The organism is Mycobacterium sp. pW045, assembly GCF_041287085.1.
Taxonomy (GTDB): domain Bacteria; phylum Actinomycetota; class Actinomycetes; order Mycobacteriales; family Mycobacteriaceae; genus Mycobacterium; species Mycobacterium algericum_A.
The window spans coordinates 56,325-110,129 of record NZ_JBGGKU010000011.1; the positions used below are offsets into that span (position 1 = coordinate 56,325).

The window sequence follows — 53,805 nt, forward strand, 5'->3', positions numbered from 1 at the left end:
CCGCCCAGTGCCGGGCCGCGGCATCGGCGTCGTACGGCGGGTTGTCGGGGACCGCGAAGCCGTGGGCGGCCGGGTAGAACTCGACGGTGTGCTCGACGCCGGCGGCGGCCAACGCCTGCTCCAGCGTCGCTGCCTGCGCCTTGGTGAAGGACGCGTCGTTGGCGGCACCGGCGACATACACCGTGGCGCTCATCTGCTCGGCCAGCAGGTGCGGGCTGTCGGCCGCGTCGGTGACCAGGCCGCCGCCGTGGAACGACGCCGCCGCTGCCACCCGATCGGGAACACGGCCGGCCACGACCACCGAGATGCGCCCGCCCATGCAGTAACCGCAGACCCCGAACTTCTCCCCGCGCACTTCGGGGCGGCCCGCCAGGTAGTCGAAGAACGCCTCGGCGTCGGTCGTCATCCGATCGAAGGTGACGCTGCCCAGCATCGACATGATCCGGCCCCGCTCCTTGGCGTTGCTGAACGCGGTGGCCATGTCGAAGGGCTCCCAGCCGGGGTGCCGGTAGTACACGTCGGGCAGCAGCACGGCGTAGCCCGAACTCGCCAGTTCGGCGGCCATCTCGACAAAGGTCTGCCGCACTCCACCGGCATCGGGATACATGACGACGCCCGGCCAGGGAGCGGGCCCGTCCGGGGTGAACAGCCGGACGGGGCAGTCGCCGTCGGCAGTGGTGATGGTGTCGGTGATCGTCGGCATGGCTTCCGTTCTACCCCGACGCCGGGCAAGTAAGCTGGACGACGTGCCGATCGCCACCCCGTACGAGGATCTGCTGGCCTTGGTGCTCGAGCGCGGAACCCCCAAGGCCGACCGGACCGGCACCGGCACCCGCAGCCTGTTCGGCCACCAGTTGCGCTACGACCTGGCCGCCGGCTTCCCGCTCATCACCACCAAGAAAGTGCACGTCAAGTCGGTGGTCTACGAGTTGCTGTGGTTTCTGCGCGGGGACTCCAACATCGGCTGGCTCAAGGAACACGGCGTCAGCATCTGGGACGAATGGGCCTCCGACACCGGTGATCTCGGGCCGGTGTACGGCGTGCAGTGGCGCTCCTGGCCGACACCGAGCGGGCAGCACATCGACCAGATCGAACGCGCGGTGGAGTTGTTGCGCACCGACCCGGACTCACGCCGCATCATCGTCTCGGCATGGAATGTCGGCGAACTGGACCAGATGGCGCTGGCGCCGTGCCACGCACTCTTCCAGTTCTACGTCGCCGGCGGGCGGCTGTCCTGCCAGCTCTACCAGCGCAGCGCCGACCTGTTCCTCGGCGTGCCGTTCAACATCGCCAGCTATGCGCTGCTCACCCACATGATGGCCGCGCAGGCCGGGCTGGACGTCGGAGAGTTCGTCTGGACCGGCGGGGACTGCCACATCTACGACAACCACGTCGAGCAGGTGCGGGAGCAACTGTCCCGCCAACCCCGCGCCTACCCGAAACTGGCTCTGGCGCCGCGGGATTCGATCTTCGGCTACACCTTCGACGACATCGAGATCCTGGGCTACGACCCACACCCGGCGATCAAGGCGCCCGTCGCGGTATGAGCCGCCCGGCCAAGGTGGGTCTGATCTGGGCCCAGTCGACGTCCGGGGTGATCGGGCGTGACGGCGGCATCCCGTGGCGACTGCCCGAAGACCAGGCGCGTTTCAAGGAACTCACCCTGGGGCACCGGGTGGTGATGGGCCGGTTGACCTGGGAATCGCTGCCGGCCGGCGTGCGTCCGCTGCCCGGCCGGGCCAACGTGGTGGTCAGCCGCCGCAGCGACTACCGCGCCGACGGCGCCGAGGTGGTTCCGGCCCTCGACGCGGCGCTGACCGATGCCGAGACCTGGGTGATCGGCGGGGCGCAGATCTACGCGCTGGCGCTGCCGCTCGCCGACCGGTGCGAGGTGACCGAAGTGGAGATCGACCTGCCCCGGCAGGACGAGGACGCCGTGGCACCGGTGCTCGACGAAAGCTGGCGGGGCACCGCGGGGCCGTGGCTGACCAGCGCGCGCGGCTTGCGGTACCGGTTCTGCAGCTACCACCGCTGATGGCGTCGTTGACCTCGGCGCAGGCGCGCCGGATCGCGGTCGCCGCACAGGGATTCACTGTCGCCAAACCACGCGTCACCATCACCCGGGCGCACCTGAAGCGGTTGATCTCCCGCATCCAGGTGTTGCAACTGGACTCGGTGTCCGTGGCGGTGCGCGCCCACTATGCCCCGGTGTTCAGCCGGCTGGGCTGCTACGACCGCACCATGCTGGACCGCGCCGCCTGGAGCCACAGCAGCCGTTCGCCGCGGCTGCTGGTCGAATACTGGGCGCATGAGGCGGCGCTGATGGCCGTCGACGACTGGCCGCTGCTGCGCTGGCGGATGCGCCAGTGGCCGCACGGCCGCTGGGGCGCCCACATCGTGCGGGCCAATCCGCAGCTCGTCGAGGATGTCACCGCCGCAGTCGCCGAGATCGGCCCGGCCACCGCCGGCCAACTCGAGGCGCACCTGGCCGCCACGTGGTCGGGAGCGGGCCGGGTGGGCAAGGGCCCGTGGTGGAATCGCAGCGACACCAAGTGGGTCGCCGAGGCGCTGTTCGCCGCCGGGGTGCTGACCACCGCCACCCGGGTGGGATTCGCCCGGCACTACGACCTGGTGGAGAACGTGCTACCGGCCCACGTGCTGGCGCGGCAGGTCGACGACGCCGAGGCCGTGCGGGAACTGGTGCTGCGGGCTGCGACCGCTCTGGGTGTCGGTACCGAGGCCGATCTGCGTGACTACTTCCGGCTGTCGGCCGGCCAGGCCAAACCGGCGATCGCGGCGCTGGTGGCCGCCGGCGACCTGGAGCCCGTGACGGTGGCCAGCTGGGACGGGCCGGCATACCTGCGGTCCGGTCAGCCGATTCCCCGGGGTGATCGGGGCACCACGCTGCTGTGTCCGTTCGACCCGCTGATCTTCTTCCGTCCCCGGGTGGAGCGGCTGTTCGATTTCCACTACCGGCTCGAGATCTACACCCCGGCGGCCCAGCGACGATACGGCTACTACGTGTGGCCGTTCCTGCTGGACGGACAGCTGGTCGGCCGGGTGGACCTCAAGGCCGACCGCCGAGCCGGGGCGCTACACGTCGTCGGGGCGTTCGCCGAAGCGGGCCATGCCCGGCAGCGGGTGGCCCAGGCGTTGCTACTCGAGTTGCAGACCATGGCGCACTGGCTGGGATTGAGCCGGGTCAGCGTGGGGGAGCGCGGCGACCTGGCGGCCGAGTTGCGCCGAGGGCGGCCCCGCCGATGAATCACCGGCCGCGGTGGTTGTCCGGCCGGTGAAGGCGCCGGCGCGCGCTCTCGGCGAGGGTGGTCGCGCTTTCGCGGGCCGCGTGCGCCAGGTCGGTGCCGCGGTCGGCGGCGACCTCGGCGAACTGCGCTCCGCGTTCGCCGGCCGCCTCCAGTAGCGGTCCGGCCCGCTCACCCACCAGTTCGGCGAGTTCGCGGCCGTGTTCGGCGCCGGCCTGCAGACCCGCGCTCAGCTTCTCGCCGACCGTGTCGAGCACCGCATCGTTCGAGGCGGTGGGCATAGCCGCCGCCGCACGCTGGTATGCGTGCCGGGCGGCACGCCGGGCCCGCCAACCCAGCGATGGCCGTCCCTCGGTGTCGGCCGCCGCGATCATCAACCCGCCGATCAGGCTGACGTCGGTCAGGAACGCCTGGCGTTGTTGTGCCCTGCGCTGGATGTCAGGCTCCATCCAGAACATGTGGCCGCCCGCACTGCCGGGAATGACCGTGCATGCCAGCGCCGCAGCGGCAATCCGCGGCAGTCTGCCGCTGGCGAGCAGCAGGCCGCCGCCGATCTGGACCAGCGCGTTGGCTTTGGCGAACGTCTCGACATCGGACGGCACTTTCGCCGATATCTCGTCGGGTAGGTGTTGCAGCCCGTCGAACGCCGGACGGGCCGTCTGGCCGGCCTGCTGCGGCCGGCGCAACGCCTCCACGCCCTGCCCGATGAACGCCGCCGCCAGCAGCGGACGTGCGATTCTGCGCATCAACACGCGATTGCCTCGCTACTGTTCGGCACGCTCGCGCGCCTCGTCTGCCTCGGCCTTGGCGCGGGCCTTCTCGGCCTCTGCCTCTTTGGCCGCAACCTCGCGTTGCGCGTCGGCCTTGTCCTGCTGCGCCTGGCCTTCCCGCTTGAGCGAGTCGTTCCCGGTCACCGTGCCGACAGCCTCCTTGGCCTTGCCCTTGACGCCTTCCACGACACCTTTGATGCCGGCTTCGGGGCCACTGTCCTTGTCACTCATGTGGTGTGCCTCTCTTGATCGGATCAAGACCGGACGGACGGGCCGCGCAGTGCGGGCCGTCCACCCAGCAGGCGGCCGGGTGGCCGCCGATGTGCCGGGATACCCGGTGGGATTACAACGTAAACATCCGGAGTCGCCGGCAGCCAAAACGGTTCGGCCTCAACGCGGTTGGGCGGATCCGCGCTGAGCGCGGGCGGCACCGCCCGATTTTTCGCTACTGTGGCACAAGAACTGATCGGTGACGCCTCGACTGGCGTGCGGATCCACAAGCCTGATGGAAAACACGGGGTGTGATCGCGTGCGGGGTTCGGTTTCGTACGGTTTCGTCGTGATGGGCTGCCTGGCGATCGCCGGCTGCGGCGGCAGCGGCGGCGCGGCGAAAACCACCACCACCGTCGCGGCGACGCCGACTACGACGACGGTCGCCGTCGCCCCGGTCGGCGAGGACGGGTTGCGGGCACTGCTGCTCACCCCCGAGGAGATCAACCCGATCATGGGCGTGGCCGACATGAAGGCGCACGCCCCCCACGATGTGTTGTCCGACGACAGCGCCACGATGCAGCCGAGGGAGTGCCTGGCCGTCGACGGAGTCGCCCAGGAGCAGGTCTATGCGCGCAGCGGTTTCAGCGCGGTGCGGGAGCAGAGTGTCAGCGACGGCGAAGACAACGCCCACTTCGTCGATCAGGCCGTGGTGCTGTTTCCGACCGCCAAGCAAGCCGAGGAGTTCTTCGAGGCGTCCGCCAAGCAATGGCCGGAATGCCACGAATACACCCACACCCAGAGCGGTTCGGAGTGGACCGCCGGGCGCATATCGAACGCCGAGGGCGTGTTGAGCACCGTCGCGACCCAGCAAAACGCCGGCGAATCGGCCTGGCAGGCCTGCGGGCGGGCGCTGACCGTGGCCAACAACGTCGTCGTCGACGTCAACACCTGCAGCACCGACCCGAAGGATTCCGCGGTCGTCATCGCCCGGCAAATCGCCGCGAAAGTGCCGAAGGGCTGACCCGGGCCGGCACGCCTTAAGGTGGTGCGGTGGCCGAGACGGCGCCGCTGCGCGTGCAACTGATTGCCAAGACCGAGTTCATACCACCGCGCGACGTTGCGTGGAGCACCGACGCCGAGGGCGGTCAGGCGCTGGTCGAGTTCGCCGGCCGAGCCTGCTATCAGAGCTGGTCCAAGCCCAACCCGCGCACCGCCACCAACGCCGCCTACCTGAAGCACATCATCGACGTCGGGCACTTCTCGGTTCTCGAGCACGCCGGCGTGAGCTTCTACATCACCGGGATCTCCCGGTCGGCCACCCACGAATTGATCCGGCACCGGCATTTCTCGTTCTCCCAGCTCTCCCAGCGCTACGTCCCCGAACCGGACTCCCGGATCGTGGTGCCGCCGGGGCTGGACGACGACCCGGAGTTGCAGCAGATCCTGGCCGAGGCCGCCGACGCCAGCAGGGCCGCCTACACCGAACTGCTGGCCAGGCTCGAGGCCAAGTTCGCCGACCAGCCCAATGCCGTGCTGCGGCGCAAACAGGCCCGCCAGGCTGCCCGCGCCGTGCTGCCCAACGCCACCGAGACCCGCATCGTGGTGACCGGGAACTATCGGGCCTGGCGGCACTTCATCGCGATGCGTGCCAGCGAGCATGCCGATGTCGAGATCCGCCGGCTGGCCGTCGAGTGCCTGCGGCAGCTCATCGGGCTCGCCCCCGCCGCGTTCGGAGATTTCGAGATCGCCGCGCTGGCCGACGGCACCGAAGTGGCGACCAGTCCGCTCGCCACCGAGGTCTGAGCAACTCCGCGCCGCCAGGTACTCTTGGGCTCGTGAGCAGCACCGTATTCGACGCCAAGGCGCAGTTGGGCACCGTTCTGACCGCGATGGTGACCCCGTTCGGTGCGGACGGCTCCGTGGACACCGACGCCGCCGTACGGCTGGCGAACCGGCTCGTCGACGCCGGCTGTGACGGCCTGGTGCTCTCCGGGACCACCGGCGAGTCGCCGACCACCGCCGACTACGAGAAGCTCACCCTGCTTCGTGCCGTGGTGGAGGCCGTGGGCGACCGCGCCCGTATCATCGCCGGCGCCGGCAGCAACGACACCGAGCACAGCGTCCGGCTGGCCGAGGCCTGCGCCGGGGTCGGCGCTCACGGGTTGCTGGTGGTCACCCCCTATTACTCGCGGCCCTCGCAGGCCGGGCTGCTGGCGCACTTCACCGCGGTCGCCGACGCCAGCGGACTGCCGGTGATGCTGTACGACATCCCGGCCCGTTCGGCGGTGCCGATCGCCCCGGACACCATCTTCGAGCTCGCCGAGCACCCGAACATCGTCGCGATCAAGGACGCCAAGGGCGACCTGCATGCCGCCGCGCAGATCATGGCCGAAACCGACGTGGCCTACTACTCCGGCGACGACGCCCTGAACCTGCCGTGGCTGGCGATGGGCGCCACCGGATTCGTCAGCGTGATCGGGCACTTCGCGGCGGGCCAGCTGCGCGACATGCTGGCCGCGTATGAATCCGGTGACGTCGAGACCGCCCGCAAGATCAACGTCTCGATCGCGCCGCTGTCCAACGCCATGGGCCGCACCGGTGGCGTCACCTTCGTCAAGGCCGGGCTGCGGTTGCAGGGGTTCGATGCGGGCGAGCCACGGCTGCCGATGGTGCCCGCGACCGCGGCCGAGGTCGACGAACTGGCCATCGACATGCGCGCCGCGTCGGTCCTCGAGTGAGTGCGGGTGAGTGAGGACCTCAAGCCGCCGGGTCCGCTGACCGCCGGCGGGTTACGCGTCACCGCGCTCGGCGGTATCAGCGAGATCGGCCGCAACATGACCGTTTTCGAGCATCTCGGCCGGCTGCTGATCATCGACTGCGGGGTGCTGTTCCCGGGCCACGACGAGCCCGGCGTCGACCTGATCCTGCCGGACATCCGGCACATCACCGACCGCCTCGACGACATCGAGGCGCTGGTGCTGACCCACGCCCACGAGGACCACATCGGCGCCATCCCGTTCCTGCTCAAACTGCGCCCCGACATCCCGGTGGTCGGTTCGAAGTTCACGCTGGCGCTGGTCGCCGCCAAATGCCGCGAACACCGCATCAAACCGGTGTTCGTCCAGGTCGCCGAAGGTCAGCGCAGCACCCACGGGGTGTTCGAATGCGAATACTTCGCGGTCAACCACTCCATCCCGGACGCGCTGGCGATCGCGGTGCACACCGGCGCGGGCACCGTGCTGCACACCGGCGACATCAAGCTCGACCAGTTGCCGCCGGACGGGCGTCCCACGGATCTGCCCGGCATGTCCCGGCTGGGCGACAAGGGTGTGGACCTGTTCCTGTGCGACTCGACCAACGCCGAGATCCCGGGTGTCGGGCCCAGCGAGAGCGAGGTCGGTCCCACCCTGCACCGGTTGATCCGCGGTGCCGAGGGACGGGTGATCGTGGCCTGCTTCGCCTCGAACGTCGACCGGGTGCAGCAGATCGTCGACGCGGCGGTCGCACTGGGCCGCCGGGTTTCGTTCGTCGGCCGGTCGATGGTCCGCAACATGGGCATCGCCAAGGAGCTGGGCTTTTTGCGGGTGGCGGACTCCGACCTGGTCGACATCGGCGCCGCCGAGATGATGCCGCCGGAGCAGGTGGTGCTCGTGACCACCGGGACCCAGGGCGAGCCGCTGTCGGCGCTGTCGCGGATGTCGCGCGGCGAGCACCGGTCCATCACGCTGACCGCGGGTGACCTGGTGGTGTTGTCGTCGTCGCTGATCCCCGGCAACGAGGAGGCCGTCTACGGCGTGATGGACGCGCTGGCCAAGATCGGCGCGCGGGTGGTGACGAACGCCGCGGCGCGGGTGCACGTCTCCGGGCACGCTTATGCCGGTGAGCTGCTGTTCCTCTACAACGGAATCCGGCCGCGCAACGTGATGCCGGTACACGGCACCTGGCGGATGCTGCGCGCCAACGCCGCGCTGGCCGCCCGCACCGGGGTCCCCGAGGAGTCGATCCTGTTGGCCGAGAACGGGGTCAGCGTCGACCTGGTCGCCGGGCAGGCCAGTATCGCCGGGGCGGTTCCGGTCGGCAAGGTCTACATCGACGGGCTGGTGGACGGCGACGTCGGCGATGCCACGCTGGGGGAGCGGCTGATCCTGTCATCGGGGTTCGTCGCGATCACCGTGGTGCTGCGTCGCGGGACCGGCAAGGCGGTGGCGCCGCCGCAGCTGCATTCGCGTGGCTTCTCCGAAGACCCCAAGGCGCTGGAGCCGGCGGCCCGCAAGGTGGAGGCGGAGCTGGAATCCCTTGCCGCCGAACGCGTCACCGACCCCGCCCGGATCGCGCAGGCGGTGCGCCGCACGGTCGGCAAGTGGGTCGGCGAGAGCTACCGCCGCCAGCCGATGATCGTGCCGACCGTCATCGAGATCTGACCCCTCGGCGAGCAGTCGTGAAAGCACCCAAAATTGGCTCGCTGAGGGGGCTTTAACGTCTGCTCGCCAGAAGGGGTCTCGGCTACCTCTTGTTGACGTAGCCGGCGTCCACCGGCAGCGTCACGCCGGTGATGTAGCGGGCCGCATCGGAGACCAGCCAGAATGCGGCGTTGGCGACATCCTCCGGTTGCAGCACCTGCACCGGCAACGCGTTGCCCATGTCCGGTCCGCCTCCGGTGTCCATGCCCTCGAGCCATTTCCGGGTGAACTCGTTGTCGATCATCGGCGTCTGCACACCGGCGGGATGCACGGAGTTGACCCGGATGCTGTGTGGCGCCAGCAGATTGGCGTATACACGCATCAGCCCGACGATGCCGTGCTTGGCGGCGGCGTAACCCAGGGAGCCCGCCGCAGGAGCGGCCAGCCCGACCAGCCCGGCCACCGAGCTGACCAGCACGATCGACCCGCCGTCACCTTGGGCGATCATCGGCTTCATCGCCACATCGACGGTGTGGTAGATGCCGGTGAGGTTGACGTCGATCACGTCCTGCCAGGCGTCCTCGCCCGCCATCGGTGCGATTCCGGCGTTGGCGATCACGAAATCGAGCCGCCCGAGTTCGTCGAGGCCGGCCTGCAAGGCGGTGCCCAGGGCGGCGCGATCGCGGACGTCGGCCGCCCTGGCCACGATGCGCGCACCGGTCTCTTCGACCAGCTTGACCGTCTCCGCCAGATCGTCGGCGGTGGCCAGCGGATACGGCACGCTGGAGATCTGTTGGCACAGGTCGACCGCGATGATGTCGGCGCCCTCGCCGGCCAACCGCAGTGCATGGGCGCGCCCCTGGCCGCGGGCGGCGCCGGTGATGAAGGCGACCTTGCCGTCCAAGGCTCCCATCACTGGGCCCGCAGTTGGCCCTTGGCCGGGTCGCCGGCCGGCAGCGGCTGCAGCATCTTGATGTCGGGCGCGCCGTCCAGGTGCTCGGAGAGGTTGCTGAACAGCTCGGCGACCGCCGGGGCCGTCGAGTGCGCTTTGAGTGCCTCGGCGTCGGCCCACTGCTCGATGAACACGAAGGCGCCGTCGGTTTCGTGTACCGCGTAGAGCTGGCAACCGGGCTCCTGGTGCACCTGTGCCGCCGACTTGGCGCAGATGTCGCGGACGGCTTCGACCGATTCCGGCTTGACGGCGAAGGTGGCGACGACGACCACGGGCATGCAGATCTCCTTCGTGAGGGGTGGCGCGGAAAGTCAGGCCCTGTCACGGTACGCAGCTGCGCTGTGACCGGTGCCACGCGGGTGAGCTCGGCCAACCCACGGCGTGGCCAGTGTGGCAGATGGTGCTAATGAGGGTATTGCGGTTAGGCTTGCGGCTATGGCTAGTAAGACGGCTAGTGGCACCAAGGCTCGGTCGGGAACGCGAACTAGCAGGTCAAAGGCCGGTTCGCGAGCCAATGGCCGACCGGCCCGCGCCGCGGCGGCACGCCGCAAGCCCGCGCCGCGCCGGCAGCATTCGGGGCTGGCCGGGGCGGGAATGGCCTGCGGGCGGGCCGCCCGGGCGGCCTGGTTGATGGTCGCCAAGGCGGCCGGCGGCACCGCGCGGTCCGTCGGCCGCGCCCATGACATCGACCCCGGTCATCGCCGCGACGGTATCGCGCTGGCGCTGCTGGGCCTGGCCGTCGTGACGGCCGCCAGTTGCTGGCTGGACGCTGCGCGGCCGGTCGGGGCATGGATCGACACCGGGTTGCGCGCCGTGATCGGCGGCGCGGTGGTGCTGCTTCCGGTGCTGGCCGGCATCGGCGCCGTCGCGCTGATGCGTACCGAACCCGTCCCGGAGAACCGGCCCCGGCTGATCCTCGGTTCGGCGATGGTGGCGCTGCCGATACTGGGCCTGTGGCATCTGTGGGCCGGTTCGCCGCAGACCCCCGAGGGGCGCCTGCACGGTGCCGGTTTCGTCGGGTTCGCCATCGGCGGCCCGCTCGCCGACGGACTGACCGCCTGGATCGCCGCCCCGCTGCTGTGCATCGCGGTGCTGTTCGGAGTGCTGTTGCTGACCGGGACGACGCTGCGCGAGGCGCCCGAGGCGCTACGGACCATGTTCGTCGCGCGGGACTACGACGACGGTTATGACGACGGCTATTACGACGACGACTACGACTATGACGACGCCGCCGCCGCCGACTACGACGACGGGGCGCTCGCCGACGACACCCCGGACTGGCAGTCGCGCACGCCGCTGGACAATTACCCGCTCTCCGAAACGGACGTAGCGCCCGCCGATGTACCCAAGCCCGCCCGCCGTAAGCCCAAGCCCAAGACGGGCAAACCCACCGACACCACCGTCGTGTTGGACCGGGTGGTGGAGGGCCCCTACACGCTGCCACCGCTGAGCCTGCTGGTCGCCGGCGATCCCCCCAAGACGCGCACCGCCGCCAACGACGCGATGACCGACGCGATCACCTCGGTGCTCGAGCAGTTCAAGGTCGACGCCGCCGTCACCGGCTGCACCCGCGGTCCCACCGTCACCCGCTATGAGGTGGAACTGGGCCCCGGGGTCAAGGTCGAGAAGATCACCGCCCTGCAGCGCAACATCGCCTACGCGGTGGCGACCGAGAGTGTGCGGATGCTGGCACCGATCCCGGGCAAGTCCGCGGTCGGCATCGAGGTGCCCAATACCGACCGGGAGATGGTGCGGCTGGCCGACGTGCTGACCGCGCCGAGCACCCGCCGCGATCATCACCCGCTGGTGATCGGGCTGGGCAAGGACATCGAGGGCGACTTCATCAGCGCCAACCTGGCCAAGATGCCGCACCTTTTGGTGGCCGGCTCCACCGGCTCGGGTAAGTCCAGCTTCGTCAACTCGATGCTGGTGTCGCTGCTGGCACGGGCCACCCCGGAAGAGGTCAGGATGATCCTGATCGACCCGAAGATGGTGGAACTAACGCCGTATGAAGGCATTCCGCACCTGATCACCCCGATCATCACCTCACCGAAGAAGGCGGCGGCAGCGCTGGCCTGGCTGGTCGAGGAGATGGAACAGCGCTACCAGGACATGCAGGCGTCCCGGGTGCGCCACATCGACGTCTTCAACGAGAAGGTCCGTTCCGGCGAGATCACCGCACCGCTGGGCAGTGAACGGCAGTACCGTCCCTACCCCTACATCCTGGCGATCGTCGACGAGCTCGCCGACCTGATGATGACCGCGCCGCGCGACGTCGAGGACGCGATCGTGCGGATCACCCAGAAGGCCCGCGCCGCCGGCATTCACCTGGTACTGGCAACCCAGCGGCCGTCGGTGGACGTTGTCACCGGTCTGATCAAGACGAACGTGCCGTCCCGGCTGGCGTTCGCCACCTCGTCGCTGACCGACTCCCGAGTGATCCTGGACCAGGCCGGCGCCGAGAAGCTCATCGGTATGGGCGACGGGTTGTTCCTGCCGATGGGCGCCAACAAGCCGGTCCGGCTGCAGGGCGCCTTCATCACCGACGAGGAGATCCACGCCGTCGTCACCGCCTGCAAGGACCAGGCCGAGCCCGAGTACACCGACGGCGTCACCACCGCGAAACCGACCGGCGAGCGCACCGACGTCGACCCCGACATCGGCGACGACATGGAGGTCTTCCTGCAGGCGGTGGAATTGGTGGTGTCCAGCCAGTTCGGTTCCACCTCGATGTTGCAGCGCAAGCTGCGAGTCGGCTTCGCCAAGGCCGGCCGGTTGATGGACCTGATGGAGACCCGCAGCATCGTGGGCCCCTCCGAGGGCTCCAAGGCCCGCCAAGTGCTGGTCAAGCCCGACGAGCTGGCCGCGACCCTGATGGCCATCCGCGGCGGCGCGGACGCCGACGCCGCGGATGACGGCGACGACGGCTAGCCGGCGACGATCAGACGTTGACCACCAGCGACAACCCGTGCCGATCCCGGCCGGCCCGGCGCCGCCTGCTGCGAACCAGCAACCGGGCCACCGCCGCCTCGACGCCGCGCGCCAGCTCGTCGGCGTCGCGAACGGTGCTGTAGTCGGAGACGATGCCGAAGAACAGGCTGTCGGCGTAGCGCAGGATCGCCGCGCCGGTACGCAACTGCATCGCGATCGGCGGGACCGGCAACACCGCAGCGACCGGGCATCCCATGACTGCCAGCGGCCGCCCGGGGCCGGGCACACTGGCCGCCAGCGCCACCACGCTGCGCTGCGGCAGCCGGGACAGCAGATTGGCCGCCCAGGCGGTGAGCGGCACCGGGATCGCCCGTGCCACCGCCGCCACCGCGCCGGCGGGGCTGCGATCGGCGTCGGCTCTGGCCTGCGCCAGCCGCGCGTGCACCAAGCGCAGCCGAACCACCGGGTTGTCCTCGTCGACCGGCAGCCGGGGCAGCAGCAGCGCCTGCCGAAGCGGTACCAGGGTGCGCAGCGAATCGGACTTCGGCTGCTCGCCGCGGCGGACCATCATGTTGCGGTAGCTCTCGGTGAGGGCCGCCAGCGCGACATCGTCGACGGTGACGTCGAAGGTCTGGCAGATCTGGTCGACCTCGGCGGCGCTGACCCGGGCCGAGACGTACCGGCGCCGCCGGCTGGTCAGCGGGCCGTTCAGCGGTGTCGCCGGTCGCCGTAGGCCGGCCGCGAACTCCGCGGCGTCGCGCAACGCCTGGTCGGTCCGCATCACCCCGGCCACTGTGGCGGTCGCGATCGAGGAGGCGACCCGCAGCGCACCGCGCCACCCGCCGGCAGCAGCTGTGACCGCGCCGGGCATGGTGCCGCGGGCCGGACCCTCATCGGACAGCCCGGCGAGGATGTGGACGGTGGCGACGGCGTCGGCGATACAGGGGTGGACCTTGACCAGCATCGCCCAGCGGCCACCGGACAGGCCCCCGATCACCCAGATCTCCCACAGCGGCCTGTCCCGCTCCAGTCGCCAGGACATCACCTCGGCCACCACCGAGAACAAATCGTCGTCGCTACCGGCGCCCGGGACCGCGATACCGCAGACGTGGTTGGCAAGCTTGAAGTTGGGGTCCGCCACCCACTCGGGAGAGCCGAGGTCGAAGAGCCGACGCCGCAGCCGCTGGGCGAACCGTGGGCAGGCCGCGATCCGCTCGCCCAGCACCGACATCAGCGTCTGGTGATCGGGCATCGGGCCGTCGAGCACCGCTAGGGCGCCCATGCCGAGGTTGGTGTGCCGATCGGCGTCCTCGACGTTCAGAAGACTCGCATCCAGGGGGCTCAGGTGCTCGGCCACGGCTACCTCCAGTTGTCTGCAACTGTCAGTACCACTATCTCGTGTTCGCGTCGCCGGCGGCAGGGCCGGAAGTCCCTGGTTCGGCGCCCGGCACGCGCCGGACACGTGCCGGACACGGACCGGACACGGACCAGACACCGGCGGTTTTCCCGGGTCCGCCGGGCGCGTAATCTCGCCACGTGGACTGGGCGCGACTTTTTGCTTTCGACACACCGCCTTCGGAGATCATTGTCCGCGGGACCGTCATCTACATAGCGATTTATGCGTTGCTGCGGGTGGTGTTGAAACGGGAGGCGGGCACTAACGGCATCACGGATCTGATCGTCGTGGTGTTGATCGCCGACGCCGCGCAGAACGGGATGGCGGGCGGTTACCGGTCGATCAGCGACGGGATCCTGCTGGTCGGAGTGATCATCGGCTGGTCCTACCTGCTGAACTGGATGGCCCACCGCTGGCCGACCGTGGCACGGCTGCTGCGGCCCGGGCCATTGCTGGTGATTCACGACGGCGAACTCCTGCACGGCAACATGCGCAAGGAGATGATCACCGAGCAACACGTCCGCGAGCAGGCCCGCAAGCAGGGGATCGCGGACCTCGCCATGGTGCGGGAGGGCCGCATGGAATCCGACGGCCAGTTCAGTTTCCTCGTCGGCTCGACGCGCCGGACCGCCGGTCTGGTGATGGACTAGAGCACCAGCAGCATCCGGGTGTTGCCCAGCGTGTTGGGCTTGACGTAGCTCAGGTCCAGGAATTCGGCCACCCCGACGTCGTAGGACCGCTGCATTTCCGCGAAAACCTCTGCGGTGACCGGTGTTCCGTCGATCTCGGTGAAGCCGTGCCGGGCGAAGAACGCGGTCTCGAAAGTCAACACGAACAGTCGCTGCAACTGCAGTTCCCGGGCGACCTGCAGCAACCGGTCGACGAGCGCGTGGCCGATGCCGCGGCCCGTCAGCGCCGGGTCCACCGCGATGGTGCGCACCTCGCCGAGATCAGACCACAGCACGTGCAGGGCGCCGCAGCCCACCACCTGTTGTTCGGAATCCTCGGCGACCCAGAACTCCTGGACCGACTCGTAGAGCGTCACCAGGTTCTTTTCCAGCAGGATCTTGCCGGCGTAAGTGTCTACCAGTCGCTTGATCGCCGGGACGTCGGATGTCCGCGCGCGCCGGATCAGGGGCGGTGGGGCCGGCGAATCAGCCGCGAGGTGCACAGGTGCACAGTAACGGTTTCTCATTTCGGGCTTGGTAACCGATATTCTGTCTGCCGTGTCGCGGCAACCTCAAACCGGCCCGGCGGTGACGCACGTCCCGGTGGTGAATCTCGCCAACGCGGTCACCGTCGTGCGCTTGCTGTTGGTGCCCGTCTTCCTGCTGGCGTTGTTCGCCGCGGACGGTCACGACGCCAAGGCCCGCATCGCGGCGTTCGTCATCTTCGCGGTGGCGATCATCACCGACCGGCTCGACGGTGCGCTGGCCCGCAACTACGGGTTGGTCACCGAATTCGGCACCCTGGCCGACCCCATTGCCGACAAGGCACTGATCGGCGCCGCGTTGATCGGCCTGTCGATGCTTGGCGATCTGTGGTGGTGGGTGACGGTGCTGGTACTGGCCCGAGAGATCGGGATCACCGTGCTACGGTTCGCGGTCCTGCACCGCGGCGTGATTCCGGCCAGCCGCGGCGGGAAACTCAAGACACTGGTGCAAGCGGTCGGTATCGGGCTGCTCATCCTGCCGCTGAGCGGTCCCTGGCTGGTGACGGCCTGGGCGGTGATGGCCGCCGCGGTGGTGCTGACCGTGGTGACCGGCGTGGATTACGTGAGGTCGGCGATCGCCGATCTGCGCGACCGGAGCTGATCGAGGGGTTCGGGAACCCTGACGGGCGTGGTGCGCGTTGACCTTGGTGACTGTCGGTTTTCCAGGTTGGCCCTAAGGGGGAGTACACGATGACGGCATTGCTGCGGGAATCGGTCGGCGAGGTGTTGCGCCAGGCCCGGACGGCGCAGGGTCGCACGCTGCGTGAGGTGTCCGACTCGGCGCGGGTCAGCCTGGGCTATCTCTCGGAGGTCGAGCGGGGCCGCAAGGAGGCGTCCAGCGAGTTGCTCAACGCGATCTGCTCGGCATTGCAGGTCCCGTTGTCGGACGTGCTCTTCGATGCCGGCAGCCGGTTGGCGCGGGCCGAGCGGGCCGAACGGGCCGAACGGGCCGTCCGGAACCTCGGGGTCACCCGCATCGACGCTGGTACCAAGGTCGTGATCCCGCCGCCGCGGGCGATGGCCTCGGCATGACAGCGTGGCCCGGCGCGCCCGGGCGAAAGGCAGCCTGAAGCCGCACCCACCGACCGGCGAACCGATAAATTGTCAGCGGTAAGCGGCAGACTGACAACATCCGAACGATCAGACGGAGCTGACTGATGGCCAACCCGTTCGTCAAGGCGTGGAAGTACCTGATGGCGCTGTTCAACTCGAAGATCGACGAGCACGCCGATCCCAAGGTGCAGATCCAGCAGGCGATCGAAGAGGCGCAGCGTCAGCACCAGGCCTTGACCCAGCAGGCCGCCCAGGTGATCGGCAACCAGCGGCAACTGGAGATGCGGCTGAACCGGCAGCTGGCCGACATCGAGAAGCTCCAGGTCAATGTGCGCCAGGCGCTCACGCTGGCCGACCAGGCCACTGCGGCCGGCGACGGCGCCAAGGCCACCGAGTACAACAATGCCGCCGAGGCGTTCGCGGCGCAGCTGGTCACCGCCGAACAGAGCGTGGAAGACCTCAAGGCCCTGCATGACCAGGCGCTCTCGGCGGCGATGCAGGCCAAGAAGGCCGTCGAGCAGAACGCCATGGTGCTGCAGCAGAAGATCGCCGAGCGCACCAAGCTGCTCAGCCAGCTCGAGCAGGCCAAGATGCAGGAGCAGGTCAGTGCCTCGCTGCGCTCGATGAGTGAGATCGCTGCCCCGGGAACCACTCCCAGCCTCGATGAGGTGCGCGACAAGATCGAACGGCGCTACGCCAACGCGATCGGCGCCGCCGAGCTGGCGCAGGGCTCGGTGGCCGGCCGGATGATCGAGGTTGAACAGGCCGGCGTGCAGATGGCCGGTCACTCCCGGTTGGAGCAGATCCGCGCCTCGATGCGCGGCGAGTCACTGCCGGCCGGCGGCGCCACACCGCCGGTCACACCGGCGGCGCCGCAATCGGGCGCCGATCCCAACCCCGAGAATCCGCTGGGCCAGTAGCAGATGGCCATGTCAGTCGGAGGTCGTTCCCGGCGCGCGCTGCTGCAGCGGGCCGTCGACCGTGCCAGTGAGGCCGCCGACGTACTGGCCGACAAGCTCGGTGCGATCGCCGACCCGCGGGCCAGGCTGCTGCGCAAGCGCCGCTGGGCGCTGCGCCTGGGCTTGTTCTTCGGCGCGGCATGCGGATTCTGGTTGCTGGTGACGGCGGTGCTGGCCTCGTGGGCCACACCGGTGTGGGTGCTGCTGATCACCGGGCTGATCGCCGCCGGCGCGGCGGCGCCGGCCACGCTGCTGTTGCTGCGGTTCCGTTGGCTGCGTTCGGTGCCGCTGCCGGCCGCGCGGACCGTCACCGCGCGCCGGCTGCCCCCGCCCGGTTCGGCGGCGCGGCCGGCGATGTATGCGCTGGGCGCCTCCGAGCGTGGCATGGTGTCGCTGCTGGGCGTGCTGGAACGCGGCCGGTTGCTACCCAGCGAGGAGATCGCCGAACTGACCGCCGCGGTCAACGGCGCCGCGTCGACGATGGCGGCCACCGCCGGCCAGGTGGTGTCGATGGAGCGCACCGTCCAGCACAACGCGCAGGCGGGGCAGTACCTGGTGCCGACGATCAACGCGTTCACCGCCCAGTTGAGCGCCGGCGTCCGTCAGTACAACGAGATGGTCACCGCTGCGGCGCAATTGGTGGCCGCAGCCAATGACGGATCATCGACGTCGACCGGTGACCCGATGAACTCACCGATGTCCCAGCAGCGTTACCGCGAAGAATTGACCGGCGCGACCGACCGGATGCGGGGATGGGCGGCCGCGTTCGACGAACTCGCCCAGTTGCCCCGGCCCTAGATGTCGTCGCTTCGCTGATCGGCGGATTCGGGCCGCGGCCCGTAGCGTTCGATGTAGGACCGGTGCAGGTGGGCGTCACGCTGGCGCTTTCGTGCGTCGGCCAGGTCCGGGTCGAGGCCGTGCATCCGCAGCATGTGCTTGCGCCACACCTTGTTGAGGGCGTGCGAGAACAGGATCGCCATGAACCAGATGGGAAACGTCATGGACAGATGCGTCATGAAATCGGTCGGCAGAAACCAGAACGGGAGCAGGATCAACGTCGTCGGCACGACGGCGCGCATGATTATCCGAAGGGTTGCACCAGGTCCGGCCAGGTCGTTGCGCACCCAGTCGCGCATGGACGGCGGCAAGGGTCGCCCGATGCAGTAGCGGACGTATTGGATCGGGTTGGGGCGTCGGCGGGTGCTCAACGCGGCCTACAGCGTCGGGCGCAGCGCCGGGAAGACGGTTGCCGCCACCGCGCGCAACGTCGCCTTGAACATATCCAGGAAGTCAAAGTAGTCGCGCCACAACGTGATACGACCGTTGTGCACCTCGAAGACCCCGCACACCCAGAACTGCAGCCGCAGCGGGCCGAAGGTCAGGGCGTCGGTGCGCTCGGTGAGCACCGCCGAGCCGTCGGCGGCGATGCGGTGGATCTTCACCTCGAAGCCCGCGCGGCCGGACATCCGGCGGAACACCCCGACGGTGGCGCTGCGGCCGTAAATGGTCGGCAGCCCGACGTTGTGGTACACCACGTCCTCGGCCAGGGCGTCGGCCGCCGTGTCGAGATCATCGTCGGCGAGGGCGTCGAGGAAGGTCTCCACGGTTCGGATGTTGTCGACGGCGCTGTCGTGGACACTCGGTTCGGTCATGCCTGTCAGCCTAGGCCCGCGGGGCTGTGGCACGGTAGGCCGATGCGCATCGTGGTGGTCGCCGGGCCTGACCCCGGTCACGCGTTCCCGGCGATGGCGTTGTGCCGGCGCTTCGTCGCGGCCGGGGACGCGCCGACGCTGCTGACCGGGGTGCAGTGGCTGGACACCGCGCGGGCCGCCGGGGTGGACGCCGCCGAGCTGATCGGATTGGATCCCGCCGCCGGCGACGACGACGGGGATGCCGGGGCCAAGATTCATCGGCGGGCGGCGCGCATGGCGCGGCAGAACCTCGACCAGCTCCGACAGCTGGCGCCGGACCTGGTGGTCTCCGACGTCATCACCGCCTGCGGCGGCATGGCCGCCGAACTGCTCGGCATCCCGTGGGTCGAGCTGAGTCCGCATCCGCTGTACCTGCCGTCGAAAGGGCTGCCGCCGATCGGCAGCGGTCTGGCGCCCGGTACCGGGCTGCGGGGCCGGTTGCGCGACGCGGTGATGCGGTCGTTGACCGCGCGGTCGGTGCGAACCGGGTTGCGCCAGCGCGCCGAGGCCCGGGCGGGCATCGGTCTGCCGGAACGCGACCCCGGCCCGCTGCGGCGCCTGATCGCCACGCTGCCTGCCCTGGAGGTGCCCAGGCCCGACTGGCCCGCCGAGGCGGTCGTGGTCGGGCCGTTGCACTTCGAGCCCACCGACGAGCTGCTGGCAGTACCGCCGGGCTCCGGCCCGCTGATCGTGGTGGCGCCGTCCACGGCGTTGACCGGGGCCACCGGGTTGGCCGAGCTGGCGCTGGAGCAGCTGGTGCCGGGCGTCGGGCTGCCGGCCGGCGCCCGGGTGGCGGTGTCGCGGCTGAACGGCCCCGAGCTGGCGCTGCCGGAATGGGCCGTCGCCGGCCTGGGACGCCAGGACGAACTGCTGACGCGCGCCGATCTGGTCATCTGCGGCGGCGGACACGGCATGGTGGCCAAGTCCCTGCTGGCCGGGCTGCCGCTGGTGGTGGTTCCCGGCGGAGGTGACCAATGGGAGATCGCCAATCGCGTTGTGCGCCAAGGCAGTGGCCGGCTGATCCGTCCGCTGACACCGGCGGCGCTGACCGAGGCGGTGAGCGAGGTGCTGGCGTCGCCGAGCTACCGCGCCGCCGCGCGACGGGCCGCCGACGGGGCCGCCGAGGTGACCGACCCGGTGCGGGTGTGTCACGAGGCGCTGTCGGGTGGCTGAGTAGGTTGGGACGGGTGCGGCTGACCGAATTCCACGAGCGGGTCACGCACCGCTTCGGTGCGGCCTACGGGGCCACCGTGCTGGCCGATCACGTGCTGGCCGCGGTGGGCGGGCGCACCGCCGCCCAGGCTATCGAGGACGGGGTGGAACCGCGCGAGGTATGGCGCGCGTTGTGCGCGGACTTCGACGTGCCGCGCGATCAGTGGTGAGAGTGATCGGGCGCGTCCATGATGCTGCGAACCAGGGCGACGGCGAGGTCCGAGCAGGTGGCGGCCAGCTCGGCCGGGGTCTCGATGGGATCGTCGAGCCAGGCTTCGATGATCTGGTTGACGCCGCCGACGATGAACAGGGCGCCGCGGCGTAAGTCGGCCGGCGCCGGCAGCTCGCCGTCGATGACACCGGGGGCCTGCTCGACGACCGCGTCGGTGATCATGTCGAGGATGCGCGCCCGGTGCTCGCTGAGGCCGGGGACGGCGGACAGGTCGCAGGTGGCGATGCGGTGGATGTACGGGTCGACGGCGATCAGCTCGAGGAAGGCCGTCAGCGCCGAGCGCAGTTTGTCGCTGAGCGTCCCGGGGTCACCCACGCCGGCGGTGACCATGGCCTCGAGCAGTTGGTCGCGGACGTCATCGGAGACGGCGAACAGCAGTGCGTCGCGGTTGGCGAACTGCTCGTAGAAGTAACGCGGGATCAGTCCCGCGGCCGTACAGACACCGCGGACGGTGACCTCGCCGAGTCCTGATTCACCCCAGACCCGGCGACCGGCGGACAGCAGTTTGCGCCGGCGTTCGGCGCGGCGGTCAACCGCGCTGATGCCGCCGTAGTCGCGCACTACTCCCGGGCGTTTCATTGACATCACCCTACCTGCGACCTACATTTGGAACACAGGCGTTATCCAAAATTAGAGGGCTGGAGGCTTATCCGATGAACTCGCCCGCTATGGCCATCCCGGCCCGTCATCCGGAAGCGCCGGGTGCGATTCCGGCCAGCGTCCGGATGCTGGCTGCCGCCATGGCGATCTCCAAGCCGTCGCCGCAGCGGTGGCGCCAGATCGGCGAGGACCTGATCGTCGGCGATGAGCCGATGCAGCGGCTGGTCGCGTGGATGTCGAGGACCAAGGAGGCGCGGCCGATCTTCGATCGGGTCCTCGGCCACGGGCTGGCCGCCGTGCCGGATGCACCGGCGCCGCTGCGGGAGTTCTTCGGCGAGTTCGAACCCATCCCGGACTGGGTCGACATGAACCGGGTGCGCCGGGGCCAGCGGGCGCTGCGGCGCGGCGGCGCCGACGGCACTTATATCGCCCGCGACGTGTCGTTTCTCGGCGGCTACCAGTTCTCCTCGTTCAACAAGACCCTGCTGCGCACCGGCGTGCTGGAGAAGGGCTCGAACAAGCGGTTCGCCGAGACACTGCAGTGGGCGATGGATGTCACCGGCGAAGGGGGACTGGAGCCGCTCGGTGCCGGGTATCAGGCCACCATCCGGGTCCGGCTCATCCACGAGTACGTGCGCCGGCACGTGGCCGCGCTGCCGGACTGGCGTGGCGACGAATGGGGCTTGCCGGTCAACCAGACCGACATGGCCGCCACCCTGGTGGGAGCGCTGATCGCGCCCGCCGCCGCCGGGATAGGGCTGGGAATCGTACTGTCGCCGGGCGAGCTCGAGGACATCGCGCATATGACCCGCTACGTCGGTTGGCTGATGGGCATCCGCGAGGACTGGCTGCCGGCCAGCTTCCGGGACGGCGTCCGCATTCTCTATCAGACCCTCGGTGCGCTGTCCGAGCCCGACGAGTCGACCAAGCAGCTGGCCGGGCCGATGGCCGACGATCCGCTGGAATGGCACTATTCCGCGCTGACCGGCGTGCGGCGCCGCATCGCGCGGTCGGCACACCTGTCGGTGACCGGCAGCTTTCTGGGGCCGCGCACCATGCGCAAGCTGGGCCTGCCGGCCTTCGTGTTGCCGTGGTACCCACTGGTGCGGATGCCGGTGAACCTGCTGCGCAGCGCCGCGGCGCTGCTGCTCCCCGGCGGGCAGGACCGCGCGGCGGCCCGCGGGCGGCGCGAGCAGGAAGAATTCATGCGCACCATGATGGGCGACGAGGACACCGCCATCGGGGCCTCGGCGCACGTGATGCAGGTGGCTTAGGCCCGGAAAATACGACACGCCGCCGCGCCGCGTGTCGCACTTGATTCGAACATCCGTTCGCCTACTGTGGTGACAGTTCGCTGGTTTGTCGGACCCCGTCGCTAGCGTCACGGCCAACCGACCGAGCACCGGTCAACCGAACACCGAACCACAGGAGAGGCATCATGGCGCAAGCCCCCGACCGCGAAAAAGCACTCGAACTGGCGATGGCCCAGATCGACAAGAACTACGGCAAAGGCTCGGTGATGCGCCTCGGCGACGAGGTGCGTCAGCCGATCTCGGTCATCCCGACCGGATCGATCGCCCTGGACGTGGCGCTGGGCATCGGCGGCCTGCCCCGGGGCCGGGTCGTCGAGATCTACGGTCCGGAATCCTCCGGTAAGACCACCGTGGCGTTGCACGCAGTTGCCAACGCCCAGGCCGCCGGCGGGATCGCGGCGTTCATCGACGCCGAGCACGCGCTGGACCCCGACTACGCCAAGAAGCTCGGTGTGGACACCGACTCGCTGTTGGTGTCCCAGCCCGACACCGGTGAGCAGGCACTGGAGATCGCCGACACGCTGATCCGCTCCGGTGCGCTGGACATCCTGGTCATCGACTCGGTGGCCGCACTGGTGCCGCGCGCCGAGATCGAGGGCGAGATGGGGGACAGCCACGTCGGCCTACAGGCCCGGCTGATGAGCCAGGCGCTGCGGAAGATGACCGGGGCGCTGAACAATTCGGGCACCACCGCGATCTTCATCAACCAGCTGCGGGAAAAGATCGGTGTGATGTTCGGATGTATGAACTACAGCACTCGAGTGACGCTCGCCGACGGAAGCGCCGAGAAGATCGGCAAGATCGTCAACAACAAGATGGACGTCGAGGTGTTGTCCTACGATCCCATCGCTGATCGGGTGGTCCCGAGAAAGATCGTGAACTGGTTCGACAACGGGCCTGCCGAGAAGTTCCTGCAATTCACCGTCGAGAAGTCCGGCGGGAACGGCAAATCGCAGTTCGCCGCGACGCCCAACCACCTCATTCGCACGCCGGGAGGCTGGACTGAAGCCGGTGAAATCATCGCCGGCGACCGGGTTCTCACCGCAGAGCCACACCTGCTCAGCGACCAGCAGTTCCAGGTGGTCCTCGGTTCGTTGATGGGCGACGGGAACCTCTCGCCTAATCGGCGTGACCGCAATGGCGTGCGGTTCCGGCTCGGGCACGGCGCAAAACAAGTGGAGTACCTGCAGTGGAAGACAGCGCTGATGGGCAACATCGGCCACTCAGTGCGGGAGAACGCGCAGGGCGCGACTTTCGTCGACTTCACCCCGTTGCCCGAACTGGGGGAACTGCAGCGCGCGGTGTACCTCGGGGACGGTAAGAAGTTCCTCTCCGAGGACTACCTCAAGGCGCTCACCCCGCTGGCGCTGGCCATCTGGTATATGGATGATGGCTCATTTGCATTGCGCTCCAAGGGATTACAGGAACATACCGCCGGTGGCAGCGGGCGCATCGAAATCTGCGTCGAGGCCATGACAGAAGGGACGAGGGAGCGAGTTTGTGGCTACCTGCGGGATGCCTATGGGCTGGACGTGAAGTTGCGCTATCCAGGAAAGGCCGGCAGGGCGGTGCTGCAGTTTTCAACCGCGTCATCCGCGAAATTCCAGGAGTTGGTGGCGCCGTACATGGCTCCGTCGATGGAATACAAGCTGCTGCCGCGATTCCGGGGTCAAGGCACCGTGACACCGCAATTCGTCGAGCCCACCCAGCGGCTGGTGCCCTCCCGGGTACTGGATGTGCACGTCAAACCGCGCACTCGCTCAATGCATCGCTTCGACATCGAGGTGGAGGGCAACCACAACTACTTCGTCGACGGGGTGATGGTGCACAACTCGCCCGAAACCACCACGGGCGGAAAGGCTTTGAAGTTCTACGCGTCGGTGCGCCTGGATGTTCGGCGGATCGAGACCCTCAAGGACGGCACCGACGCGGTCGGCAACCGCACCAGGGTCAAAGTGGTCAAGAACAAGGTCAGCCCGCCGTTCAAGCAGGCCGAGTTCGACATCCTGTACGGTCGGGGCATCAGCCGCGAGGGCTCCCTGATCGACATGGGGGTGGACCAGGGCTTCATCCGCAAGTCCGGCTCCTGGTTCACCTACGACGGCGAACAGCTCGGGCAGGGCAAGGAGAACGCCCGCAACTACCTGCTGGAGAACGTCGACGTGGCCAACGAGATCGAGAAGAAGATCAAGGAGAAGCTCGGTATCGGCGCCGTGCTGACCGATGAGTTGACCGATGGCGAAGCCCTGCCCGCTCCCGTCGACTTCTGAGCCCGCCGAGGCCGATCCGGCCAAGCGTGAGGAGCAGGCGAAGTCACTGTGTCTTCGCCTGCTCACCGCGCGCGCCCGCACCCGTGCCGAGCTTGCCGGCCAGCTGACCAAGCGCGGTTACCCCGACGACGTCAGTGATCGGGTGCTGGACCGGCTGGCCACCGCCGGGTTGATCGACGACGCTGATTTCGCCCAGCAGTGGGTGCGGTCGCGGCGCGAACGCGCGGGCAAGGGCCGCAAAGTGATCGCCGCCGAGCTGCGCACCAAAGGCGTCGACGAGGACGTGATCGCCGAAGCGTTGGCCGGCGTCGACGCCGGTGCCGAGCGGGACCGGGCCGAGCAGCTGGTACAGGGCAGATTGCGCCGGGAAACCCTCGGCGAGGACGATTTACGGATCACCCGCCGGCTGGTGGCGATGTTGGCCCGGCGTGGCTACAGTCCGTCGATGGCCTACGACGTGGTCAGCGCCGAGCTGGCCGCCGAGCGGGAGCGCCGCCGGGTGTGAGTTAACCGAGCCGGTATGCCGGCTGTTCGTAGCAGTGACTTCGGCGTGGCATCCGACTTGCATCCGCGACCGCGACCGCGTTGCGCGCAATCACGTCTGCTGCGGCGGGATTGTCGTCGAACCAGCGGCCCAGTCGGTGCTCGCACAGCCGCTGCACGGCCAGCTCGAGGTGCGGGTCGATCAGCTGGGTTCGGGTGCTGTCCTCGAATACCGGAGTCTCGGTGGCCCTGACGGTCACGACAGCCGCCAGACCCGCGCAGACATCATTATCGTCGAGGTTGGGCTCGGTGTCGCGCAGCAGTTTACGCGCTCTGACGTAGTTGTTGACGACCTTGGTGACCCCGGTACGGAAGCCTCTTTCATGGCTGCCGAGGTCGCCGCTGGTGTCGATGTTGTCAACGAAGGTATGGATCTGCTCGGTGTGGCTGTGGAGCCATTGCATGGCGATCTCGATATCACCTGCCAGGCGGCAACCGACGAAGTGGATCACGCCGTCGTGGAGCGGAGTTCGGTAGCGAACAATTCTCCGCTGGACGTAGCCCACCAAGCCGTCAGTGAAGCAGAAGCTTCTCGACCGCGGTTCGGGTGCCACACGCTCGTCGACCACCTCGAAGGTCGCGCCGTTGTTCAGCAGTGCCAGTTGATGCACGTGTCGTGCCACCACTTCGAAATCAAAGACCGCCTCGCCGAACACTTCCCGACTGGCCCAGAACCGCACCGTGGTTCCCGCCGCCGCAGCCGCTTCGGGCATTTCAAACCCGGACGGCCTGCTATTGGTGTACCGCTGTATCCAGTGCTCGTCGGCGTGGGTGCTCTCGATGGTCATCCGGGTGGACAGGGCATTCACGATCCAGCTGCCCGCGGCCCGGGTTCCGCCGAAACGCCCGAATCTCGCGTCCGACGTGTCGTCCCCTTCGCGCGGCAACGCCGCGACGATCTTGTGGGCGGTCGACAAGAAGGGGTCTGGTTGGCCGGCTGCGATGCCGTGACCGTTGTCGCTGACCGCCACGCCACGATCGTCGAGGATCCGCACCGTCACGGCGGTGGCGTAGCCGCCTTTCGCTTCGTCGACGGCATTGTCGATCAGCCGCCAAAGGAGATAGTGCAGCCCGCGTTCGTCCGGGTAGACGAATCTGTCCGTATTGTTGTGGAACCATTCGAAAACTTCACTGTTGTATGGTTGGCCGTCTTCAATGGTCAGCCGAGAAGCGTCCAATTCCTCTTCCGGTCGGGCCACCAGACAATGGTGCGTACCGCCCATCCACGAGAACAGTGCTACTTCGCAACATTTGCCGCAGACCGGCCAGTTCGATTGTAATATCTGCACCACGCCATTTTATCGGCAGGTACCGACAGAATCGCACTGACGAAACGGTACGAGACGCTGGCGCAGCACCGCTTATGGACTACTTGATCCGGCTTCCTGTATGTTTTGGCTAAGCTATTTGATTTCTTTCAGCGACATCGACACGGCGTAGGTCAACCACTGCGTCGGTACGCCTTCTTTGTCCGAAAGGGCCTGAATTTGTTTTTGGAACTCCTGATCCGGCTGGCCAGACACGATCAGAAGTCTAGGAGTCGGCAGATCTTCTGCGATCGACTTCTTTTTCAGGGCCGACATGTAGCTTGCGGCTTCGGAGACGACGTCTCTGCGTGGCTCACCGGCCTTTAGCTCGATACCGACCAACGCGCCGGTCTTTTTGTCTGCGGCTAGGAGATCGATCCTGCACCGGGGCCCGATGGGTTTTTCCCGTCCAATGAGACGGAGGTTCATTTTCTTGATCTCCGGCAGTGATGCGAAATTCTTTTCCAGGAAATTGGCGAGGGTTGCTTCTGCGTCGAAAAGTACGCGCGATTGCTGGATGTTAGAGGGGAATTCATCGGTGTTGAACAGGTAGACGCGGGTTCGCCGGGTGTTCGTAGGGGCACGCAGGTCAGGAAATGTCTTGATCCCAGCGGCGCGTAGACCCTCCTCGAGGTCTTCGCAGAACTTCGAGGTCACCCGTTGGTATCCGGCTAGCCGGGCAAGTGTGCCCAACAGCCGATCAGGTGCCTGCGACAGCGATGACGTAGTAGGCCCTCGGTCGACGTCCGAACGGCACTTTTCGACTACTCGGGCAAGACGATCCGCCTGCGGCACTGCCATGACGCCAAATCCTTTCGAGAGATCTCAAAAGGAATGGAACCACGATCGCGCACGGCGGCGCGGAAGATTCGACGCCCAGCGTCGGCACATCGGGAACGCCGCCGGGTCTGATGTTTAAACCTCTTCGGCGTCTTCCTCGTCCTTGGCGGTGAAGACTTCCTTGGTCCGCTCGACGGCGTGCGTGGCGATTTCCATGGAGTCCTGGACGATCGCGTTGACGCCGCCGGAGACGTCGCCGCGGATGATGTCGCCGGCGTCCTCGACGATGTCGGAAGCCTTCTCCACGGCGTGGGCGGCGATATCGCGGGCAGCGTTGAACGCGTCCTTGGGAGTGATAGCCATGAGGGTCTCCTGTCGCTGGCTGGTGGCTCCGACTCTAGACGCCGGGCCGGGCCCGTGCAGACCTATACGACCTGGGCTCCCGGCGTGCCCTCCGGTTCGATCGGGGCCGCCTCCAACGGGGTGCGACGGGAGCGGCGCAGCCGGCGCTCGAGCGCGGTGGCACCCGCCGATAACACCAGGTTTCCGCTGATCATCAGCGCCGCGATCACAAGCAGGGCGGGCAGGTAATTGCTGTACTGGGACCCGACCACCGTGCCCTGGCGCACCATCTCCACGAAGGTGATCTGGTAGCCGATCGCGGTGTCCTTCAGCGCCACCACCAGTTGTGAGACCAGCACCGGCAGCATGGCGGTGACGGCCTGCGGCAGTAGCACCAGTCGCATCGAGCCGCCCCAGCTCAGCCCCAGGGCGGCGGCAGCCTCGGACTGCCCGCGGGGCAGGGCGTGCACACCGGCGCGAACGATCTCGGCGATGACGGCACCGTTGTACAGCGTCAGGCCGGTCACCACCCCGGCCAACGCGAGCTGCTGTGGCGGAAACGCGTTGAGCACGCCGTAGACGAAGTAGGCGAAGATCATCATGATCAGCACCGGAATCGCCCGGAAGAACTCCACCAGCACCGCGCAACACCAGCGGACCGGCCGGATGCCCGACAGCCGGCCGACTCCGAGGCTCACACCGAGCAGCAGGGCCAGCCCGATGGCCCAGGCCGCCGCGGTCAGGGTGCCCGCCACCCCGGGCAGCACGTAGGTCCGCCACAGGTCGGCGGTCAAAAACGGGGTCCACTTCTCCGCGGCCAGCTGGCCCTTGGCCGACAACCGCGAATACACCAGCCAGCCCAGCAACGCCACGATCAGCACGGTCGCCACCGATATGGCGTGGTGGCGGAGACGCGCCCGCGGCCCGGGCGCATCGAACAGCACGGTCGCGCGTGCCGCCGACCTCATTGCGACACCGCCCAGCGCCGGCCCAGATACCCGAACAGCAGTCCCAGCGGCAGGGTGAGCACCACGAAACCAGCCGCGAAGATGCCCCCCACCGCCATCAGCGCCGCGGTGTTCTCGGTCATCGACTTCATCAGCAGTGCCGCCTCGGCGACCCCGATCGCCGACGCCAGCGTGGTGTTCTTCGTCAACGCGATCAGCACCGAGCCCAGCGGGATGATCACCGCCCGAAAAGCCTGGGGTAACAAAATGATCCGCAGATTCTGGCTGAAGCTCAGGCCCAGTGACCGGGCAGCCTCGGCCTGGCCGATCCCCACCGTGTTGACGCCGGAACGCAACGCCTCACACACGAACGACGCCGTGTACACGCCCAAGCCGAGCACCGCCAGCCGGAAATTGCTGTCGTCGACCGACGTCGGCGAATGCGGATCGGTCAGCGTCACCCCCAGCGTCTGGGCCAGGCCGAACGAGCACAGCAGCAACAGCAGGGTCAGCGGGGTGTTGCGCAGCAGATGAACGTACGCCGCGCCCAGCCACCGCAGCGCCGGAACCGGAGCCAGCCGCATCGCCGCCAACCCGGTGCCCAGCAGCAGCGCCAAGGCGCCCGACAGCACCGCCAACTCGACCGTGACGGTGAACGCCTCGACGATCTGTCCCCGGTACTCGGCGAATATCATCGCGCGACCGGCGGGGGGTCGGGCACCGCGAAGCCGGCCGCGCCGAAGTTGTCGATGAACGCTGCCCGCCACGAGCCGTCGCGCTCCATCTGCTCGATGGCGTCATTGATCCGGTGCCGCAGGCCGCCGTTGCCCTTGCGCACGCCGATCCCGTACTCCTCCCGCGAAAATCGTTCGCCGACCAGCTTGAAGGCACCGGGACTCTGGGCGGCATAGCCGGCCAGGATCACGTCATCGGTGGTCACCGCGTCGATGGCGCCGTTTCGCAGGGCTTCCACGCATGCCGAGTAGGTGTCGTAGCGCTGCAACTGCACCCCCGGGTAGCGGTCCTTGATGCGTTGGGCAGGAGTGGATCCCGACACCGAACACAACTTCTTGTGGTGTTGCAGCGACGCCGTGCCGGTGATGTCGGTGTTGTCGGCCCGTACCAACAGTGACTGCCCGGCCACCAGGTAGGGCCCGGCGAAGTCGACCTTTTCCAGTCGCGAATCGGTGATCGAATAGGTGGCCACCACATAGTCCACCTGACCGTTGCGCAGCAGCGTCTCGCGTTGGCCGGACGGCGCTTCGAGCCAGGCGATGCGCTCAGCCGGGTAGCCCAGCCGCCCGGCGACGTAGCGGGCCACATCGACGTCGAACCCGCTGAGTGTGCCGTCAGGTCTTTTGACACTCAACCCGGGCTGGTCGAACTTGACCCCGATGGTGATCTTGTCGCTGTCGTGGGCGGTGCACGCCGCGGCGAGCACCAGGGCGGACGCCGCCGCCGTCACGGCACAAAGCCGCGCCAGCCGGTGCACCAGCCGCCTGACCAGCATCAGTGGTCGAGGACCCGGGCGAGAAAGTCTTTGGCACGCGCGGACTTCGGCTCACCGAAGAACTCTGCCGGCGGGGCGTCCTCGACGATCGTCCCGTCGGCCATGAAGACCACCCGGTCGGCGGCGCGGCGAGCGAAGCCCATCTCGTGGGTCACCACCACCATGGTCATCCCGTCGTCGGCCAGCGAACTCATCACCGCCAGCACCTCGTTGATCATCTCCGGGTCGAGCGCACTGGTCGGCTCGTCGAACAGCATCACCTTCGGGTTCATCGCCAGCGAACGGGCGATCGCCACCCGCTGCTGCTGCCCGCCGGACAATTGAGCGGGGTGTTTGCGGGCCTGATCGGCCACCCCGACCCGTTCCAGCAGCGCCATCGCCCGCCGCTGCGCCTGCGCCCGCGGGGTCTTGTGAACCTTCATCGGTGCCAGTGTGACGTTGTCGAGGACGGTCTTGTGGGGAAACAGGTTGAACGCCTGGAACACCATCCCGACCTGCGCCCGCAACCGGGCCAGTGACGCACCCTCGGCCGGTAACGGCTCGCCGTCGACGGTGATGGTGCCTGAGTCGATGGTCTCGAGTCGGTTGATGGTGCGGCACAGGGTGGACTTGCCCGAGCCCGACGGACCGAGGATCGCCACCACCTCGCCGCGGGCGACGTCGAGGTTGATGTCGCAGAGCACGTGCAGGTCGCCGAAGTACTTGTTGACGTCCCGGATGGCGATCATCGGCACGGGATCCGGCCCGCCGCTGGTCATGGCATCCGACCTTACCGATGCGGTGTCGGCGGTTGTATCCCCGTCCGCGGGTCAATCCGATCGATCCGGCCGATGCCGGCCGACGTACCATAGTCCGGGTGAGTTCGCCGGTGATTTCCGAACAGCTGCGCACCTATGAGGTGCGCACCTACGGCTGCCAGATGAATGTTCACGACTCCGAACGCATCGCCGGCATGCTGGAACAGGCCGGTTACCGCCGCGCCGCCGCGGGCACCGACGCCGACCTGGTGGTCTTCAACACCTGCGCGGTGCGGGAGAACGCCGACAACAAGCTCTACGGCAACCTGAGCCACCTGGCGCCGAACAAGCGCAGCAACCCGGACATGCAGATCGCCGTCGGCGGCTGCCTGGCTCAGAAGGACAAGGACGGCGTGCTGAGCCGGGCACCGTGGGTGGACGTCGTGTTCGGCACGCACAACCTGGGGTCGCTGCCGGTGCTGCTGGAACGGGCCCGACACAACCGCCAGGCGCAGGTCGAGATCGTCGAGTCGCTGCGGGAGTTCCCGTCATCGTTGCCGGCCGCGCGGGAATCGGCCTACGCGGCTTGGGTTTCCATCTCCGTCGGCTGCAACAACAGCTGCACGTTCTGCATCGTGCCGTCGCTGCGGGGCCGCGAGGTCGACCGTAGCCCCGACGACATCCTGGCCGAAGTGCGGGCGCTTGCCGACCAGGGCGTTCTCGAGGTGACGCTGCTGGGCCAGAACGTCAACGCCTACGGCGTCTCGTTCGCCGACCCGGAGTTGCCGCGCGACCGGGGGGCGTTCGCATCGCTGCTGCGGGCCTGCGGGGACATCGACGGGCTGGAGCGGGTCCGGTTCACCTCTCCGCATCCGGCCGAGTTCACCGACGACGTCATCGAGGCGATGGCGCAGACCCACAACGTCTGTCCCACGCTGCACATGCCGCTGCAATCCGGCTCCGATGTGGTGCTGCGGGCGATGCGCCGCTCCTACCGGGCCGAGCGCTACCTGGGGATCCTCGACCGGGTCCGGGCCGCCATCCCGGACGCGGCGATCACCACCGACCTGATCGTCGGGTTCCCGGGCGAGACCGAACGGGATTTCGACGACACCCTCGAGGTGGTACGGGCCGCCCGATTCGCTGCCGCGTTCACCTTCCAATACTCCAAGCGTCCCGGAACGCCGGCCGCGGAGCTACCCGACCAGCTGCCCAAAGAGGTTGTCCAACAACGTTATGACCGCTTGGTGGACCTCCAGGAGGAGATCTCATTGGCCGAGAACCGGGCACAGGTCGGGCGCAGCGTCGAGGTGCTCGTCGCGGTCGGGGAGGGGCGCAAGGACGCCCAGACGGCGCGGATGAGCGGTCGGGCCCGCGACGGCCGGTTGGTGCACTTCGTGCCCGGCGGCGCCGATGTGCGTCCCGGTGACGTGGTGACCACGACGGTGACCGGCGCCGCACCGCACCACCTGCTGGCCGACGGGCCGCTGCACAGTCACCGCCGCACCCGGGCGGGCGACAGCCACGCCGGCCCCCCACCCGGTGTCGGGCTGGGCATGCCGAAGATGCCGGGGGTGGCCCGATGAGCGGTCACGGCGGCAACCCGGACGACTTCGAGGCCTATCGGGCCGACATCGAGGCCGCGGAGCGGCGCGTCGCCAGCGAAATCGATCCCGGCGGCAGGGGACTGGTCGTCTCGATCGCTGTCTTCGTGCTGCTGGCGTCGTTTCTGCTGCCGCACACCGGAACCGTGCGGGGCTGGGATGTGTTGTTCGCGGCCAACGGTTCCGACGAAGCGCTGGTGACGTTGCCGTCGCGGCTGTTCATGTGGCTGGCGCTGGTGTTCGGGGTCGGGTTCTCGATGCTGGCGCTGATGACCCGGCGCTGGACGGTGGCCTGGGTGGCGCTGGCGGGCTCGGCGGTGGCCAGCGTGGCCGGACTGCTGGCCGTATGGTCGCGGCAGACCGTGATGCAAGGCCATCCGGGGCCCGGCTTCGGACTGATCCTGTGCTGGATCACGGTGATCGTGCTGACGTTTCACTGGGCGCGACTGGTGTGGTCGCGCACCGCGGTCCAACTGGCCGCCGAGGAAGAGCGCCGCCGGCGCACCGCGCAGCGCCAGCCCCGCGGACTGCTGGACGACATCAAGCGTCCGGACGACCGGCCGCCCGGCGAGTGACCGGCGGCGCACCCCTGCCCTCGCGGCTTCCCCGATAGGCCTGGGCGCGCAGCTCCGCCAGCCACCGGGGACGCAAAACCACCCCCGGCGCGGTGTTCACGATCGGGTCGAATGACACGTCGTGGCGCTGATCGAGGCCGGTGAGCACCAGATCGGCCAACGGATGAAAGTCCCCCGTGCCGCGGGCCTGGTCGAGTTCGAAGCAGACCCGGCCCCGCTCGATCTCGCGCCGCATGCTGCCCAGCGCCAATCCGTAGCCGTGCACCGGCGTGACCAACCGGGCGCGGAGCCACCAGGTGTCTTCCCGATAGCCCAGCGGCATGAGAGTGGTCATGGCCAGGCCCGCCCATGACAGCACCGGACGCAGCCCCAGCGCGCGGCCGAACATCCCCGAACCCGCCGACACCAGCAGGATGTCCCAGCAGTCCGGCTCGTGCTGGGAGAGGGGCACCCGCAGGGCCAATCCGACGGCGTCGGGTGCCGCGCCCGGAGTGCCGGCACCCTTGGAGACACGCGCGACGACGGGCGACGACCCCACCGGCAGACCCTCGTCGGCCGGTGCGACCCGGTCCAGGAAGCCGGTTGCCAGTACGCCGGACGGATGGAACAACCGACGGTGCCGCGCGGCGGCCCCCCAGCGGAACACCCGCGCGGCGGGGGCCGTCAGCGCCGCGGTACGTCCCCGCGCCATGCGCCGGTCTCCGCGGGTTGGTTCTCGATGAAGTCCTTGAACCGCTTGAGATCCGAGTGGACCCGGTGGTCGAGGATGTTGAGTTTGTCGGCGACATTCTCCACGACGCCGTCCGGGTCGATGTCCATCTGGGTGGTCACCCGGGTGGTGCCCTCATCGATTTTGTGGAAGGTCACCACGCCGCCGTGCCGGGGACCGGTGTCCGATCGCCAGGCCACCCGTTCCTCGGGGTGCTGCTCGGTGATGGTGGCGTCGAACTCCCGGGTCGCGGGCCCGACCTTGATCGTCCAGTGCAGGTGGGTGTCGTCGCGCTGTTCGACGCGCTCGACGCCCGCCATGAACTGCGGGAACGATTCGAACTGGGTCCACTGGTTGTAGACCGTCCGGATCGGCCGCTTGACGTCGAGAGCTGCGGTGATATTGCTGGCCATACTTCCCCCAGGTGAGATGGTCGTTGTCACCAAGGGGTTAACCCGGCCTGCCCGGCCGCCAAACATCGGTGGGTCAGCGCCGGTTGAGTGCCTGCTCGGCGGCCTGGGCCCATTGCCGCCACTGTTCAGCGCTGGCGTTGGCCTCGGCGGCCTCTTTGTCGCGGCCGGCCGCCTGCGCCTTCTGCGCCTGGCGCTCGAATTGCTCAGCGCGGGTACGGAACTGGGCGGCGCGCGCCTGGGCTTCGGGATCCACACCGGCGGCGTCGGCGGCCGTGCCGGCGTCGCGGATCTTCTTCTCCACGGCACGCAGCCGCCGCTCCAGGTCGGCGGAGCGCTCGCGGGGGACCTTGCCGATCTCGTCCCACTTGTTCACGATCGAGCGCAGCGCGCTGCGCGCCGCATGCTGATTGGCCGGGTCGATCCGCTCGGCGTCGGCCAGCAGCGCCTCCTTCGCCGTGGCATTGGCCACCAGTTCGGCGTCGCGTTCGGCGTTGGCGGCGTTGCGAGCGCTGAAAAAGGTGTCCTGGGCGGCCTTGAACCGCTGCCACAGCGCCTCGTCGGCGTCCTTGGTCGTCCGCCCGGCCGCCTTCCAGCTGGTCAGCAACTCCCGGAATGCGGCACTGGTGGCGGCCCAGTCGGTGGAGCCGGCCAGCTCCTCGGCCCGCCTGCACAACCGTTCCTTGTCCTCGCGCGCTCCCGCCCGCCCGCGGTCCAGTTCGGCGAAGTGCGAGCCGCGCCGCCGGTTGAAGCCGTCTCGCGCTGCGGCATAACGCTTCCACAGCGCGTCATCGGTCTTGCGGTCCAGGCCGGTGATCGTGCGCCACTCCTCGAGGATGGCCCGCAACCGGTCGCCGGCGGCCTTCCACTGCGTCGAGTTCGCGGCCAGTTCCTCGGCCTCGGCGGCAAGGGCCTCCTTGCGGGCGGTCGCCGCGGCCCGCTGCTCGTCACGCTGCGCCCGATTGGCCGCGGCGACGGCGTCGGCACGCTCGCCGACCGCGGTTACCCGCGCCGCCAGCGCGTCGATGTCGCCGAGCACATTCGCCGTCGGCAACGACTCGGCCAGCGCCGCCGCGGATGCCTTGATCTTGCGCGCGTCGCCGCTCCCGGAGGCCAGGCGTTCCTCGAGCAGGGCGACCTCGGTGCTCAGATCATCGAATCGCCGGCCGAAGTGCGCGAACGCCGCCTCGGGGTCACCGGCCTGCCAGGAGCCGATCTGTCGCTCGCCGGCCGCGGTGACCAGCCACACCGTGCCGTCGTCGTCGACCCGCCCGAAGCGGTGCGGATCGGCGTTGGGCGGACCGGCAACGACCGGGGCGGGCCGGGTTCCGGGCCTGGGGCCGGGGCGGGGCCCAGGTCGCGGGCCCGGGCGGGGGGTGGGGGCGGACGAACCGCTGTCGATGGTCATCGCTGTCGTCACCTAACCCTTCGCGGTCAACCCGCGCATCTGCCGCGCACCGCGGCGCCTTCGATCTACCTAGAAGTATCCAGGAGTATTCAAGCAGTTAACCGCCGCGCTGTACCGGCAACTCGGCGGCGACCGGGCGGATCGCCGTCCGGCGGGTATTCTTGCGCGGTTGAGGAGGGGCCATGTCGGCAGGAAATGTCATCGCGGCGTTGCTCGCGCTGTGTGCCGCGCTGGCGTCCGCGATCGGCGACGTGATCCGTCAGCGGTCCGCCCAGGAGATCACCGACCAGCAGGTCGGGCACCTACAGCTGTTCTGGTTGTCGCTGCGCGACGCGCGCTGGTGGGGCGGCGGCGCCGCGGCGGTGGCCAATTACGCGCTACAGGCGTTGGCGTTGGCGGTGGGTTCGGTGATCCTGGTGACCGGTCTGCAGGTGACCGCGCTGTTGTTCGCCTTGCCGATGTACGCCTGGTTGACCCACCGCAGGGTCACCAACTGGGAGTGGATGTGGGCGGTGCTGCTGGCCGCGGCACTGGCGGTGGTGGTGATCGTCGGCGACCCGACCGAGGGCAAACAGCATGCGCCGGCACGCACCTGGATCACGGTGTCGGTGGTGTTGGCCGCGGTGCTGGTGGGCTGCGTGCTGACCGCGCGGATTTACAAGGGAAGGCCGGCGGCGGCGGTGCTGCTGGCGGTGGTGGCCGGGACCTCGCTGGCGGTGTTCGCGTTGCTGACCAAAGTGCTCGTGGAGGTCCTCAAGGCCGACGGCTTCGCCGCGGTGCTGCGCGCGCCGGCACTGATCCCGTGGCTGGCCGCGACGCTGGCCGGGATGATCTTCCAGCAATCGGCGTTCCGGGCCGGCGCCTTGACGGCGTCGATGCCAACAATGATCGTGGCCAAGCCGCTGGTGGCCAGTGCGCTGGGTGTGCTGCTGCTCAATGAGCACATTCAGGCCGGTGGGGTCGAAGACCTCGCGGTGATCATCGGGGTGGTGCTGATCGTCATCGCGACGGCGGCACTGGCCCGCGGCGAGGCGGCCACGATCGTCGCCGACGCCGGCGGCACCGACGTCGCCGAACCGCTGGCGTCGCCGACGAGCAGCTAACTTGGGTTTCGTGCTGGGCGGACTAGCGATCATCCCGTCGGCGCCGGTTCTGGTGCCCGAACTGGCCGGTAGCGCGCCTGAGGCCGCCGAACTGCGGGCCGCGGCGCTGGCGGCCGCCGAGGCGCTGCCGCCACGCTGGGTGGCCCTGGGGGCCGGTGCCGAGGGGACATGGGGACCCGACAGCGCCGGCAGTTTCGCCGGATACGGGGCCGAGGTCACCGTTGGGCTGTCGCCCGGTGCCACCCGGTCGGCCGACCTGCCGCTGTGCGCCCTGGTCGCCGGGTGGATCAGCGCCCAGCTGCGCTCGGACGGCCAGGTGGCGGTGCACGCCTACACCGATCCGGATGCGGCGTTGGCCGCCGGGAGGCGGCTGCGCGCCGAGATCGAGCAGTCGGGCGAGCCGATCGGGGTGCTGGTGCTGGCCGACGGGGCCAACACCTTGACCGCGGCGGCCCCCGGCGGACATCGCCCCGCCGACGTCGACGTCCAGCGTGCCCTCGACGACGCGCTGGCCTGCGGCGATGTCGCCGGCCTGGTGCGGCTGCCACCGCAGGTCGTCGGCCGGGCGGCGTTCGCGGCACTGGCCGGGCTGGTCGGGCAGCGGCCGCGTACCGCCACGCAGCTCTACCGCGGCGCCCCCTACGGGGTGGGCTACTTCGTCGGGGTCTGGGAGCCGTGAGGCCGATCGCGGTCGTCGGGCCGACCGGCACCGGCAAGTCGCAGCTCGCGCTGGATCTGGCCGAAGGCCTGGAAAAGTCGGGGAGATCAGCTGAGATTGTGAACGCCGACGCCATGCAGCTCTACCGGGGCATGGACATCGGCACCGCCAAGCTGTCGCCGGGCGAGCGACGCGGCATCCCGCACCACCAGCTCGACGTCCTCGACGTCACCGCGACCGCGACGGTCGCCCGCTACCAGCAGGCCGCCGCCGCGGATGTGGAGGCGATCATGAACCGCGGCGCGGTACCGATCATCGTCGGCGGATCGATGCTCTACCTGCAGGCGCTGCTCGACGACTGGTCCTTTCCGGCCACCGACCCCGCGGTGCGGGTCCGCTACGAGCAGCGGCTCGCCGACATCGGAGTGGCCGCGCTGCATGCCGAACTGGCCGCCGTCGACCCGGCTGCGGCGACGGCGATCCTGCCCACCGACGGCAGGCGCATCGTGCGGGCGCTGGAAGTCGTGGCGCTGACCGGCCGGCCGTTCGCCGCGTCTGCGCCCACCATCGGCGTCCCCCGCTGGGACACCGCGATCATCGGATTGGACTGCGACACCGTGCTTCTCGACGAACGGCTGGCCGCCCGGACCGCGACGATGTTCGACCGCGGCCTGGTGGCCGAGGTGGTGGGGCTGTTGGAGACCGGGTTGCGCGACGGGGTCACCGCCGCCCGGGCGCTGGGCTACGCCCAGGTGATCGCCGACCTGGATGCGGGCGGCAACGGTGATGGCGCCCGCGAGCCCACCTTCATCGGGACCCGCCGCTACGTGCGCCGGCAGCGGTCCTGGTTCCGCCGCGACCACCGCATCGAATGGTTGGACGCCGCCGGCGGCGGACTGCTCGACGCGGCACTGGCCGGGTGGCGGCACGTATCCTGAGCACATGCTTTTCGCCAAGGGCCACGGCACCCAGAACGATTTCGTCGTGTTGCCGGACCTAGGGGTGGAGCTGGACCTGACGGCCGCCGCGGTGAGCGCGCTGTGTGACCGGCGCCGCGGCCTGGGCGCCGACGGGGTGTTGCGCGTGACCACCGCCGGGGCCGCCGTGGCCGCCGGCGTGCTCGACGAGCTGCCCGAGGGGGTCTCGGCCGGCGACTGGTTCATGGACTACCGCAACGCGGACGGCTCGGTGGCCGAGATGTGCGGCAACGGGATCCGGGTCTTCGCCCACTACCTGCGCGCCGCCGGCCTGGAATCGGCCGACGAGTTCGTCGTCGGCTCGCTGGCCGGGCCGCGGCCGATCGCCGTGCACCACGCCGACGACGTGCGGGCGGAGGTCACCGTCGACATGGGCAAGGCCAACACGCTGGGACCGGGCGAGGCGGTGGTGGGCGGACGGCGATTCGCCGGGCTCGCCGTCGACGTGGGCAATCCGCATCTGGCGTGCGTGGATCCGGCACTGTCGGCAGCCGAGCTGGCCGCCCTGGATGTGGCCGCGCCGGTCAGTTTCGACCGCGGGCAGTTCCCAAACGGGGTGAACGTCGAAGTCCTGACCGCCGCCCGTGACGGTGTGGTGTCGATGCGGGTGCATGAGCGCGGGGTCGGGGAGACCCGGTCCTGCGGCACCGGCACGGTGGCCGCCGCGGTGGCCGCACTGGCCGACGCCGGCGCGTCGACCGGGACGCTGCGCGTCGACATCCCGGGCGGGCAGGTCCGGGTCACCGTCACCGAGGCGACCAGTTATCTGCGCGGGCCGTCGGAGCTGGTGGCCCGCGGCGACATCGCGGCGGGGTGGTGGTCGGCGCAGTGAGTCATCCCGAGCTTCCCAGCACCGGTGAACTGGCCCTCGATGACCGCACGGCGCTGCGCCGGGTCGCGGGGCTGTCCACCGAACTCGCCGACGTCTCCGAGGTTGAATACCGCCAGCTGCGCCTCGAGCGGGTGGTGCTGGTCGGGGTGTGGACCGAGGGCAGTGCCGCCGAGGCCGACGCCAGCATGGTGGAGTTGGCGGCGCTGGCCGAGACCGCCGGCTCGCAGGTGCTCGAGGGACTGATCCAGCGCCGCGACCGGCCCGACCCGTCCACCTACATCGGCTCCGGCAAGGCCGTCGAATTGCGTGAGGTGGTGCTGGCCACCGGTGCCGACACCGTCATCTGCGACGGTGAGCTGTCGCCGGCGCAGCTGACCGCGCTGGAGAAGGCGGTCAAGGTCAAGGTGATCGACCGCACCGCGCTGATCCTGGACATCTTCGCCCAGCACGCCACCAGCGCCGAGGGCAAGGCACAGGTGGCGCTGGCGCAGATGCAGTACATGCTGCCGCGGCTGCGCGGCTGGGGCGAGTCGATGTCACGGCAGGCCGGCGGCCGGGCCGGCGGCAGCGGCGGCGGGGTGGGACTGCGCGGCCCAGGTGAGACCAAGATCGAAACCGACCGGCGACGCATCCGGGAGCGGATGGCCAAGTTGCGCCGCGAGATCAAGGCGATGAAGCAGGTGCGCGACACCCAGCGCAGCCGGCGCCTGCACAGCGACGTTCCCTCCATCGCAATCGTGGGCTACACCAACGCCGGCAAGTCCAGTCTGCTCAACGCGCTGACCGGCGCCGGGGTGCTGGTGCAGGACGCGCTGTTCGCCACACTCGAACCCACCACGCGCCGTGGGTATTTGGAAGATGACAGGCCCTTCGTGCTCACCGACACCGTCGGCTTCGTCCGGCATCTGCCCACCCAGTTGGTGGAGGCGTTCCGGTCCACGCTGGAGGAGGTCGCCGACGCCGACCTGTTGCTGCATGTGGTCGACGGCGCCGATCCCGCGCCGCTGGCCCAGATCAGCGCGGTGCGTCAGGTGATCTCCGAGGTGATCGCCGAGCGGGACGCCAAGCCTGCGCCGGAACTGTTGGTGGTCAACAAGATCGACGTCGCCGGGGATCTGGCGCTGGCCCAGTTGCGTCGCGCGCTGCCCGACGCGGTGTTCGTCTCGGCGCACACCGGCGACGGTATAGAGTCGCTGCGCCGCCGGATGGGGCAGTTGGTAGCACCGGCCGACACCGCGGTGGATGTGGTGATCCCTTACGAGCGTGGCGATTTGGTGGCTCGGGTGCATGAACAGGGCCGGCTCACCCAAGCCGAGCACGGCGAGGGCGGCACCCGGATCAGGGCGCGGGTACCGGCGGCGCTGGCAGCCAGCCTGCGAGAATTCGGCCAGGCGTAGCAGCCGTTCACGGCGTGTGATCGGTCACAGAGGTTTCGGGCTGCGCGCACCGGTGCGCTAGGCTCACAACCAACGCTGGCGTCAAAGGACGCCGGTACGTCGTGGAACGCTTACTCGCCACCGATACCCGGTGGACGGTGCGTCCAGCACAAGCTCTTCTCGCGGCGATCGATTTTGCCCACCGGCAATCTCGCCACTTTGCGCCGCCGGCACCCGACCTCTTATGGCTCCAGCAGCGCAACCGATGCCGGAAAGGCACCGCACTCATGACTGAATCTTCTGTATCCTTTGGCTCCCTCGGCGTGCCCGCCCCACTGGTGGCGGCGCTGCACGACAACGAGATCACCACGCCGTTTCCGATCCAGATCCATACCCTGCCCGACACCCTGGCCGGGCGCGACGTGCTGGGTCGCGGAAAGACGGGCAGCGGCAAGACACTGGCGTTCTCAATTCCGTTGGTAGCCGGGCTGGCCGACACCAGCCGACGCCCGAACCGGCCGTCGGGCCTGGTGCTCGCGCCCACCCGGGAGTTGGCCACCCAGATCACCGCGACGGTCAAACCGCTTGCGGCGGCTTACGGCTTGAAGGTCACCACCATCTTCGGCGGGGTGGCGCAGAGCCGGCAGGAGACGGCGCTGCGCGGCGGCGTCGACATCGTGGTGGCCTGCCCGGGGCGCCTCGAAGACCTGATGAAGCAGAAGCTGATCAGCCTGGATGCCGTGCAGATCACGGTGCTCGACGAAGCCGACCACATGGCCGACCTCGGATTCCTACCGGGCGTCACGCGGATTCTGGCCGCTACCCCGGCCACCGGTCAGCGACTGCTGTTCTCGGCGACCCTCGACAACGGCGTGGACAAGCTGGTGCGGCGCTTCCTGCACGATCCGGTGTCGCATTCGGTCGATGACGTCGCAGCGCCGCCGCCGGCCATGACACATCACGTGTTTCACGTCGCGGGGGCGGCGGACAAGAGGGATCTGGTGCACCGGTTGGCGTCCGGCAGCGGTCGCCGAATCCTGTTCATGCGCACCAAACATCAGGCCCGCAAGCTCGCCAAGCAACTGACCGAGTCCGGCATCCCCTCAGTGGACCTGCACGGCAACCTGTCTCAGCCCGCGCGGGACCGCAACCTGGCCGCGTTCAGCGCCGGGTCGGCTCGGGTGCTGGTGGCCACCGACATCGCTGCGCGCGGCGTGCACGTCGATGAGGTGCAGCTGGTGGTCCACGTCGACCCGCCGGCCGAACACAAGGCCTACCTTCACCGCTCGGGCCGCACCGCACGTGCCGGCAGCGCCGGCGACGTGGTAACCGTGGTGTTGCCCGAACAGCGCAAGGACACCCAGGTACTGCTGCGCCGGGCCGGGATCACCGTCGCCCCGCAACAGGTCGGCATCGACTCGACGGCGGTGCAAGCGTTGGTCGGCGACATCGCCCCGTTGCAGATGCCCGTCCCCATGGCGGCCCCGCCGCCGCGGCCCGCTTCGCCGAAGAACCGCGGATCGGGCAGCGCCCGCCGGCGTCGCGCCGCGGCGCCGGGAGCCGCCCAGCGACCGGCACGGCGGGGCGGGCCGCGCCGTACCGGGGCGGACGCGCGGTAGTCCGCACCGGGCACTGAAGCCCGCTTCAGCGCAGGCCTCTGACCTCCCAACCATCCGGTTGGTCTATTGTCGTCGGAAAGATTCCGTCGATCTCGGAGGTCAGGCGATGAGCGCCGCAGTCAAGTACCAGCGAACCCTGTTCGAGCCCGAGCACGAGCTGTTCCGGGAGTCCTACCGGGCGTTTCTGGACCGCCACGTCGCGCCGCACCACGAGGAGTGGGAGAAGGCCAAGATCGTCGACCGCGGTGTCTGGCTCGAAGCCGGCAAGCAGGGCTTCTTGGGCATGGCGGTGCCCGAGGAGTACGGCGGCGGCGGCAACCCGGACTTCCGCTACAACACGATCATCACCGAAGAGACCACCGCCGGTCGCTACAGCGGCATCGGTTTCAGCCTGCACAACGACGTCTGTGCCCCCTACCTGCTGGAGTTGTGCAACGAGGAGCAGAAGCAGCGTTGGCTGCCGAAGTTCTGCACCGGTGAGCTGATCACCGCGATCGCGATGACCGAACCGGGCACCGGCAGCGACCTCCAGGGCATCAAGACCCGGGCGGTCAAGCAGGGCGACCACTACGTGCTCAACGGGTCCAAGACCTTCATCACCAACGGCATCCACTCCGACCTGGTGATCGTGGTCGCCCAGACCGACCCGGAGAAGGGCGCCCAGGGCTTCAGCCTGTTGGTGGTGGAGCGCGGCATGGCCGGCTTCGAACGCGGCCGCCACCTGGACAAGATCGGGCTGGACGCCCAGGACACCGCCGAGCTGTCGTTCACCGACGTGCACGTGCCGGTGGAGAACCTGCTGGGCCAGGAGGGTATGGGCTTCATCTATCTGATGCAGAACCTGCCGCAGGAGCGGATCTCCATCGCGATCATGGCCGCAGCGGCAATGGAGGCCACGCTGGAGCAGACGATCACCTACACCAAGGAGCGCAAGGCGTTCGGAAAGCCGATCGGCAGCTTCCAGAACAGCCGGTTCCTACTCGCCGAGCTGGCCACCGAGGCCACCGTGGTGCGGATGATGGTCGATGAGTTCATCCGGCTGCACCTGGACAAGCAGCTGACGGCGGAGCAGGCGGCGATGGCCAAGTGGTACAGCACCGAGAAGCAGGTCCACTTGATCGACCGCTGCCTGCAATTGCACGGCGGCTACGGCTACATGCGCGAATATCCGATCGCGCGGGCCTACCTGGATGCGCGGGTGCAGACCATCTACGGCGGCACCACTGAGATCATGAAAGAGATCATCGGCCGCAGCCTGGGCGTCTGACTCTAACAGGCGAGGCCCTGACCTGCGTATTCAGTCGCGGGCAGGGCCTCGTCGTCGCTATGCGGGTCGGCAACTTTTCGGCATCGGGTGGGTATCTGTTTCCGCAATATCGATGACTTCGCTTCGCAATACGGGTCGATTGCGGGAAAGTTTATGCCGGAAACATTTGCGTCGATTGCGGTGCCTGGGAGGGCTGGTGGCTAGTCGGAGAGATCGGTTCGGCAAGACGGCGGTGCGCATGGCGCTCGGCCTCGCGGCGACGGTCACCGTGCTGTTGTCGATGCAGACAGCGGCGGCAACGCCCGACAGCGACGCTCACGACGCCATCACGGCGGCATGGCAGGCGGCCGGGGGTGACGGCTCGCCGCTGGGCCCGCCCAAGGGCGACGTGCATCCGGTCGGTGTCGGCTTCGCGCAGGACTTCGCCGGCGGCACGATCTTCTTCACACCGGAGACCGGGGCCAAGGCGCTGTTCGGCGCGATCCTCGAGAAGTACGAGTCGATGGGTGGGGCGGCGACCGGCGGGCTGGGGTTCCCCAGCAGCGATGAGGTGCCGGGGCTGGTTCCCGACAGCCGGGTGGCCATCTTGTCCGGTGCCGACAACCCGGTGATCTACTGGACGGCCGCACACGGCGCCCACGTGGTGCGCGGCCCGATGAACGCGGCCTGGGACAAGCTGGGCAGCTCCACCGGAGCGCTGGGCGTGCCGGTCGAGGACGAGAAGTACGACGGCGCGGTGGTGACCCAGAAGTTCAGCGCCGGTGCGCTGTCCTTCGACGGCGCGACTCGGACGTTCACCACGGTGCCGCCGGAGTTGGCGGCCCAGCTGGCCGATCTGCAGGTTCAGCTTGATCCGACCGCGGCCATCGACTACGCGTGGCGCGCCACCGGCGGCGCATCGGGCTCGCTCGGGGCCAAGCAGGGCGACCAGTACGTGATCGGCAGCGACGGAGCGGGCCAGGATTTCGCCCGGGGCAAGGTCTACTTCTCCCCGGCGACCGGGGCCTACGCGTTAGACGGCGACGTCCTGGCCAAGTACGAGTCGCTGGGCGGCCCGGCCGGCAGCGATCTGGGCTTCCCGATCACCGGCACGGCCGACGGTGCCATCGCCGGGAGCAAGTTCGCGTCGTTCGCCGCCGACGACGACCCGGTGATCTTCTTCAGCCCCGACAACGGCGCCTTTGTGGTGCGCAGTGCGATGAAGGCGGCCTGGGACAAACTTGATGGTGCTTCAGGAAAGCTCGGCGCCCCGGTGGGCGACCAGACCGTCGACGGAGACGTGGTCTCGCAGAAGTTCACCGGCGGGACGGTGTCGTGGAACCAGGCGAACAACGCCTACAGCACCGAGCCGGCCGATCTCGCGCCGGCGCTGGTGGGCCTGCAGATCCCCGGCATGAACCTGCCGAACGGCAGCACCGCGACCACGACCGGTACCGGCACCGAGACGCACTGGAACTGGTTGTGGGTGCTGATCCCGGTCGCGGTGCTGGCGGTGCTGGGGGCGCTGGCGGGCGCGGCGATGTGGTGGCAGCGGCGCCGGCCGGCCCCGTCGGCCGCACGCCAGCCGGTCGCGGTGCCCGCGCCGGTCAGTGACGACTACGGTGACGATGACGAGCAGTGGGCGCACCATGAACAGCCGGACCACGAGGGCACCGTCCGGTTGCCGAGCCGCTACGGCAGCTCGTCGTCGTTCGGTGCGGCGCCCGAGGCCGAGGCGCCCGGTCAGCCGCTGCCGGAGGCGCCCTGGCTGCGCTACGGCGAGGCCGAGGCCGGCAACGAGCCCGACGACGATGACGACGCCGACACCGCGCCGACCCGGGTGGTGACCGAGGAGGACCTAGGAACCGGTCGGCACGCGGTGGGGCACGGGGCGTCGGCCACCGACTCGGGCTCGACGCAATCACGTGGCTTCGGCTCCGGCCAGCGCAGCTTCGGGGCCGGGGAGTCGGCGCATCCGGTGATGCACCTGCCGCTGGACGACCCCTACCAGCAGCCGGACGGCTACCCGATCAAGGCGAACATCGGCTCGGGGCTCTACTACACGCCGCAGAACGCCCTGTACGACGACACGCTCGCCGAGATCTGGTTCGCCACCGAGGAGGCGGCCCGGCTCAACGGGTTCACCAGGGCGGGCTGATCACCGCAGCGGCAGTGGCGTGTGCTCGTCACTGTCGGTGCGGGGCCCGAAGATCCGTCGCTGATCCTCGGTGATGGCGACGTCGTCGATGCTGGACTCGCGGCGGCTCATCCGGCCGTCGTCGGCGAACTCCCACAGTTCGTTACCGTAGCTGCGCCACCACTGGCCGGTCGTGTCACGGCTTTCGTACTGGTAGCGCACCGCGATTCGGTTGTCCTGGTAGCACCACAGCTCCTTGCGCAGCGCGTAGTCGCGTTCCCGGGCCCACTTGCGTTGCAGGAGCGCGACGATCTCGGCGCGCCCGGTGACGAACTCGTCGCGGTTACGCCATACCGAGTCGTCGGTGTAGGCCTGCGCCACCCGTTCGGGGTCCCGGGTGTTCCAGGCATCTTCGGCGGCTCGGACCTTACGGCGCGCCGACTCCGCATCAAAAGGTGGGCACGGGTCGAACATGGTGACCTCCTCGGTGATTCGTCACGGTGTCAGCCGTGCCAGTGCCTCGGCTGCCGGAACGATGTCATGGATGCGCCGACTGGTCTCGCCGGCGTAGAGCGCTGACCGGTCGACTGCGGCCGGGTCCATTCCGGCCAACGGCAAAGCCGGGGTGTAGAGCGGCACGGCGCTCCGCTGCGCGACCAGCATCGTCCCCAGCGCGCCCAGCGGCATCAGCCGCCCCAGTGGCGCGCCGATCCGGTTGAATGCCCGCACCGCCGGCGGACCGAGTTCGTTTCGCGCACACCAGCGTTCGGTGAGGGCATTGGGAACGACCCGGTGGGCCAGCGGCCAGCCCACCCCGAACAGCATGGTGCGGATGGTTCGTTGCGCATCCAGCACCTTCTGCTTGTAGCCCGGGTGGGCGCGCGACTCCTCGGTGAGCAGAAAGCGGGTCCCGGCGACCGCCCCGACGGCCCCGGCGGCCAGCAGGGCGCGGACGTCGTCGGCGTCGGCGACCCCGCCGGCGGCCAGCACCGGGGCGCCGTCGGCGGCACCGAGCACCTCCGGCAACGTCACGCCGAGCGGTCGATCGGCCACCAGGTGGCCGCCGGCCTCGACGCCCTGCGCCACCAGACCGTCAGCGCCGGCGGCCAGAGCCCGGCGGGTCTGGGCGACATCACCGGCGGTGCACAGCACCGGAATTCGCGCGGCCCGCAGCGCGGTGATCCAGCGCGCGGGAGCACCGTCGTGAAACACCACCAGGGCGGCACCGGCGGCGATGCACGCGTCGATATGGGGCCGGCGGACGAACGGCACCAGCAGATTGGCCGCCACCGGGCGCCCGCCGGCCAGCGCCACGGCGCGGCGCAACTCGGCGGCGAAGCTACGCGGATCGCTGAGCCCGACGGTGCCCAAGCCACCGGCCGCCGACACCGCGGCGGCCAGCTCTGCGCCGGCGACCCCGCCCCCCATTCCGGCCTGCATGACCGGGGCGGTCAGTCCCAGTGACTCCAGCAGGCTCACCGGTGCCCGCGCCTTGGTGCTCGGACGGTGACACAGCACCGCCGCTCTGACGGGGCCAGCGTGGCCCGCCGCGGCGGTTCGCCGGTGCCTTCCAGCATGCCCTCGATCAGTTGCAGGTTCAGACCGCACACCGCTTCGGTGTAGCGACGCGCCAGCCGTTCGAACGGACAGTTGCGCAGCTCGATGTCGCCGGCATCGTTGACCGCCGGCTCGTAGCCGAATTCCCGGAGGGCCTCCAAAACGCCGTGTTCGCTCGCCCCGGCCCGGCCGGCCCGGCGGGCCGCCGCCGAGACCGCCGCGCGCACCGCCGCCGCGTCGTCGTCGGCCATGGCGGTGACCAGCAGGTCGGCCAGCAGCCGGTAGTTGCGGGGCGGCACACTCACCGACAGCTCGTCCCGGGTGCGTGCATAGCGCTTGGCGGGGCGCCCCGCGCCGGGACCGGAGCGGCCGGCCGGCCGCGCGTAGCTCACCGACAGGATCCCGGCCTCGGCCAGTTTGTCGAGGTGGTAGGCGGCCAGTGTGCGGCTGATGCCGGCGGCGGTCGCGGCCTGCTCCCGGGCCACCGGCTCGTCGCACGACGCGACGTAGTGATAGAGCCGCTGCCGTACCGGATCGTCCAGGCTGCTCAACCCGGTCAGCGGATCCGGGTGGCCGCGGCGAGGGGACCTCATCGCCCCAATGTAACACCAAAAATAATTGACAAATAGGGCCTGACGCCGCCAATCTGAACGCAACGATGATCGTCGATGGGGGATTGAGATGTCGGTAGCGGTCTACGCCGATCTGCGAGCCGCCGATCGGCCGGTTCCCGACCTCGATGCCGCCGAGCGGGCCGCCGCGGCGCTGCTGCACGCGCTGGGCATCTCCACCGCCGGTGAAGCGCTTCGGGACACGCCACGGCGGATGGCGCGGGCCTACGCCGAGATGTTCACCCCGACGCCCTTCGAGGCCACCACCTTCCCGAACGAGGAGGGGTACGACGAGCTGGTGCTGGTGCGTGACATCGGGTTCCGGTCGGTCTGCGAGCATCATCTGCTGCCGTTCACCGGCACCGCCTGTGTCGGTTACCTGCCCGGTGACCGGCTCCTGGGTCTGTCCAAGCTGGCTCGGGTGGTCGATTACTTTGCGTGCCGGCCGCAGGTGCAGGAACGGCTCACCAAGCAGGTTGCCGACTGGCTCACCGACCACCTGCAGCCGCGGGCCGTCGGGGTGGTGATCCGCGCCGAGCACACCTGCATGACGTTGCGCGGCGTGCACGCCGGCGGGTCCACGACCGTCACCTCGACCCTTTCGGGCACGCTGCGAAGCGACGACCGCTCCCGCCGGGAGTTCTTCTCGCTGGCCGGCGTTGGCGGCACCGGGTAGCCGCCGAATCGCCCCGTCAGACTTTGCGGATGACCGTGACGACCTTGCCCAGCACCACCGCGTCGTTGCCCGGGATCGGGTCGAAAACCGGGTTGTGCGGCATCAGCCAGACCTGACCGCCGGTGCGCTTGAAGGTCTTGACGGTGGCCTCGCCGTCGATCATCGCGGCGACGATGTCGCCGTTGTCGGCAACGTTCTGCTGGCGTACCACCACCCAGTCGCCATCGCAGATCGCGGCGTCCACCATCGACTCACCGACCACCTTGAGCAGGAACAGCTCGCCTTCGCCCACCAACTCACGCGGGAGCGGGAAGACGTCCTCGACCGCCTCCTCGGCCAGGATCGGGCCACCGGCCGCGATCCGGCCGAGCACCGGTACGAATGTGGGTTCGGGCAGCGCATCCGAGCCGGCGACATCGCTGCGCGGCGCCGCGTCGGAGCCGGCCGCCTCCTCCGGACTGCGGACGTCGACGGCACGGGGTCGATTGGGGTCACGGCGCAGATAGCCCTTGCGCTCGAGCGTGCGCAGCTGGTGGGCGACCGACGACGTCGACGTCAGGCCGACGGCATCGCCGATCTCGCGGATACTCGGCGGGTAGCCCCGCTCGCTCACCGAGGCGCGGATGACGTTCAGAATGGTGCGCTGCCGGGCGGTAAGCGTCGAGTCGGGCGCTGGCGCTGTCTTGCTGCTGTCGCTCATAGCGGCGAATCTAGTCGTCTCGTCGACATTAATCAAACATGTGTTCGAGGTGTGTCGGGCGCACGTTCGAACCGCCGGCCGGCTGTCGGACCCCTTCGCTAATGTTTTCGACAACGAATCGATCACATGTTCGGACATCGAACATACAATCGATTACTATTCGAACAGTCGAGCGAACAGGGTCGCCGACGCCGAGTGAGGGAGAACCGCACATGATGCTCATCGACACGTTCGCTCCGACGTTCGACCCGGCCGAGCGCGCTCCGGTGGGGCCCCGGCGGCGCCCCGTCACGTCGGGTCGGGCGCATGCGGTTCACACCCGGCCGGCGCGAGTGGCGCGGTCGCGCCCGGACGGTGCGCCGCTATCGCATCGCGGTACCGGTGTGCTGATGTCGCGCACGGCGCATCGGCCCCGGCCCGCCAAACCGATCACGCCCGCGACGACCGTGGTGCTCGCCCTGATCGCCGCGGGGATCACGGTGTGGCTCGGTCTCATCGCCCAGTTCGGTGCGACGATGGCCGACGGCGGGTCCGCGGTGCCCGGCGAGCTGGGCGTGGTGCGGGTCCAGGGCGGCGAGACCCTGCAGCACCTGGCGGCCCGGGTCGCACCCGACGCGCCGACCAGCCAGGTCGTCGACCGGATCCGCGAGCTCAACAGCCTCGAGTCGGCGGCGCTGGAGGCCGGCCAGACGTTGATCGCGCCGATCGGCTGAGTGGCCGTCGATGTCCGGTCGGTCGCGGCATGCGGGCAGCACGGCGCGCCGCCCGGCGGCCGCGCAGGTACGCTCACAGTTGTCCCAGTGGCCGGTTTCGCCGCAACGCTTGCAGGTGTCCGGCTCTCGGCACGGCGAAGGAGCGGCCATGCATTGCCCGTTTTGTCGCCATCCAGACTCCCGGGTGGTGGATTCCCGCGAAACCGACGAAGGCCAGGCCATCCGCCGCCGTCGGTCCTGCCCGGAATGCGGTCGGCGCTTTTCCACCGTGGAGACCGCGGTACTGGCGGTGGTCAAACGCAGCGGTGTCACCGAGCCGTTCAGTCGCGAAAAGGTCATCAGCGGGGTGCGCCGGGCGTGTCAGGGCCGCCAGGTCGACGACGATGCGCTGAATCTACTGGCCCAACAGGTAGAGGACGCGGTGCGCGCGGCGGGCTCACCGGAGATCCCCAGCCACGAGGTGGGATTGGCGATTCTGGGTCCGCTGCGCGAACTCGACGAGGTCGCCTACCTGCGTTTCGCCTCGGTGTACCGCTCGTTCTCGTCGGCGGCTGACTTCGAGCGGGAGATCGAAGCGCTGCGTGAGCACCGCCAGGTGCCCACCACCGGTTGAGGCTCGCGGTGTCGCGGCGCGCACTACGCTGGCCCCATGGCACCAGAGCTGCACCCGAACCTTGGGGAGCTGGCACCGCTGCTGGGCACCTGGTCGGGCCGGGGCCGCGGGGTGTACCCCACCATCGCCTCGTTCGACTACCTCGAAGAGGTGACCTTCTCCCACGTCGGTAAACCGTTTCTGGTCTACGGCCAGAAGACCAAGTCGGCGGCCGACGGACTGCCGCTGCACGCCGAGACCGGCTATCTGCGGGTGCCGCAACCCGGCCGGATCGAATGGGTTCTGGCGCACCCGAGCGGCATCACCGAGATCGAGGTGGGCCGCTACCGCGTGACCGCGGACGGCGTCGAACTCGAGATGTCGGCGCCGACGATCGGGCTGGCCCCCACGGCCAAGGAGGTGACGGCACTGAGCCGCCACTACCGCCTCGCGGGTGACGAGTTGTCTTACACCCTGGACATGGGAGCCGTCGGAGAGCCGGCGCAGAACCATCTGACCGCCGCGCTGCGGCGAACGGGATAGGCCCGCCCGTCAGGCGGTGCCGTCGTCGCCGCGGTCCTTCCTGGCCTCCTGGGCCAGGAACCGCTCAAACTCGGCACCGAGTTCGTCGGCGCTGGGCAGCTCCTCGTCGCGGGCCAGCAGCGAGCGATTCTCCTGGGCGGCGATGAAGGCGTCGTACTGGCGTTCCAGCGCCGTCACCACTTGCGCCACCTCGGCGCTCGCTTCGACCTGTTCGTCGATCTTGGCCCGGATGTCGGCCGCGGCCTGGCTGAGTTCGCTCAGCGGCAGCTGCAACGAGCCGGTTTGTGCCGCCTGCCGCAACAGCGCCTCGGCGGCCTCGGGGTAGTCGGTCTGTGACACATAGTGCGGCACGTGCACGGTGAACCCGACCACCTCGTGGCCGTGCTGGGCCATCCGGTACTCCAGCAGGTTGGACGCACTGCCCGGGACCTGCACCTCGGCGATCCACGGAGTGAAGTCGGCGATCAACTCACGGTTGTTGGAGTGCGCCGTCAGCGTCACTGGGCGGGTGTGCGGGACCGCCATCGGGATGGTGCCCAGCCCGATGGTCCGCCGCACGCCGAGCCGCTCGGCCAGCAGCCGGACCGCGGTGATGAATCGCTCCCACTTGAGGTCGGGCTCCATGCCGGCCAGCAGCAGAAACGGCGTCCCCGCACTGTCACGCAACGCGTACAAGCTCAACTCGGGTTCGGCGTAGTGGGTGAAACGGTCGGTCTTGAACGTCATCACCGGCCGGCGGGACCGGTAGTCGAGCAGGTCGTCGATGGCAAACGACGCCACCAGTTCACTGTCGAGGGCGCTCTTGAGGTGGCCGGCCGCCAGCCGGATCGCATGGCCGGCGTCGGAGAAACCCTCCAGCGCGTGGATCAGCACCGGACCTTCGCCGTCCGGCGATGTCAGCTGCGGCGCCGGAACCTCAAGTTCGTACATGCCGCCCTGCTGGGCCTGGTAGTGCCGGTCCCGGTCGGAGCCGGTATCCGGGTGCTCGGCCATTGCCTTCGCCTCCTCGTCGTGCGGATCTCGATGCGGATCGCGCTGTCCATTTTCCCCTACGTCAGGCCGCACCGGAAAACGATGCGCGGATGTCAGCGAAAACGCCCGGTCAGCCCGGCCCCATTCCCGACGGGACCGGAGTTCGCCCAACGAGAAATTCCCGCTTCGGCGGCTGCCCACACCCTCGAGCAGCCGTCGGCTCACAGTTGCCGGTTCATCCACAATGCGGTCGCGGACGCCACGCGGGCGCGCCCCGATGACGGTGGGTGTCGTCAACGTTGCTGCCATGACGACGAAGCAACCCGAATTCACCCTGAACCGCCCCGCAGCGCTGATCGCGGCGCTGCCGGCCATCCTCGGCTTCGTGCCGGAGAAATCCTTGATCCTGGTATCGGTCGACGGCCGCGAGTTGGGCTCGGTGCTGCGGGTTGACTTGTCCGACGGCATCGCCGACACCGTCGGCCACCTCGCCGATGTCGCGGCGGCCGCCGCCCCGGCCGGGGCCATCGTGGTGATCGTCGATGCGGCGGGGGCGTGCTGCCCGGTCTGCAACGACGAGCACCGCCGACTGGTCGATGCCCTGTCGCAGGAGTTGACGCGCAACGGCATCGCGCTGCTCGGCGCGCACGTGGTGGACCGAGTGGCGCACGGTGGGCGCTGGCACTGCATCGACGGCTGCGGCGCGGGCGGCCCGGTCGACGATCCGGAAGCCTCTCCGCTGGCTGCTGCCGCCGTGCTGGAGGGCCGGCGGCTGTATCGGCGCCGAGCGGATCTGCAGGCGGTGATCATCCCCGACGACGCGGCGCGCCGTGCCGCGGTGGCAGCGGTGATCGACGATCATGCGGCGGACCGGGCCGCAGCGAGCCAGGCCGATGGACATCGCCAGGCCCGCCGCGACGTCGAGCAGATGCTGGCTGCCGTCGTCGCGCTGGCCGGCGGCCGGGAGCCGAGTGAACCGGAGCTGGCCCGGCTGGGATGCTCGCTGACCGACGTGCTGGTACGGGACACGCTGTGCGCGTTGGCCATCAGCGAGCACGCCGCCGACGCCGAGACGCTGTGGTCGATACTGGCCCGCACGCTGCCCGAGCCGTGGCGGGCCGACGCGCTGGTGCTGCTGGCGTTCAGCGCCTATGCGCGCGGTGACGGACCGCTGGCAGGGGTGTCGCTGGAGGCAGCGTTGCGCTGCATGCCGGACCACCGGATGGCGGGTCTGCTCGACACGGCGCTGCAGTCGGGACTGCGGCCCGACCGGATCCGCGGGCTGGCCGATACCGGCTATCGGCTGGCCGGCCGGCTCGGGGTGTCGCTGCCGCAGCGGCAGGGTTTCGGTCGACGGGCCGGCTGAGACGAACCGATCAGACCTTCTGCACCTTGACGGCGTGCGCCATCGCGTACGGCAGGCTGACGTCGGTGTGGCCGGGCATGACGATCGTCACGCCGTCCTCCGCGTCGGCTTCGACGGTCACCCGGGCGTTAGGCACCACACCGGCGTCCTTCAGCCGGGTGATCAAGTCGATGTCACCCTGGACGTGTTCGGTGAGCTGGCGAACCACCACGGCCACCGGCGAGCCGGCCGGCAGCTCGGTCAACCGCACCAGGTCGGTCTCCCGCGGTCCGGCGTCCGAGCCGAAGCCGAGGTCGGGCAGGCCGGGAATCGGGTTGCCGAACGGTGAGGTCGTCGGGTTGTCGAGCACCTTGACCAGGCGGCGCTCGACGTCCTCGCTCATCACGTGTTCCCAACGGCAGGCCTCGGCGTGCACCTCTTCCAGCGGCAGCCCGATGATGTCGACCAGCAGGCGCTCGGCCAGCCGGTGCTTGCGCATCACCGAGACTGCCAGGGCGCGGCCCTTCTCGGTGAGTTCGAGGTGACGGTCACCGGCCACCCGCAGCAGGCCGTCGCGTTCCATGCGAGACACCGTCTGGCTGACGGTCGGGCCACTTTGCTCCAGGCGCTCGGCGATCCGAGCTCGCAGCGGCGTGACACCCTCTTCCTCAAGGTCATAGATCGTCCTGAGGTACATCTCCGTGGTATCAACCAACTCGTTCATTCGGGCCCTTCCGTCCCCGACGAGTCTACTTGGCGGCGGCGGCGTGGTCAGCCAGCGACAGCTGACCGGCCCGGGCGCTGCGCG

Annotated in this window: 59 protein-coding genes and 1 pseudogene (1 of these 60 cut by a window edge); 34 read left to right on the plus strand and 26 right to left on the minus strand. The window is 69.1% G+C overall.

Annotation, left to right across the window (positions count from 1 at the left end):
- Nucleotides 1-703 carry the 5' portion of an alpha/beta fold hydrolase gene (locus tag ACAG20_RS17355; protein WP_370493461.1) on the minus strand. Its footprint begins 38 nt before the window's first position, so 703 of the gene's 741 nt are visible here — the first part of the coding sequence; its start codon is at nucleotides 701-703; the stop codon falls past the left edge of the window.
- 43 nt (nucleotides 704-746) lie between these two features.
- Here ACAG20_RS17355 and ACAG20_RS17360 point away from each other — a divergent pair, with 43 nt between their 5' ends.
- The 3 genes from ACAG20_RS17360 to ACAG20_RS17370 are packed head-to-tail and all read left to right on the plus strand — an operon-like array spanning nucleotide 747 to nucleotide 3,264.
- Nucleotides 747-1,547 carry a thymidylate synthase gene (locus ACAG20_RS17360; RefSeq protein WP_370493462.1) on the plus strand — a complete coding sequence of 267 codons (801 nt, stop codon included), beginning with the start codon at nucleotides 747-749 and terminating at the stop codon, nucleotides 1,545-1,547.
- On the plus strand, nucleotides 1,544-2,035 hold the full coding sequence (locus tag ACAG20_RS17365; protein WP_370493463.1) for a dihydrofolate reductase: 492 nt from the start codon (nucleotides 1,544-1,546) through the stop codon (nucleotides 2,033-2,035). Before ACAG20_RS17360 ends, ACAG20_RS17365 begins: the two co-directional genes overlap by 4 nt.
- A complete protein-coding gene (locus ACAG20_RS17370; RefSeq protein ID WP_370493568.1) occupies nucleotides 2,035-3,264 on the plus strand; it encodes a winged helix-turn-helix domain-containing protein in 1,230 nt (409 codons plus the stop codon). Before ACAG20_RS17365 ends, ACAG20_RS17370 begins: the two co-directional genes overlap by 1 nt.
- A gap of 1 nt (nucleotide 3,265) precedes the next feature.
- Here ACAG20_RS17370 and ACAG20_RS17375 read toward each other — a convergent pair whose 3' ends face one another.
- Nucleotides 3,266-4,009, minus strand: a complete 744-nt coding sequence (locus ACAG20_RS17375) for a DoxX family protein (RefSeq protein ID WP_370493464.1) — start codon at nucleotides 4,007-4,009, stop codon at nucleotides 3,266-3,268.
- Nucleotides 4,010-4,027: 18 nt separating this feature from the next.
- The gene (locus ACAG20_RS17380) at nucleotides 4,028-4,264 is read right to left on the minus strand and encodes a CsbD family protein (RefSeq protein WP_370493465.1); all 237 of its coding nucleotides are present in this window, start codon (nucleotides 4,262-4,264) and stop codon (nucleotides 4,028-4,030) included.
- A 298-nt stretch (nucleotides 4,265-4,562) separates the two neighbouring features.
- Here ACAG20_RS17380 and ACAG20_RS17385 point away from each other — a divergent pair, with 298 nt between their 5' ends.
- Genes ACAG20_RS17385 through ACAG20_RS17400 form a run of 4 tightly spaced genes read left to right on the plus strand, consistent with a single transcriptional unit; the run spans nucleotide 4,563 to nucleotide 8,667 of the window.
- On the plus strand, nucleotides 4,563-5,267 hold the full coding sequence (locus tag ACAG20_RS17385; RefSeq protein ID WP_370493466.1) for a sensor domain-containing protein: 705 nt from the start codon (nucleotides 4,563-4,565) through the stop codon (nucleotides 5,265-5,267).
- A gap of 29 nt (nucleotides 5,268-5,296) precedes the next feature.
- A complete protein-coding gene (thyX, locus tag ACAG20_RS17390; RefSeq protein ID WP_370493467.1) occupies nucleotides 5,297-6,049 on the plus strand; it encodes an FAD-dependent thymidylate synthase in 753 nt (250 codons plus the stop codon).
- 32 nt (nucleotides 6,050-6,081) lie between these two features.
- Complete coding sequence (gene dapA, locus ACAG20_RS17395; RefSeq protein ID WP_370493468.1) at nucleotides 6,082-6,984, plus strand: 4-hydroxy-tetrahydrodipicolinate synthase; 903 nt, start codon at nucleotides 6,082-6,084, stop codon at nucleotides 6,982-6,984.
- Between the two features lie 6 nt (nucleotides 6,985-6,990).
- On the plus strand, nucleotides 6,991-8,667 hold the full coding sequence (locus ACAG20_RS17400) for a ribonuclease J (RefSeq protein WP_370493469.1): 1,677 nt from the start codon (nucleotides 6,991-6,993) through the stop codon (nucleotides 8,665-8,667).
- Nucleotides 8,668-8,749: 82 nt separating this feature from the next.
- Here the strand turns inward: ACAG20_RS17400 and ACAG20_RS17405 are convergent, their stop codons facing one another.
- Together ACAG20_RS17405 and ACAG20_RS17410 are read right to left on the minus strand one after the other, a co-directional pair.
- Nucleotides 8,750-9,559 (minus strand): mycofactocin-coupled SDR family oxidoreductase, encoded by an 810-nt coding sequence (locus ACAG20_RS17405; protein ID WP_370493470.1) that lies wholly within the window; start codon nucleotides 9,557-9,559, stop codon nucleotides 8,750-8,752.
- Nucleotides 9,559-9,876 (minus strand): putative quinol monooxygenase, encoded by a 318-nt coding sequence (locus ACAG20_RS17410; RefSeq protein WP_370493471.1) that lies wholly within the window; start codon nucleotides 9,874-9,876, stop codon nucleotides 9,559-9,561. The genes ACAG20_RS17405 and ACAG20_RS17410 overlap by 1 nt, the downstream gene beginning before the upstream one ends.
- 157 nt (nucleotides 9,877-10,033) lie before the next feature.
- Between ACAG20_RS17410 and ACAG20_RS17415 the strand changes: the two genes are divergently transcribed.
- Entirely contained in the window at nucleotides 10,034-12,529 is a 2,496-nt protein-coding gene (locus ACAG20_RS17415; protein ID WP_370493472.1) for a DNA translocase FtsK, read from the plus strand.
- Between the two features lie 10 nt (nucleotides 12,530-12,539).
- On the opposite strand, the gene ACAG20_RS17420 is transcribed toward ACAG20_RS17415, so the two are convergent.
- A complete protein-coding gene (locus ACAG20_RS17420) occupies nucleotides 12,540-13,886 on the minus strand; it encodes a wax ester/triacylglycerol synthase family O-acyltransferase (RefSeq protein ID WP_370493473.1) in 1,347 nt (448 codons plus the stop codon).
- A gap of 179 nt (nucleotides 13,887-14,065) precedes the next feature.
- On the opposite strand from ACAG20_RS17420, the gene ACAG20_RS17425 reads away from it, so the two are divergent.
- Nucleotides 14,066-14,575, plus strand: a complete 510-nt coding sequence (locus tag ACAG20_RS17425; protein ID WP_112688485.1) for a DUF421 domain-containing protein — start codon at nucleotides 14,066-14,068, stop codon at nucleotides 14,573-14,575.
- On the opposite strand, the gene ACAG20_RS17430 is transcribed toward ACAG20_RS17425, so the two are convergent.
- A complete protein-coding gene (locus ACAG20_RS17430; protein ID WP_370493474.1) occupies nucleotides 14,572-15,096 on the minus strand; it encodes an amino-acid N-acetyltransferase in 525 nt (174 codons plus the stop codon). The genes ACAG20_RS17425 and ACAG20_RS17430 overlap by 4 nt on opposite strands.
- 55 nt (nucleotides 15,097-15,151) lie before the next feature.
- Here ACAG20_RS17430 and pgsA point away from each other — a divergent pair, with 55 nt between their 5' ends.
- From pgsA to ACAG20_RS17450, 4 genes are all read left to right on the plus strand, one after another.
- Entirely contained in the window at nucleotides 15,152-15,739 is a 588-nt protein-coding gene (pgsA, locus tag ACAG20_RS17435) for a CDP-diacylglycerol--glycerol-3-phosphate 3-phosphatidyltransferase (protein WP_370493475.1), read from the plus strand.
- 89 nt (nucleotides 15,740-15,828) lie between these two features.
- The gene (clgR, locus tag ACAG20_RS17440) at nucleotides 15,829-16,170 is read left to right on the plus strand and encodes a transcriptional regulator ClgR (RefSeq protein WP_083039644.1); all 342 of its coding nucleotides are present in this window, start codon (nucleotides 15,829-15,831) and stop codon (nucleotides 16,168-16,170) included.
- A 125-nt stretch (nucleotides 16,171-16,295) separates the two neighbouring features.
- Complete coding sequence (gene pspA / locus ACAG20_RS17445; RefSeq protein ID WP_370493476.1) at nucleotides 16,296-17,111, plus strand: phage shock protein PspA; 816 nt, start codon at nucleotides 16,296-16,298, stop codon at nucleotides 17,109-17,111.
- Between the two features lie 3 nt (nucleotides 17,112-17,114).
- Nucleotides 17,115-17,948: a hypothetical protein gene (locus ACAG20_RS17450; RefSeq protein WP_370493477.1), complete on the plus strand. Its 834-nt coding sequence runs from the start codon at nucleotides 17,115-17,117 to the stop codon at nucleotides 17,946-17,948.
- Here the strand turns inward: ACAG20_RS17450 and ACAG20_RS17455 are convergent.
- Together ACAG20_RS17455 and ACAG20_RS17460 are read right to left on the minus strand one after the other, a co-directional pair.
- Nucleotides 17,945-18,358 (minus strand): DUF5313 domain-containing protein, encoded by a 414-nt coding sequence (locus ACAG20_RS17455; RefSeq protein ID WP_370493478.1) that lies wholly within the window; start codon nucleotides 18,356-18,358, stop codon nucleotides 17,945-17,947. The two genes, ACAG20_RS17450 and ACAG20_RS17455, sit on opposite strands and share 4 nt — an antisense overlap.
- Before the next feature lie 6 nt (nucleotides 18,359-18,364).
- Nucleotides 18,365-18,802, minus strand: a complete 438-nt coding sequence (locus tag ACAG20_RS17460) for a limonene-1,2-epoxide hydrolase family protein (RefSeq protein ID WP_112688467.1) — start codon at nucleotides 18,800-18,802, stop codon at nucleotides 18,365-18,367.
- A gap of 42 nt (nucleotides 18,803-18,844) precedes the next feature.
- On the opposite strand from ACAG20_RS17460, the gene ACAG20_RS17465 reads away from it, so the two are divergent.
- Nucleotides 18,845-20,014, plus strand: a complete 1,170-nt coding sequence (locus ACAG20_RS17465) for a glycosyltransferase (protein WP_370493479.1) — start codon at nucleotides 18,845-18,847, stop codon at nucleotides 20,012-20,014.
- Nucleotides 20,015-20,028: 14 nt separating this feature from the next.
- Nucleotides 20,029-20,223, plus strand: a complete 195-nt coding sequence (locus ACAG20_RS17470) for a DUF3046 domain-containing protein (RefSeq protein WP_370493480.1) — start codon at nucleotides 20,029-20,031, stop codon at nucleotides 20,221-20,223.
- On the opposite strand, the gene ACAG20_RS17475 is transcribed toward ACAG20_RS17470, so the two are convergent.
- Nucleotides 20,214-20,864: a TetR/AcrR family transcriptional regulator gene (locus tag ACAG20_RS17475; protein WP_370493481.1), complete on the minus strand. Its 651-nt coding sequence runs from the start codon at nucleotides 20,862-20,864 to the stop codon at nucleotides 20,214-20,216. The two genes, ACAG20_RS17470 and ACAG20_RS17475, sit on opposite strands and share 10 nt — an antisense overlap.
- 74 nt (nucleotides 20,865-20,938) lie before the next feature.
- Between ACAG20_RS17475 and ACAG20_RS17480 the strand changes: the two genes are divergently transcribed.
- From ACAG20_RS17480 to recX, 4 genes and pseudogenes are all read left to right on the plus strand, one after another.
- Entirely contained in the window at nucleotides 20,939-22,159 is a 1,221-nt protein-coding gene (locus ACAG20_RS17480; RefSeq protein WP_370493482.1) for an oxygenase MpaB family protein, read from the plus strand.
- A gap of 164 nt (nucleotides 22,160-22,323) precedes the next feature.
- A pseudogene (recA, locus tag ACAG20_RS17485) lies at nucleotides 22,324-23,790 on the plus strand (recombinase RecA); the annotation flags it as partial.
- Nucleotides 23,791-23,961: 171 nt separating this feature from the next.
- Complete coding sequence (locus tag ACAG20_RS17490) at nucleotides 23,962-24,468, plus strand: hypothetical protein (protein WP_370493569.1); 507 nt, start codon at nucleotides 23,962-23,964, stop codon at nucleotides 24,466-24,468.
- Nucleotides 24,434-24,973, plus strand: coding sequence for a recombination regulator RecX (recX, locus tag ACAG20_RS17495; protein WP_112687245.1), 540 nt, complete (start codon nucleotides 24,434-24,436; stop codon nucleotides 24,971-24,973). Before ACAG20_RS17490 ends, recX begins: the two co-directional genes overlap by 35 nt.
- A 1-nt stretch (nucleotide 24,974) precedes the next feature.
- Here the strand turns inward: recX and ACAG20_RS17500 are convergent, their stop codons facing one another.
- From ACAG20_RS17500 to ACAG20_RS17530, 7 genes are all read right to left on the minus strand, one after another.
- Nucleotides 24,975-26,210 carry an ATP-binding protein gene (locus tag ACAG20_RS17500; protein ID WP_370493483.1) on the minus strand — a complete coding sequence of 412 codons (1,236 nt, stop codon included), beginning with the start codon at nucleotides 26,208-26,210 and terminating at the stop codon, nucleotides 24,975-24,977.
- Nucleotides 26,211-26,414: 204 nt separating this feature from the next.
- Complete coding sequence (locus ACAG20_RS17505; RefSeq protein WP_370493484.1) at nucleotides 26,415-27,119, minus strand: hypothetical protein; 705 nt, start codon at nucleotides 27,117-27,119, stop codon at nucleotides 26,415-26,417.
- A 114-nt stretch (nucleotides 27,120-27,233) separates the two neighbouring features.
- Nucleotides 27,234-27,461 carry a hypothetical protein gene (locus tag ACAG20_RS17510; protein WP_370493485.1) on the minus strand — a complete coding sequence of 76 codons (228 nt, stop codon included), beginning with the start codon at nucleotides 27,459-27,461 and terminating at the stop codon, nucleotides 27,234-27,236.
- A 62-nt stretch (nucleotides 27,462-27,523) separates the two neighbouring features.
- A complete protein-coding gene (locus ACAG20_RS17515) occupies nucleotides 27,524-28,408 on the minus strand; it encodes an amino acid ABC transporter permease (RefSeq protein WP_370493486.1) in 885 nt (294 codons plus the stop codon).
- Entirely contained in the window at nucleotides 28,405-29,082 is a 678-nt protein-coding gene (locus ACAG20_RS17520; RefSeq protein ID WP_370493487.1) for an ABC transporter permease subunit, read from the minus strand. Before ACAG20_RS17520 ends, ACAG20_RS17515 begins: the two co-directional genes overlap by 4 nt.
- Complete coding sequence (locus tag ACAG20_RS17525; protein WP_370493488.1) at nucleotides 29,079-29,897, minus strand: glutamate ABC transporter substrate-binding protein; 819 nt, start codon at nucleotides 29,895-29,897, stop codon at nucleotides 29,079-29,081. The genes ACAG20_RS17520 and ACAG20_RS17525 overlap by 4 nt, the downstream gene beginning before the upstream one ends.
- Entirely contained in the window at nucleotides 29,897-30,625 is a 729-nt protein-coding gene (locus tag ACAG20_RS17530; RefSeq protein ID WP_370493570.1) for an amino acid ABC transporter ATP-binding protein, read from the minus strand. The genes ACAG20_RS17525 and ACAG20_RS17530 overlap by 1 nt, the downstream gene beginning before the upstream one ends.
- 119 nt (nucleotides 30,626-30,744) lie before the next feature.
- On the opposite strand from ACAG20_RS17530, the gene miaB reads away from it, so the two are divergent.
- A complete protein-coding gene (miaB, locus tag ACAG20_RS17535) occupies nucleotides 30,745-32,220 on the plus strand; it encodes a tRNA (N6-isopentenyl adenosine(37)-C2)-methylthiotransferase MiaB (protein WP_370493571.1) in 1,476 nt (491 codons plus the stop codon).
- A complete protein-coding gene (locus ACAG20_RS17540) occupies nucleotides 32,217-32,813 on the plus strand; it encodes a hypothetical protein (protein ID WP_370493489.1) in 597 nt (198 codons plus the stop codon). The genes miaB and ACAG20_RS17540 overlap by 4 nt, the downstream gene beginning before the upstream one ends.
- Here the strand turns inward: ACAG20_RS17540 and ACAG20_RS17545 are convergent.
- The 3 genes from ACAG20_RS17545 to ACAG20_RS17555 all read right to left on the minus strand — a co-directional run bounded on the left by ACAG20_RS17545 (nucleotide 32,779) and on the right by ACAG20_RS17555 (nucleotide 35,340).
- A complete protein-coding gene (locus ACAG20_RS17545) occupies nucleotides 32,779-33,504 on the minus strand; it encodes a phosphodiesterase (protein ID WP_370493490.1) in 726 nt (241 codons plus the stop codon). The two genes, ACAG20_RS17540 and ACAG20_RS17545, sit on opposite strands and share 35 nt — an antisense overlap.
- The gene (locus ACAG20_RS17550; protein WP_370493491.1) at nucleotides 33,477-33,935 is read right to left on the minus strand and encodes an SRPBCC family protein; all 459 of its coding nucleotides are present in this window, start codon (nucleotides 33,933-33,935) and stop codon (nucleotides 33,477-33,479) included. Before ACAG20_RS17550 ends, ACAG20_RS17545 begins: the two co-directional genes overlap by 28 nt.
- Before the next feature lie 73 nt (nucleotides 33,936-34,008).
- A complete protein-coding gene (locus ACAG20_RS17555) occupies nucleotides 34,009-35,340 on the minus strand; it encodes a DUF349 domain-containing protein (protein ID WP_370493492.1) in 1,332 nt (443 codons plus the stop codon).
- A gap of 182 nt (nucleotides 35,341-35,522) precedes the next feature.
- Between ACAG20_RS17555 and ACAG20_RS17560 the strand changes: the two genes are divergently transcribed.
- The 8 genes from ACAG20_RS17560 to ACAG20_RS17595 all read left to right on the plus strand — a co-directional run bounded on the left by ACAG20_RS17560 (nucleotide 35,523) and on the right by ACAG20_RS17595 (nucleotide 45,309).
- Nucleotides 35,523-36,443 carry a DMT family transporter gene (locus ACAG20_RS17560; protein ID WP_370493493.1) on the plus strand — a complete coding sequence of 307 codons (921 nt, stop codon included), beginning with the start codon at nucleotides 35,523-35,525 and terminating at the stop codon, nucleotides 36,441-36,443.
- Between the two features lie 10 nt (nucleotides 36,444-36,453).
- Nucleotides 36,454-37,122, plus strand: coding sequence for a hypothetical protein (locus tag ACAG20_RS17565; RefSeq protein ID WP_370493494.1), 669 nt, complete (start codon nucleotides 36,454-36,456; stop codon nucleotides 37,120-37,122).
- Nucleotides 37,119-38,039: a tRNA (adenosine(37)-N6)-dimethylallyltransferase MiaA gene (miaA, locus tag ACAG20_RS17570; protein WP_370493495.1), complete on the plus strand. Its 921-nt coding sequence runs from the start codon at nucleotides 37,119-37,121 to the stop codon at nucleotides 38,037-38,039. Before ACAG20_RS17565 ends, miaA begins: the two co-directional genes overlap by 4 nt.
- Nucleotides 38,040-38,043: 4 nt before the next feature.
- Nucleotides 38,044-38,910 (plus strand): diaminopimelate epimerase, encoded by an 867-nt coding sequence (dapF, locus tag ACAG20_RS17575; RefSeq protein ID WP_370493496.1) that lies wholly within the window; start codon nucleotides 38,044-38,046, stop codon nucleotides 38,908-38,910.
- On the plus strand, nucleotides 38,907-40,307 hold the full coding sequence (hflX, locus tag ACAG20_RS17580; protein ID WP_112688738.1) for a GTPase HflX: 1,401 nt from the start codon (nucleotides 38,907-38,909) through the stop codon (nucleotides 40,305-40,307). The genes dapF and hflX overlap by 4 nt, the downstream gene beginning before the upstream one ends.
- Nucleotides 40,308-40,573: 266 nt before the next feature.
- Nucleotides 40,574-41,905 (plus strand): DEAD/DEAH box helicase, encoded by a 1,332-nt coding sequence (locus ACAG20_RS17585; protein WP_370493497.1) that lies wholly within the window; start codon nucleotides 40,574-40,576, stop codon nucleotides 41,903-41,905.
- A 106-nt stretch (nucleotides 41,906-42,011) separates the two neighbouring features.
- Nucleotides 42,012-43,172, plus strand: coding sequence for an acyl-CoA dehydrogenase family protein (locus tag ACAG20_RS17590; protein WP_112688730.1), 1,161 nt, complete (start codon nucleotides 42,012-42,014; stop codon nucleotides 43,170-43,172).
- Nucleotides 43,173-43,410: 238 nt separating this feature from the next.
- On the plus strand, nucleotides 43,411-45,309 hold the full coding sequence (locus ACAG20_RS17595; RefSeq protein WP_370493572.1) for an LGFP repeat-containing protein: 1,899 nt from the start codon (nucleotides 43,411-43,413) through the stop codon (nucleotides 45,307-45,309).
- Here the strand turns inward: ACAG20_RS17595 and ACAG20_RS17600 are convergent, their stop codons facing one another.
- The 3 genes from ACAG20_RS17600 to ACAG20_RS17610 are packed head-to-tail and all read right to left on the minus strand — an operon-like array spanning nucleotide 45,310 to nucleotide 47,438.
- Nucleotides 45,310-45,762, minus strand: a complete 453-nt coding sequence (locus ACAG20_RS17600) for a nuclear transport factor 2 family protein (protein WP_370493498.1) — start codon at nucleotides 45,760-45,762, stop codon at nucleotides 45,310-45,312.
- A gap of 21 nt (nucleotides 45,763-45,783) precedes the next feature.
- Nucleotides 45,784-46,767, minus strand: a complete 984-nt coding sequence (locus ACAG20_RS17605) for an NAD(P)H-dependent flavin oxidoreductase (RefSeq protein WP_370493499.1) — start codon at nucleotides 46,765-46,767, stop codon at nucleotides 45,784-45,786.
- The gene (locus ACAG20_RS17610; RefSeq protein WP_370493500.1) at nucleotides 46,764-47,438 is read right to left on the minus strand and encodes a helix-turn-helix transcriptional regulator; all 675 of its coding nucleotides are present in this window, start codon (nucleotides 47,436-47,438) and stop codon (nucleotides 46,764-46,766) included. Before ACAG20_RS17610 ends, ACAG20_RS17605 begins: the two co-directional genes overlap by 4 nt.
- An 88-nt stretch (nucleotides 47,439-47,526) precedes the next feature.
- Between ACAG20_RS17610 and folE the strand changes: the two genes are divergently transcribed.
- A complete protein-coding gene (gene folE / locus ACAG20_RS17615; protein WP_370493501.1) occupies nucleotides 47,527-48,132 on the plus strand; it encodes a GTP cyclohydrolase I FolE in 606 nt (201 codons plus the stop codon).
- 16 nt (nucleotides 48,133-48,148) lie between these two features.
- Here folE and lexA read toward each other — a convergent pair whose 3' ends face one another.
- Nucleotides 48,149-48,832, minus strand: coding sequence for a transcriptional repressor LexA (gene lexA, locus ACAG20_RS17620; protein WP_112687289.1), 684 nt, complete (start codon nucleotides 48,830-48,832; stop codon nucleotides 48,149-48,151).
- 212 nt (nucleotides 48,833-49,044) lie between these two features.
- On the opposite strand from lexA, the gene ACAG20_RS17625 reads away from it, so the two are divergent.
- The 3 genes from ACAG20_RS17625 to ACAG20_RS17635 all read left to right on the plus strand — a co-directional run bounded on the left by ACAG20_RS17625 (nucleotide 49,045) and on the right by ACAG20_RS17635 (nucleotide 50,680).
- Nucleotides 49,045-49,545 carry a LysM peptidoglycan-binding domain-containing protein gene (locus ACAG20_RS17625; RefSeq protein ID WP_370493502.1) on the plus strand — a complete coding sequence of 167 codons (501 nt, stop codon included), beginning with the start codon at nucleotides 49,045-49,047 and terminating at the stop codon, nucleotides 49,543-49,545.
- Between the two features lie 148 nt (nucleotides 49,546-49,693).
- A complete protein-coding gene (gene nrdR, locus ACAG20_RS17630) occupies nucleotides 49,694-50,158 on the plus strand; it encodes a transcriptional regulator NrdR (protein WP_041319945.1) in 465 nt (154 codons plus the stop codon).
- A gap of 36 nt (nucleotides 50,159-50,194) precedes the next feature.
- Nucleotides 50,195-50,680 (plus strand): peroxynitrite isomerase, encoded by a 486-nt coding sequence (locus ACAG20_RS17635; RefSeq protein ID WP_370493503.1) that lies wholly within the window; start codon nucleotides 50,195-50,197, stop codon nucleotides 50,678-50,680.
- A gap of 9 nt (nucleotides 50,681-50,689) precedes the next feature.
- Here the strand turns inward: ACAG20_RS17635 and ACAG20_RS17640 are convergent, their stop codons facing one another.
- Nucleotides 50,690-51,673, minus strand: coding sequence for a proteasome assembly chaperone family protein (locus ACAG20_RS17640; protein WP_370493504.1), 984 nt, complete (start codon nucleotides 51,671-51,673; stop codon nucleotides 50,690-50,692).
- Nucleotides 51,674-51,959: 286 nt separating this feature from the next.
- On the opposite strand from ACAG20_RS17640, the gene ACAG20_RS17645 reads away from it, so the two are divergent.
- A complete protein-coding gene (locus ACAG20_RS17645) occupies nucleotides 51,960-53,018 on the plus strand; it encodes a DUF4192 domain-containing protein (RefSeq protein ID WP_370493505.1) in 1,059 nt (352 codons plus the stop codon).
- Between the two features lie 10 nt (nucleotides 53,019-53,028).
- Here ACAG20_RS17645 and ACAG20_RS17650 read toward each other — a convergent pair whose 3' ends face one another.
- The gene (locus tag ACAG20_RS17650) at nucleotides 53,029-53,721 is read right to left on the minus strand and encodes a metal-dependent transcriptional regulator (protein ID WP_013829383.1); all 693 of its coding nucleotides are present in this window, start codon (nucleotides 53,719-53,721) and stop codon (nucleotides 53,029-53,031) included.
- Between the last annotated feature and the right edge of the window lie 84 nt (nucleotides 53,722-53,805).

Bases quoted from the DNA above. Each gene is read 5' to 3' on its own strand.
- ACAG20_RS17365 (WP_370493463.1), top strand. From the start codon at position 1,544: ATGAGCCGCCCGGCCAAGGTGGGTCTGATCTGGGCCCAGTCGACGTCC.
- ACAG20_RS17370 (WP_370493568.1), top strand. From the start codon at position 2,035: ATGGCGTCGTTGACCTCGGCGCAGGCGCGCCGGATCGCGGTCGCCGCA.
- ACAG20_RS17375 (WP_370493464.1), bottom strand. From the start codon at position 4,009: ATGCGCAGAATCGCACGTCCGCTGCTGGCGGCGGCGTTCATCGGGCAG.
- ACAG20_RS17380 (WP_370493465.1), bottom strand. From the start codon at position 4,264: ATGAGTGACAAGGACAGTGGCCCCGAAGCCGGCATCAAAGGTGTCGTG.
- ACAG20_RS17405 (WP_370493470.1), bottom strand. From the start codon at position 9,559: ATGGGAGCCTTGGACGGCAAGGTCGCCTTCATCACCGGCGCCGCCCGC.
- ACAG20_RS17410 (WP_370493471.1), bottom strand. From the start codon at position 9,876: ATGCCCGTGGTCGTCGTCGCCACCTTCGCCGTCAAGCCGGAATCGGTC.
- ACAG20_RS17415 (WP_370493472.1), top strand. From the start codon at position 10,034: ATGGCTAGTAAGACGGCTAGTGGCACCAAGGCTCGGTCGGGAACGCGA.
- clgR (WP_083039644.1), top strand. From the start codon at position 15,829: ATGACGGCATTGCTGCGGGAATCGGTCGGCGAGGTGTTGCGCCAGGCC.
- pspA (WP_370493476.1), top strand. From the start codon at position 16,296: ATGGCCAACCCGTTCGTCAAGGCGTGGAAGTACCTGATGGCGCTGTTC.
- ACAG20_RS17450 (WP_370493477.1), top strand. From the start codon at position 17,115: ATGGCCATGTCAGTCGGAGGTCGTTCCCGGCGCGCGCTGCTGCAGCGG.
- ACAG20_RS17460 (WP_112688467.1), bottom strand. From the start codon at position 18,802: ATGACCGAACCGAGTGTCCACGACAGCGCCGTCGACAACATCCGAACC.
- ACAG20_RS17465 (WP_370493479.1), top strand. From the start codon at position 18,845: ATGCGCATCGTGGTGGTCGCCGGGCCTGACCCCGGTCACGCGTTCCCG.
- ACAG20_RS17475 (WP_370493481.1), bottom strand. From the start codon at position 20,864: ATGAAACGCCCGGGAGTAGTGCGCGACTACGGCGGCATCAGCGCGGTT.
- ACAG20_RS17480 (WP_370493482.1), top strand. From the start codon at position 20,939: ATGAACTCGCCCGCTATGGCCATCCCGGCCCGTCATCCGGAAGCGCCG.
- ACAG20_RS17490 (WP_370493569.1), top strand. From the start codon at position 23,962: ATGCATCGCTTCGACATCGAGGTGGAGGGCAACCACAACTACTTCGTC.
- recX (WP_112687245.1), top strand. From the start codon at position 24,434: ATGGCGAAGCCCTGCCCGCTCCCGTCGACTTCTGAGCCCGCCGAGGCC.
- ACAG20_RS17505 (WP_370493484.1), bottom strand. From the start codon at position 27,119: ATGGCAGTGCCGCAGGCGGATCGTCTTGCCCGAGTAGTCGAAAAGTGC.
- ACAG20_RS17510 (WP_370493485.1), bottom strand. From the start codon at position 27,461: ATGGCTATCACTCCCAAGGACGCGTTCAACGCTGCCCGCGATATCGCC.
- ACAG20_RS17515 (WP_370493486.1), bottom strand. From the start codon at position 28,408: ATGAGGTCGGCGGCACGCGCGACCGTGCTGTTCGATGCGCCCGGGCCG.
- ACAG20_RS17520 (WP_370493487.1), bottom strand. From the start codon at position 29,082: ATGATATTCGCCGAGTACCGGGGACAGATCGTCGAGGCGTTCACCGTC.
- ACAG20_RS17525 (WP_370493488.1), bottom strand. From the start codon at position 29,897: ATGCTGGTCAGGCGGCTGGTGCACCGGCTGGCGCGGCTTTGTGCCGTG.
- ACAG20_RS17530 (WP_370493570.1), bottom strand. From the start codon at position 30,625: ATGATCGCCATCCGGGACGTCAACAAGTACTTCGGCGACCTGCACGTG.
- ACAG20_RS17540 (WP_370493489.1), top strand. From the start codon at position 32,217: ATGAGCGGTCACGGCGGCAACCCGGACGACTTCGAGGCCTATCGGGCC.
- ACAG20_RS17545 (WP_370493490.1), bottom strand. From the start codon at position 33,504: ATGGCGCGGGGACGTACCGCGGCGCTGACGGCCCCCGCCGCGCGGGTG.
- ACAG20_RS17550 (WP_370493491.1), bottom strand. From the start codon at position 33,935: ATGGCCAGCAATATCACCGCAGCTCTCGACGTCAAGCGGCCGATCCGG.
- ACAG20_RS17555 (WP_370493492.1), bottom strand. From the start codon at position 35,340: ATGACCATCGACAGCGGTTCGTCCGCCCCCACCCCCCGCCCGGGCCCG.
- ACAG20_RS17560 (WP_370493493.1), top strand. From the start codon at position 35,523: ATGTCGGCAGGAAATGTCATCGCGGCGTTGCTCGCGCTGTGTGCCGCG.
- dapF (WP_370493496.1), top strand. From the start codon at position 38,044: ATGCTTTTCGCCAAGGGCCACGGCACCCAGAACGATTTCGTCGTGTTG.
- ACAG20_RS17585 (WP_370493497.1), top strand. From the start codon at position 40,574: ATGACTGAATCTTCTGTATCCTTTGGCTCCCTCGGCGTGCCCGCCCCA.
- ACAG20_RS17590 (WP_112688730.1), top strand. From the start codon at position 42,012: ATGAGCGCCGCAGTCAAGTACCAGCGAACCCTGTTCGAGCCCGAGCAC.
- ACAG20_RS17595 (WP_370493572.1), top strand. From the start codon at position 43,411: ATGGCGCTCGGCCTCGCGGCGACGGTCACCGTGCTGTTGTCGATGCAG.
- ACAG20_RS17600 (WP_370493498.1), bottom strand. From the start codon at position 45,762: ATGTTCGACCCGTGCCCACCTTTTGATGCGGAGTCGGCGCGCCGTAAG.
- ACAG20_RS17610 (WP_370493500.1), bottom strand. From the start codon at position 47,438: ATGAGGTCCCCTCGCCGCGGCCACCCGGATCCGCTGACCGGGTTGAGC.
- folE (WP_370493501.1), top strand. From the start codon at position 47,527: ATGTCGGTAGCGGTCTACGCCGATCTGCGAGCCGCCGATCGGCCGGTT.
- lexA (WP_112687289.1), bottom strand. From the start codon at position 48,832: ATGAGCGACAGCAGCAAGACAGCGCCAGCGCCCGACTCGACGCTTACC.
- ACAG20_RS17625 (WP_370493502.1), top strand. From the start codon at position 49,045: ATGATGCTCATCGACACGTTCGCTCCGACGTTCGACCCGGCCGAGCGC.
- nrdR (WP_041319945.1), top strand. From the start codon at position 49,694: ATGCATTGCCCGTTTTGTCGCCATCCAGACTCCCGGGTGGTGGATTCC.
- ACAG20_RS17635 (WP_370493503.1), top strand. From the start codon at position 50,195: ATGGCACCAGAGCTGCACCCGAACCTTGGGGAGCTGGCACCGCTGCTG.
- ACAG20_RS17640 (WP_370493504.1), bottom strand. From the start codon at position 51,673: ATGGCCGAGCACCCGGATACCGGCTCCGACCGGGACCGGCACTACCAG.
- ACAG20_RS17645 (WP_370493505.1), top strand. From the start codon at position 51,960: ATGACGACGAAGCAACCCGAATTCACCCTGAACCGCCCCGCAGCGCTG.
- ACAG20_RS17650 (WP_013829383.1), bottom strand. From the start codon at position 53,721: ATGAACGAGTTGGTTGATACCACGGAGATGTACCTCAGGACGATCTAT.